General features: G+C 64.7%; 50 protein-coding genes and 1 pseudogene (1 of these 51 only partly in view). 27 read left to right on the top strand and 24 right to left on the bottom strand.

What is annotated here, in order from left to right:
* A protein-coding gene (locus YU3_RS0106930) for an ATP-grasp domain-containing protein (RefSeq protein WP_027165562.1) crosses the window boundary here: on the top strand, positions 1 to 1,077 show its 3' portion. The gene continues 81 nt to the left of window position 1, outside the view; the window shows 1,077 of its 1,158 coding nt (coding positions 82-1,158); the start codon falls outside the window, past its left edge; its stop codon occupies positions 1,075 to 1,077.
* 3 nt (positions 1,078 to 1,080) lie between these two features.
* On the opposite strand, the gene YU3_RS0106925 is transcribed toward YU3_RS0106930, so the two are convergent.
* The 9 genes and pseudogenes from YU3_RS0106925 to YU3_RS36105 form a co-directional block, all read right to left on the bottom strand.
* The gene (locus YU3_RS0106925; protein ID WP_027165561.1) at positions 1,081 to 1,386 is read right to left on the bottom strand and encodes an addiction module antidote protein; all 306 of its coding nucleotides are present in this window, start codon (positions 1,384 to 1,386) and stop codon (positions 1,081 to 1,083) included.
* Between the two features lie 2 nt (positions 1,387 to 1,388).
* A pseudogene (locus YU3_RS36110) lies at positions 1,389 to 1,674 on the bottom strand (type II toxin-antitoxin system RelE/ParE family toxin).
* Positions 1,675 to 1,726: 52 nt separating this feature from the next.
* Positions 1,727 to 2,722, bottom strand: a complete 996-nt coding sequence (locus YU3_RS0106915) for a Rieske 2Fe-2S domain-containing protein (RefSeq protein ID WP_027165560.1) — start codon at positions 2,720 to 2,722, stop codon at positions 1,727 to 1,729.
* Positions 2,719 to 3,864: a GNAT family N-acetyltransferase gene (locus YU3_RS0106910; RefSeq protein WP_027165559.1), complete on the bottom strand. Its 1,146-nt coding sequence runs from the start codon at positions 3,862 to 3,864 to the stop codon at positions 2,719 to 2,721. Before YU3_RS0106910 ends, YU3_RS0106915 begins: the two co-directional genes overlap by 4 nt.
* A complete protein-coding gene (locus YU3_RS0106905; RefSeq protein ID WP_027165558.1) occupies positions 3,861 to 5,117 on the bottom strand; it encodes a F390 synthetase-related protein in 1,257 nt (418 codons plus the stop codon). The genes YU3_RS0106910 and YU3_RS0106905 overlap by 4 nt, the downstream gene beginning before the upstream one ends.
* Positions 5,114 to 5,938: an MBL fold metallo-hydrolase gene (locus YU3_RS0106900; RefSeq protein ID WP_027165557.1), complete on the bottom strand. Its 825-nt coding sequence runs from the start codon at positions 5,936 to 5,938 to the stop codon at positions 5,114 to 5,116. Before YU3_RS0106900 ends, YU3_RS0106905 begins: the two co-directional genes overlap by 4 nt.
* Positions 5,935 to 6,918, bottom strand: coding sequence for an NAD(P)-dependent oxidoreductase (locus YU3_RS0106895; RefSeq protein WP_027165556.1), 984 nt, complete (start codon positions 6,916 to 6,918; stop codon positions 5,935 to 5,937). The genes YU3_RS0106900 and YU3_RS0106895 overlap by 4 nt, the downstream gene beginning before the upstream one ends.
* A 3-nt stretch (positions 6,919 to 6,921) precedes the next feature.
* Entirely contained in the window at positions 6,922 to 7,911 is a 990-nt protein-coding gene (locus YU3_RS0106890) for a 3-oxoacyl-[acyl-carrier-protein] synthase III C-terminal domain-containing protein (RefSeq protein WP_027165555.1), read from the bottom strand.
* Positions 7,912 to 7,941: 30 nt separating this feature from the next.
* Positions 7,942 to 8,793, bottom strand: a complete 852-nt coding sequence (locus YU3_RS36105) for an alpha/beta fold hydrolase (RefSeq protein WP_051333866.1) — start codon at positions 8,791 to 8,793, stop codon at positions 7,942 to 7,944.
* Between the two features lie 116 nt (positions 8,794 to 8,909).
* Here YU3_RS36105 and YU3_RS0106880 point away from each other — a divergent pair, with 116 nt between their 5' ends.
* The gene (locus YU3_RS0106880) at positions 8,910 to 9,806 is read left to right on the top strand and encodes a LysR family transcriptional regulator (protein ID WP_027165554.1); all 897 of its coding nucleotides are present in this window, start codon (positions 8,910 to 8,912) and stop codon (positions 9,804 to 9,806) included.
* Here YU3_RS0106880 and YU3_RS0106875 read toward each other — a convergent pair.
* The 4 genes from YU3_RS0106875 to YU3_RS36100 form a co-directional block, all read right to left on the bottom strand.
* Positions 9,803 to 10,252, bottom strand: a complete 450-nt coding sequence (locus YU3_RS0106875; protein WP_027165553.1) for a DNA polymerase III subunit chi — start codon at positions 10,250 to 10,252, stop codon at positions 9,803 to 9,805. The genes YU3_RS0106880 and YU3_RS0106875 overlap by 4 nt on opposite strands.
* A 10-nt stretch (positions 10,253 to 10,262) precedes the next feature.
* Positions 10,263 to 11,783, bottom strand: a complete 1,521-nt coding sequence (locus YU3_RS0106870; RefSeq protein ID WP_027165552.1) for a leucyl aminopeptidase — start codon at positions 11,781 to 11,783, stop codon at positions 10,263 to 10,265.
* 181 nt (positions 11,784 to 11,964) lie between these two features.
* Positions 11,965 to 12,342: a VOC family protein gene (locus YU3_RS0106865; protein ID WP_027165551.1), complete on the bottom strand. Its 378-nt coding sequence runs from the start codon at positions 12,340 to 12,342 to the stop codon at positions 11,965 to 11,967.
* A 71-nt stretch (positions 12,343 to 12,413) separates the two neighbouring features.
* Positions 12,414 to 13,949: an MFS transporter gene (locus YU3_RS36100; protein ID WP_245273444.1), complete on the bottom strand. Its 1,536-nt coding sequence runs from the start codon at positions 13,947 to 13,949 to the stop codon at positions 12,414 to 12,416.
* Positions 13,950 to 14,094: 145 nt separating this feature from the next.
* Between YU3_RS36100 and lptF the strand changes: the two genes are divergently transcribed.
* The 6 genes from lptF (at position 14,095) to rsmA (ending at position 22,025) form a co-directional block, all read left to right on the top strand.
* Positions 14,095 to 15,291, top strand: a complete 1,197-nt coding sequence (gene lptF / locus YU3_RS0106855) for an LPS export ABC transporter permease LptF (protein ID WP_027165550.1) — start codon at positions 14,095 to 14,097, stop codon at positions 15,289 to 15,291.
* 2 nt (positions 15,292 to 15,293) lie between these two features.
* Positions 15,294 to 16,376: an LPS export ABC transporter permease LptG gene (lptG, locus tag YU3_RS0106850; protein ID WP_027165549.1), complete on the top strand. Its 1,083-nt coding sequence runs from the start codon at positions 15,294 to 15,296 to the stop codon at positions 16,374 to 16,376.
* Positions 16,376 to 18,805 (top strand): LPS-assembly protein LptD, encoded by a 2,430-nt coding sequence (locus YU3_RS0106845; protein ID WP_027165548.1) that lies wholly within the window; start codon positions 16,376 to 16,378, stop codon positions 18,803 to 18,805. Before lptG ends, YU3_RS0106845 begins: the two co-directional genes overlap by 1 nt.
* 255 nt (positions 18,806 to 19,060) lie before the next feature.
* Positions 19,061 to 19,984: a peptidylprolyl isomerase gene (locus YU3_RS0106840; protein WP_027165547.1), complete on the top strand. Its 924-nt coding sequence runs from the start codon at positions 19,061 to 19,063 to the stop codon at positions 19,982 to 19,984.
* A gap of 153 nt (positions 19,985 to 20,137) precedes the next feature.
* A complete protein-coding gene (gene pdxA, locus YU3_RS0106835; RefSeq protein ID WP_027165546.1) occupies positions 20,138 to 21,172 on the top strand; it encodes a 4-hydroxythreonine-4-phosphate dehydrogenase PdxA in 1,035 nt (344 codons plus the stop codon).
* 7 nt (positions 21,173 to 21,179) lie between these two features.
* Positions 21,180 to 22,025: a 16S rRNA (adenine(1518)-N(6)/adenine(1519)-N(6))-dimethyltransferase RsmA gene (rsmA, locus tag YU3_RS0106830; RefSeq protein WP_027165545.1), complete on the top strand. Its 846-nt coding sequence runs from the start codon at positions 21,180 to 21,182 to the stop codon at positions 22,023 to 22,025.
* 161 nt (positions 22,026 to 22,186) lie between these two features.
* On the opposite strand, the gene gmk is transcribed toward rsmA, so the two are convergent.
* The 8 genes from gmk to fabD form a co-directional block, all read right to left on the bottom strand.
* Complete coding sequence (gmk, locus tag YU3_RS0106825; RefSeq protein ID WP_027165544.1) at positions 22,187 to 22,861, bottom strand: guanylate kinase; 675 nt, start codon at positions 22,859 to 22,861, stop codon at positions 22,187 to 22,189.
* Between the two features lie 4 nt (positions 22,862 to 22,865).
* Positions 22,866 to 23,756 carry a YicC/YloC family endoribonuclease gene (locus tag YU3_RS0106820; protein WP_027165543.1) on the bottom strand — a complete coding sequence of 297 codons (891 nt, stop codon included), beginning with the start codon at positions 23,754 to 23,756 and terminating at the stop codon, positions 22,866 to 22,868.
* Between the two features lie 215 nt (positions 23,757 to 23,971).
* A complete protein-coding gene (gene mltG, locus YU3_RS0106815) occupies positions 23,972 to 25,225 on the bottom strand; it encodes an endolytic transglycosylase MltG (protein WP_027165542.1) in 1,254 nt (417 codons plus the stop codon).
* Between the two features lie 162 nt (positions 25,226 to 25,387).
* Positions 25,388 to 26,650, bottom strand: coding sequence for a beta-ketoacyl-ACP synthase II (gene fabF / locus YU3_RS0106810; protein WP_027165541.1), 1,263 nt, complete (start codon positions 26,648 to 26,650; stop codon positions 25,388 to 25,390).
* A gap of 34 nt (positions 26,651 to 26,684) precedes the next feature.
* Positions 26,685 to 26,921: an acyl carrier protein gene (locus YU3_RS0106805; protein ID WP_006203723.1), complete on the bottom strand. Its 237-nt coding sequence runs from the start codon at positions 26,919 to 26,921 to the stop codon at positions 26,685 to 26,687.
* A 249-nt stretch (positions 26,922 to 27,170) separates the two neighbouring features.
* Positions 27,171 to 27,908, bottom strand: a complete 738-nt coding sequence (gene fabG, locus YU3_RS0106800) for a 3-oxoacyl-[acyl-carrier-protein] reductase (RefSeq protein ID WP_027165540.1) — start codon at positions 27,906 to 27,908, stop codon at positions 27,171 to 27,173.
* Between the two features lie 10 nt (positions 27,909 to 27,918).
* Positions 27,919 to 28,107, bottom strand: coding sequence for a hypothetical protein (locus YU3_RS36095; protein ID WP_036258033.1), 189 nt, complete (start codon positions 28,105 to 28,107; stop codon positions 27,919 to 27,921).
* A gap of 31 nt (positions 28,108 to 28,138) precedes the next feature.
* A complete protein-coding gene (gene fabD / locus YU3_RS0106790) occupies positions 28,139 to 29,092 on the bottom strand; it encodes an ACP S-malonyltransferase (protein ID WP_027165539.1) in 954 nt (317 codons plus the stop codon).
* Positions 29,093 to 29,366: 274 nt separating this feature from the next.
* Between fabD and YU3_RS0106785 the strand changes: the two genes are divergently transcribed.
* A complete protein-coding gene (locus YU3_RS0106785; protein ID WP_027165538.1) occupies positions 29,367 to 31,295 on the top strand; it encodes an LTA synthase family protein in 1,929 nt (642 codons plus the stop codon).
* Positions 31,296 to 31,869: 574 nt separating this feature from the next.
* Entirely contained in the window at positions 31,870 to 36,129 is a 4,260-nt protein-coding gene (locus tag YU3_RS36090; protein WP_084507937.1) for an autotransporter outer membrane beta-barrel domain-containing protein, read from the top strand.
* A gap of 85 nt (positions 36,130 to 36,214) precedes the next feature.
* Here YU3_RS36090 and YU3_RS0106770 read toward each other — a convergent pair whose 3' ends face one another.
* The gene (locus YU3_RS0106770; protein ID WP_027165536.1) at positions 36,215 to 37,843 is read right to left on the bottom strand and encodes a pilus assembly protein; all 1,629 of its coding nucleotides are present in this window, start codon (positions 37,841 to 37,843) and stop codon (positions 36,215 to 36,217) included.
* Positions 37,844 to 38,303: 460 nt separating this feature from the next.
* On the opposite strand from YU3_RS0106770, the gene rpsF reads away from it, so the two are divergent.
* From rpsF to YU3_RS0106705, 13 genes are all read left to right on the top strand, one after another.
* Positions 38,304 to 38,798: a 30S ribosomal protein S6 gene (gene rpsF, locus YU3_RS0106765; RefSeq protein ID WP_027165535.1), complete on the top strand. Its 495-nt coding sequence runs from the start codon at positions 38,304 to 38,306 to the stop codon at positions 38,796 to 38,798.
* On the top strand, positions 38,798 to 39,046 hold the full coding sequence (rpsR, locus tag YU3_RS0106760; protein WP_006203718.1) for a 30S ribosomal protein S18: 249 nt from the start codon (positions 38,798 to 38,800) through the stop codon (positions 39,044 to 39,046). The genes rpsF and rpsR overlap by 1 nt, the downstream gene beginning before the upstream one ends.
* Before the next feature lie 225 nt (positions 39,047 to 39,271).
* Positions 39,272 to 39,859, top strand: coding sequence for a 50S ribosomal protein L9 (gene rplI, locus YU3_RS0106755; RefSeq protein WP_027165534.1), 588 nt, complete (start codon positions 39,272 to 39,274; stop codon positions 39,857 to 39,859).
* 230 nt (positions 39,860 to 40,089) lie between these two features.
* Positions 40,090 to 41,385 carry a cyclopropane-fatty-acyl-phospholipid synthase family protein gene (locus YU3_RS0106750; RefSeq protein ID WP_027165533.1) on the top strand — a complete coding sequence of 432 codons (1,296 nt, stop codon included), beginning with the start codon at positions 40,090 to 40,092 and terminating at the stop codon, positions 41,383 to 41,385.
* A 68-nt stretch (positions 41,386 to 41,453) separates the two neighbouring features.
* Positions 41,454 to 41,774: a YnfA family protein gene (locus YU3_RS0106745; protein ID WP_027165532.1), complete on the top strand. Its 321-nt coding sequence runs from the start codon at positions 41,454 to 41,456 to the stop codon at positions 41,772 to 41,774.
* 71 nt (positions 41,775 to 41,845) lie between these two features.
* On the top strand, positions 41,846 to 42,811 hold the full coding sequence (locus YU3_RS0106740) for a small ribosomal subunit Rsm22 family protein (protein ID WP_027165531.1): 966 nt from the start codon (positions 41,846 to 41,848) through the stop codon (positions 42,809 to 42,811).
* A 325-nt stretch (positions 42,812 to 43,136) separates the two neighbouring features.
* Positions 43,137 to 44,627, top strand: a complete 1,491-nt coding sequence (locus YU3_RS0106735) for a replicative DNA helicase (protein ID WP_027165530.1) — start codon at positions 43,137 to 43,139, stop codon at positions 44,625 to 44,627.
* A gap of 231 nt (positions 44,628 to 44,858) precedes the next feature.
* The gene (radA, locus tag YU3_RS0106730) at positions 44,859 to 46,262 is read left to right on the top strand and encodes a DNA repair protein RadA (RefSeq protein WP_027165529.1); all 1,404 of its coding nucleotides are present in this window, start codon (positions 44,859 to 44,861) and stop codon (positions 46,260 to 46,262) included.
* Positions 46,263 to 46,308: 46 nt separating this feature from the next.
* Positions 46,309 to 46,995 carry a CvpA family protein gene (locus YU3_RS0106725; protein ID WP_027165528.1) on the top strand — a complete coding sequence of 229 codons (687 nt, stop codon included), beginning with the start codon at positions 46,309 to 46,311 and terminating at the stop codon, positions 46,993 to 46,995.
* Positions 46,996 to 47,107: 112 nt separating this feature from the next.
* Positions 47,108 to 48,589: an amidophosphoribosyltransferase gene (gene purF, locus YU3_RS0106720; RefSeq protein ID WP_027165527.1), complete on the top strand. Its 1,482-nt coding sequence runs from the start codon at positions 47,108 to 47,110 to the stop codon at positions 48,587 to 48,589.
* Positions 48,590 to 48,643: 54 nt separating this feature from the next.
* A complete protein-coding gene (locus tag YU3_RS0106715) occupies positions 48,644 to 49,387 on the top strand; it encodes an SDR family NAD(P)-dependent oxidoreductase (protein ID WP_027165526.1) in 744 nt (247 codons plus the stop codon).
* An 88-nt stretch (positions 49,388 to 49,475) separates the two neighbouring features.
* Positions 49,476 to 50,117, top strand: a complete 642-nt coding sequence (locus tag YU3_RS0106710) for a hypothetical protein (protein ID WP_027165525.1) — start codon at positions 49,476 to 49,478, stop codon at positions 50,115 to 50,117.
* Positions 50,118 to 50,255: 138 nt separating this feature from the next.
* Entirely contained in the window at positions 50,256 to 50,480 is a 225-nt protein-coding gene (locus YU3_RS0106705; protein ID WP_027165524.1) for a hypothetical protein, read from the top strand.
* A 112-nt stretch (positions 50,481 to 50,592) separates the two neighbouring features.
* On the opposite strand, the gene YU3_RS0106700 is transcribed toward YU3_RS0106705, so the two are convergent.
* Entirely contained in the window at positions 50,593 to 51,099 is a 507-nt protein-coding gene (locus tag YU3_RS0106700) for an OsmC family protein (RefSeq protein WP_027165523.1), read from the bottom strand.
* A gap of 355 nt (positions 51,100 to 51,454) precedes the next feature.
* Here YU3_RS0106700 and YU3_RS0106695 point away from each other — a divergent pair, with 355 nt between their 5' ends.
* From YU3_RS0106695 to YU3_RS0106685, 3 genes are all read left to right on the top strand, one after another.
* Entirely contained in the window at positions 51,455 to 52,951 is a 1,497-nt protein-coding gene (locus YU3_RS0106695) for a peptidase S10 (protein ID WP_027165522.1), read from the top strand.
* A gap of 139 nt (positions 52,952 to 53,090) precedes the next feature.
* Entirely contained in the window at positions 53,091 to 53,984 is an 894-nt protein-coding gene (locus YU3_RS0106690; protein ID WP_027165521.1) for a DMT family transporter, read from the top strand.
* Positions 53,985 to 54,033: 49 nt separating this feature from the next.
* On the top strand, positions 54,034 to 54,942 hold the full coding sequence (locus tag YU3_RS0106685; protein ID WP_245273460.1) for a DMT family transporter: 909 nt from the start codon (positions 54,034 to 54,036) through the stop codon (positions 54,940 to 54,942).
* Between the two features lie 144 nt (positions 54,943 to 55,086).
* Here the strand turns inward: YU3_RS0106685 and YU3_RS0106680 are convergent, their stop codons facing one another.
* Positions 55,087 to 55,941: a LysR substrate-binding domain-containing protein gene (locus tag YU3_RS0106680; protein ID WP_027165519.1), complete on the bottom strand. Its 855-nt coding sequence runs from the start codon at positions 55,939 to 55,941 to the stop codon at positions 55,087 to 55,089.
* A gap of 112 nt (positions 55,942 to 56,053) precedes the next feature.
* On the opposite strand from YU3_RS0106680, the gene YU3_RS0106675 reads away from it, so the two are divergent.
* Complete coding sequence (locus tag YU3_RS0106675; protein WP_027165518.1) at positions 56,054 to 56,461, top strand: 4-oxalocrotonate tautomerase family protein; 408 nt, start codon at positions 56,054 to 56,056, stop codon at positions 56,459 to 56,461.
* The last annotated feature ends 410 nt before the right edge of the window (positions 56,462 to 56,871 follow it).

Raw genomic sequence — 56,871 nt, 5'->3', positions numbered from 1 at the left:
GCCGGGCATAGGGTGATCCTGGCCGACACGCCGGCACGGCCGATCGCGGCGGCGAGCAAGGCCTGCGCGCGCTATCACCGCCTGCCGCCGCCGCGCTTCGAGCCACAGGCCTATGCCGATGCGGTGGAGGCGCTGATACGGGCTGAAGGCATCGGCCTCGTCATCCCGACCTGCGAGGAGGTCTTTCGCCTTGCGCTGGCCTGGCTCGGCAGGACCATGCCGGCAAAAGTGTTCGCGCCCGGCATCGATCTTCTGGCCGAGGTCCACAACAAGCACAGCTTCATCGGGCTTGCCGAACGACTCGGATTGGAGGTGCCGGAAACGACGCTGGTCAGCTCGCGCAGCGATATCGAAGCAATACGCAACCGCTCGCACGAGCTCGTGTTCAAGCCGGTCTGGTCGCGCTTTGCCAGCCATGTGCTGTTGCGGCCACCGCCGCAAGCGCTCGATGCCATCATGCCCTCACCCGCCATGCCCTGGGTGGCGCAGCGTTTTGTCGATGGCGAGGAGATCAGCGCCTATGCGGTGGCGCGCCAAGGCAGGCTCAAGGCGCTGGCGCTCTACCGCTCGCTGCACCGCGCCGGCAGGGGTGCCGGCATCTTCTTCGAGCGGGTCGAGGACGATGCGGCGCGCCATCTGGTCGAGCGTATCGTCGCCGGCACCGCATGGACCGGGCAGATCTCCTTCGATCTGATGCGCGAGGCGGACGGCCGCGTGCTGCCGCTGGAATGCAATCCGCGCGCCGTCTCCGGCCTGCATTTCTTCCGCGATCCGGGCCGGTTTGTGGATGCCGTGCTTGGAGATGGCGCGGAAGTGACGCCGGACGTCAGCGCGCCGCAAACGGTGCGGCTTGCAATGTGGATATACGGGCTGCCGGCCGCCTTGCGCTCGGGCGGACTCGGCGAGTTCCGAAACGCGATGCGCGAGAGCCAGGAACTGCTCGACTGGCCGGGCGATCCCGCGCCGGTGATGGCGCAGTGGCGGGCACTGGCGGAGATCGCACAAGTGGCATTGCGCGAACGCATCAGCCTGCAAGCCGCGTCGACGCGCGATATCGAATGGAACGGACCGGGTTGAGCTTCATGCCCCGAGCGAGCCCGGGCGAATAGGCTTCACATCGAGCTGCAGACCAAGTGCCTTGGTAACACCGAGCAGCGTGCTGAGACGGGGATCGCCTCTCTCGCTCAATGCCTTGTAAAGCGCCTCGCGTGTAACGCCAGCCTCCTTCGCCACAGCTGTCATGCCTATGGAACGCGCCACATCGCCGAGCGCGTGCGTGATGAGCGCGGGATCGCCATCCTCGAAGGCAGCCTCGATGTAGGCCAAGCGATCCTCTGGGGTTTTCAGGTGGTCGAGAATGTCGAAGCGTGTGGTTTCAAGGGGCATCGTCATATCTCCTTTGCGATCTGTTTCGCCTTGGCGATGTCGCGCTTCTGGCTGGACTTGCGCCACCGCAGAGCAGGATGATCACAGCGTTTCCGATCTTCACAAAATAGAGCCGGTAGCCTGGGCCGTGGTCGATACGAAGTTCGCCGATACCATCGAAGTATTTGACATCACCGATGTGCCGATCTCAACCCGACGGATGCGGGCGAGGATACGCATGCGCGCCGTGGTGTCGCGAAGTCCGTCCAGCCAATGCGTAAAATCGGCCGCCTGCCGAACTTCGATCATGTGTGAACTATAATTCACGGAAGTGCCAAAATCAAGGCATATAAACTTCAGATCACAATTCGATCTGATGCACCCTCGGCTTGCTTGCCGCCGCCGGCATCTTCCCTTCCATGATCGCGGCAATGTCGCGGCGCAGGAAGTCGAGCGGGCCGATGACCGGCAGGGCTTGTGGCGCGAAACGAGCGTTGTCGCTTGCCGATTTCAGCACCCGGCGATCCTGATGCAGCGCGATGGTGAAGAGCGGCTTGAAGGCCAGCGCCTTCAGCTCGCCGAGCAGGCCCTGGCGCCGGCCGATCAGCCAGCCGAGGCCTTCGACGGTGCGCTCGTCTGCCTGGCGCAGATGGAAGGTGGTGGCTAAAACCAGCCCGTCCTTGCCCCAATATTCAAGCTCGGCGATGCCGGGGTGGCGGAAGCGGCCGATGGTCTTCGCGCGCTCGCCTTCCAGCAGTCGGCTGATCAGGCCCTGCTGGCGGTCCTCGCCGGTGTAGCTGGCCTCGACCCAGCCCTCGCCGCCGGTAACCTCGACCTGCACCAAATGGCGCTTCGAGGTCAGGCCGCGCAGCAGGCCCTTATGCGTGAAATGGGTATGGGTGGCGTCGAGGATGTTCTCGGCGGCATCTATGACCGTCGACTGCGTCGATGAGCGTACCCGCCGCACGATGACCTCCTTGCCCTGCATGCAGTGCAGGTAAGGTTCGCCCGGCGGAGTGCCGGAAGAGATGAACACGACTCCGTCGCGCTCGATCGCGGCGTAGCGGCGGACCCGGTAATGCGGCATGGCGCCGACATGGCCGGGGATGGCGGTGCAGCGGCCCTCGCCGTCGTAACGCCAGCCATGATAGGGGCATTCGATCTCGCCGCCGACGATCCTGCCGGTCGAAAGCTCCACCAGACGATGCGGGCAGCGGTCGAAAAGTGCTGCAATGCCTTGCGCGGAGCGGAACAGCACCACGGGCGCACGATCAAACAGGATGCGCCTCGGCCCCTTGCCGATGTCGGCGGACAGGGCAACTGCCTGCCAGTGATCTTCTCCGTGGCGCTCGCTCACAGTTCGAACCTCCTGAGCAGCGGAATGCCGACCAGCGCCAGCACGGTTTCCATGACGCGGATCGCCACGCGCCGGCGAAGCGCAAGATGCCCGGCATAGACGGCGTTGTATTCGATCGCGGCGACCGCGCCGCGCCGGCGTTTGAACTCGGCAGCACCCGCGCTCATGTTGAAGAACAGGCCGCGCGCCGTGGCGTGGTCCTGCGCCAGTGCCATCGCCATGCGATAAAGCCCCTCGCCGACCGGCAGGCCGGTGTCGTAGCCGACGATCGGCTGGGTCAGCGTGCCGCCGTTTTCGAACAGGCCGGTGACGGCGACCAGCTCGCCGCCCGGCCTGCGCAATCCGGCCAGGCTGATGATGCCGCGCAGGTGCATTTCGGCGATGTAGCGGGCGGTGTAGTGCGGATTGAGCGGCGTGTACTTGTCGAGATAGAGCATGTTGTAGAGCAGCTCGGCGCGCGCATAATCGGCCTCGGTGAAATCGCCATTGCCGACCCGTTCGAAAGGCGTTTTGCGCAAGCGGGCGCGATCGCGCTTCATGTCGCTCGTCATTGCGGGTGCGGCGCTGCGGTCGGCGAAGATGTAGACCTGGCGTGCCGCCAGCATGCGGAATCCCTCGGCCTTCAAGGCGGCAATGGTCGCCGGATCGGCGACATCGTTCAACGAGCGGATGACGATGGCGCGATCGCGGAAGCGCGCGGTCAAGACCGAGCGCAGCGACGCGACCGTCGGCCGATCGAGCAGCGGCACCGGATTGGTCGAATAGAGCCAGTTGTTGAGCTGCGCCTGACGGTCGAGGGCGCTTGCCCTGACCAGCGGCGCGCAGGCGCCGATCAGCGCCTTCAACACGCGCCGCAGCAGCGGATGGGCGGCGAAGTTGCGCGTCTCGTCCACAGCATAGTCGATATAGGCGCTGGTCGGGCAGCAGATGTAGCAGTTGGGCGCCTCATCGGCGTCGTTCAGCGTCAGCGGAAAAATGCGTCCGGCGACTTCGAACGTCTCTACTTCCGTCTTCAGGTTGGCAACGAGATCGCACACCGGTATTTCATTGAAAAGGTTTACAAAAGCCGCGACGTTTGCCGGCTTGTTCTCGACCCGGTCGGCCTGCCGCACAAGCCTTTCCATCATCGCCGCACTGCTCATCGCGCCTGCTCCAGCCGGCACTCGACCCGGCGCAGCTTGCGGCCTGTCTCCAGCGGCAATGGCGCGCGGATGAGCGTCACGGCAGCGACCGCCTTTCGCGCCTCTAGCAACGCTTGCACCGCTTGATGACCAGCAGCCGCCGCGTCGTCCGCGAGACTTGGCGGAAGGCTGAGCTCGATCCTGTCCGGCCCGGTCTGGACGAGGCGAAAATCGTCGATGCGGCGGTCGGCCTTGAGCACAGCGTTGCGCAGCACATCCGGCGTGACGAGGATCGGTCCGGTCTGCGAGCCCAGCCGGAAGACATCATCCATGCGGCCGACGATTTCGTCGACGCAGCGTAGCGGCGAACCGCAACCGCAAGGCTGTCCGGACAAGCGCAACAGGTCGTTCATCCGGTATCGCGCCATGATCTGTGTCCAACGGCGAAAAGCCGTCACCAGCGGCGTCACCAACCCCTCGCCCGCCGGCTCGAATTCGAAAAAGACGGAGTCTTCCGCAAGATGCAGCCCGCCGTGCCGGCAGGTCACCGCGAGCAGGCCTTCCGTCGCCATGTAGATCTGACCGAGCGGCAGCCGGAAGAAATTCTCGATAACCGGACGGTCAACCGGATCGAGCGTCTCGGCGGCGGAGAAGACACGCATCGGCTGGAGCCGAAAGTCCTCAGCCGCGAAATGCCGGAGGATCTTCGGCGGCGCAATGACGACCGTCGGGTCGAAGGCTTCGAGCTCGCCGCGCCAGCTTTCCGGCCCGGCCGTCAGATCGAAGAAGGCGAGCTTGATCAGGCGCGATTTGCGGGCGCTGTCGTAGAGCCTGGTGTTCTGCGGCAGGATGACGGCGACGCGCATGCCGCGCCATAGAAGGTCGGGCGCGGCCTTGGCAAGGATCGTGCCCAGCCAGCGGTACTTTTCGGCTTCGGAAATCACGAACAGGCCGCGATTGCCGGAGGTGCCGGTGCTGGCGCCGACGGTGAGCGCGCCGGCGCGGCCGTCACGCGCCAGGGCCGCCCAGGCTTCCGTGGCGGTGAGGCCGTGGATGTTGAAATCCTCGAAGCGCGCCATCATCAGCGCCTTGTCGGTGACCGGCAGGTCGGCAAGCCGGGCCGGCGCTTTGCGGTAGAACGGCGCGCGCGGCAGGTCGCGGTCGAGGAAGCGCCGCAACGCCGCCGCCTGCCAGCGCTCGAAGTCCGTGCGGCTCTTGCGCGACACGCAGCGCGTCAGGACGAAGGAGCCTGCCGCTTCCGCCAGCCCGTTCATGCGGCCTCCGGCGCGAGGTCGTGGGATGTCGGCGCGGGATCATGGCAAAGCATCACCTCGCCGCCGGAAGCGAGGAAGCGGCGCAGCATGGCGCTGGCCGACTCGATCGCCGTGGCATCCTCGGCGATCAGCGTCGCCGGGAAACCCGGCGTACGGCTTTCGGTCAAGGCCGCGAGCAGCCATTGCACGTCGACGGCATAGAGCAGCGGCCGGCCGGGGCCGGTGAACAGCAGGCCGAACTGGCCATCGGCGTGGCCGGGAAGATCGATAGCGATCACGCTGCCGTCGCCGAAGAGATCGGCGCCGCCGGGAATGTCGCCCTGAGCGGCGACGCGCGGCTTCGCAGAAATGCCGTCCAGCCGCGCTTCGAAATCCGGCGGGAAGAGTTCGGTGAAGACGCCGTGGCGCAGATTCTGGCTCGGGCTGCGCGCCTTGACCCGCGCCCAGGCGGCATCGCTGGCGATGAAGCGCGCGTTGCGGAACAGCGACAGGCCCGAAATGTGGTCGGCGTGGAAATGGGTGACGATGATTGCGCGGATGTCATCGGGCGACAGGCTGAAGCGGCGCAGCATCGGCAGGACCTGCCCGGCGGCATTGAGCTCGGGCTTCAGCAGCGCGCCGTAGAGCTGCAGCATCCGGCCGCGCCGCTCGCCGCTCAGCGCTTCCGGTGTGTAGCCGGTGTCGATGAGCACCGGCCCGGCAGCCGGGTGAAAGATCAGCCCGTAGCGTACGCGCAGCCTGACACTTTGCCAGCCGCCGCCGCGCAGGATCAGTCGCTCGGCGGCGCTTACCCAGGCGCTGTTGGCGAAGACGATTCTCATGGCCAGGCCCCGCCTGCAAAAGCGCGGTCAAGCCCTTGTTCGAACGTGATCTTCGGCGCCCAGCCGAGCATTCGCTTGGCCTTGGAAAGATCGAGGCTTTGCGAGTAGGCGAAGAGGCCGAGCCCATAGCGCGTGACCGGCGGCTCCGGACGTCCGGGCAACCAGAGCGCCACCGCTTCCATCAAGCCCGCCGCCAGCATCGCCGGCATGAGCGGCGTCGGCCGCCAGCGCGCATGCAAGCCGGCGCGGATGCAAGCCTCGTCGGCGATGCGGCGGACCGGCAGCACCTCGCCGCCGGAAACGTTGAATATCCCGCATTCGGCTTCCCTGGGTGCCGCAAGCGCCGCCATCACCGCATCGACGACATCGTCGACATGGGTGAGGTCGATGGCCGCCCGGCCATCGCGAAACAGCGGCAGCGGCCGGGTTTTTGCCGCCTTGATGAGGCGCGGCAGCAGCGCGCGATCGCCTTTGCCGTAGATGCCGCGCGGCCGCAGCACCACCGGATGGATAGCGGGCTGGCCCAGCACGATCTTCTCCGCCTCGCGCTTGGTGCGGGCATAGTGGTTGACCGGCTCAGGCAATGCCATGTCTTCAGTAAGGCCAAGCTGGTCGCGGAAGGCAAAGCAGACCGACGGGCTGGAGATGTGGACGAAACGGCTGACGCCTTGCCGCCCCGCGAAATCGACGAGGTTCCGCGTCGCCGCGACATTGGCCGCTTCGAAATCCGCGAGCCGGCCGAAAGGTGCCGAGAGCGCGGCGCAATGGATGATCCGTTCGACCCTGCCCAGCCTCGGATCGAGCACGGCATCGAGCGGCTGTACGAGATCGTGATGGATGATGCGATGGCCGGCGGCCTCCAGCGCATCGCAGCGTGCTTCATCACGACCGAGCCCGAGCGCCAGCGTGCCGGACGCGGCCAGCCGCCCGAGCACATGGGAGCCGAGGAAACCGCTTGCGCCGGTGACGAGGACGGCCATTCCTCAGGTCTCCAGCGCCATGCCGCCGAAGGAGACGCCGGCCGAGGTGCCGAGGAAGAGCAGCTTCATGCCGGGCGCCACTCGGCCCTCGCGGCGCGCGACATCCAGCGCGAAGGGGATGGAGGCGGCGATCTGGTTGCCGAAGCGGGCAGAGATGTCGATGAGCCTTTGCGGCGGAAAGCCGGTCTGGCGCGCCATATGGGCCAGCGCGAAAGGGCTTGCCTGATGCGGTATGACGAGGTCGACATCCTCGCGCCGCCAGCCGGCGCGCTTCAGCAGATCATCGACGAAGCCGTTGAAGTGGCGCGAGGTGAGCCGGAACAATTCCTTGCCGTCCATGTGGAACAGGCTGTGCGCGGCGAATGCTTCCCGTTCCTTGCTGAAGTCGAAGCGCGTGCCACCCGAACCGATGCCGCAGGCTTCCCAGCCGGAAGGATAGGTGCGCATTAAGCTCGCCGCCACCTTGCCCTCGCCGGGTTCGGCCCTGCGCAGGACCGCCGCCGCCGCGCCGTCGCCGAAGAGAGCGGCGATCTCGGGCGCGTCCCGCCACGGCAAAGCGCGCGAGGCGACTTCGGATGAAAAGACCAACGCTGTCTCGCATTGCCCCGCCTCAATCGTGCGGCCGGCAGTCTCGAAGGCGGTGAGGAAGCCAAGACAGGTGCTGTTGACGTCGAAAGCGGCAGCGGAGCCGTCAACCAGCCCGAGGCGCTGCATGACCAGAGGCGCGGTCGCCGGCAGCGGCTGGTACGGCACCCCGCAGCCGCCGACGATCAGATCCACGGCCCCGGGCTCGAGGCCGGCATCGCGAAGCGCAAATGTGGCGGCGGCGACAGCGAGATCGATTTGCGATTCGCCATTGCAGACATAGCGCTCCGCAATGCCTGTGACGGCTTCAAGCGCGCCTTCGCCAAGGCCCAACCTCTCCTCCAGCGCGCGCGTGCTGACGCATTGTGCCGGCACCGCCCTGCCGGTTCCGACGATCCTGATCCGCATCCTTCCCCCGGCGCGTGAGCTTGCCCCTATCTAACCCAAAAAGCGGTCGATAGCGATGTTCGCGCAACTCACAGGGCTCTGCGGATCACTTGCGCCGAGGAAGCCCACCACCGCCTCCACGAACTCCGCCGGATGCTCGACGTTGAGCAGATGGACGCCGGGCAACAGCAGAAGTTCGGCGCCGGGAATCGCCGCGGCGATCGCCTCGCTGTGGCTTGCCAGCGTCACCTTGTCGTCCTCGCCGCCAATGACCAGCGTCGGAGCCTTGATCAGAGCAATCGACCGGCGCAGATCGGCATCGCGGACCGCAGCAACGCAGCCTGCAAGCCCTTGCGGCGACATGGCCAGGATGGCGGCGTGGAATTGTTCGACCGTCTTGTTTTGACCGGCAAGCATCGAACCCGGGAACCAGTTGCGCATGAACATGTCGGCCGTGGCCGACAGGTCGCTTGCCGAAAGCACATTGCTTATCTGCTCGTCGAAATAGGATGCCGGCCCGAGATGCGGCGAGGTGTTGGAGAGGATCAGGCGCTCGATGCGTTCCGGAGCACGGATGCCCAGCCACTGGCCGACGAAGCCGCCCAACGACAGGCCGAGGAAATGCACGCGGGCAAGGCCGAGGAAATCGAGCAGCTCCAGCACGTCGCGGCCGAGACGGTCGAGCGAATAGGCGCCGGCCGGCGCATCGGAGCCGCCATGACCGCGAAAATCATAGCGCAGCACGCGGAAGGATTTGGCGAGTTCCGGAACCTGGCCATCCCACATGTGGAACGTCGTGGCGATGGAGTTGGAGAGCATCAGCACCGGACGATCCTGGGGGCCGTCCAGCCTGTAGGCGATGCGGACGCCGTCGCCCGCCGTGAAGTGAAGTGTGTCGGTCATTTTGGGTTCCTCATCTGTTCGGCGGTTTTGCGCCACGTTCGATGAGAGAAAGCTAGGCTTGGCAACTATCGAAGAAAATTACTATGATTGGACAATCTTTGTAGGACTTTCCGACTATGGATGGCTTGAAGCTTCACGATCTCAGATGTTTCGATGCTGTCGTTTCCGGGGGCAGCTTCCAGGCTGCGGCCCTCGCCTTGCACCGCACGCACCCATCCGTCTTCGCCGCCGTCGCGCGGCTGGAGGAGCAACTTGGCCTCACGCTGCTCGACCGGAGCGGATACCGTGTGAACCTGACCGAAGACGGCCGCCTGTTCCACCGCCGAGCGCAACTGGCGTTGCGCGAAGTTGAGCATCTGCAAGATTATGCGGGCCAGTTGGCGGACGGTGAGGAAACCGTGCTGCGCGTCGTCATGGGCGACGTCTGCCCGAGACCCGGAATACTTGGCCTGCTCAGCCGCTTCTTCGCCGAGCGGCCGCGCACGCGCCTGCATCTCGACTATGAAGCGATCAGCGGGCCGGTCGAGCGTCTGATGGACGGCGAGGCCGACCTCGTCTTCCACCGCGCCAACCCGTCCGATCCACATCTCGAACGGATCGACCTTTGCGAGGTCGCCTTCATGCCGGTGGTGGCGCCGGGCTTCCTGCCGTTCGACAATGGGCATGACGTTACGCCGGAAGCGATGCGGCCCTTCACACAATGCGTGATCCGCGACACGGCGCGGCGTCCTTCCTCCGAAAACTTCTTCGTCATCGATGGCGCGCATTCCTGCTCTGTGCCGGACCATATGATGAAGAAGGAATTGATCCTGCATGGGCTCGCCTGGGGGCATCTGCCGGAATGGCTTATCAAAGATGAGTTGCACGAGGGACGGCTGATCTCGATCGCCGGCAGGCACATCCCCGGCCGCCCGGAGACCGTGGCAGCGGTGCGGCGACGCGACAAGCCGCACGGACCGGTGGCCGAAGCCTTGTGGCGGCATCTTCAGGATAGCGAAGCGGTTCGGAGCTAGGCCTTGCGCTCCCAGCGGCGGTCCGGCGTCTGCTGCCAGTAGGTGACGGCGTGGCCGGCTTCCTTCATCGTCTTCCAATGGCCGCGGGCGGCTTCAAGCTGGGCGGTGTCATGGCCGTCGAACAGGAACACGGCGCGCTCGTAACCGGAAAGCTCGGGCGGGCTTGCGCCGTCGACCAGGAAACGGATCTGCGCGGCGTTCTGGTTGCCGCCCCCCGTGGTGAGCAGGATCGGCTGCTCCGCCGGATGGGCCTCGCGGTCGGTGGCATGCGCCAGGAAGGAATCGTCGCGGAACGTCCACAGATGCTGGTCGAGCGCGTCGCGGCGCTCCTCGGTGCCCGTCTGCACCACCGCACGCCAGCCGCGCTCGATGCTGCGCTCAAGCAGGCCGGGCAGCGCCTCCTCGAGCGTCGATTCGGTCAGGTGGTAGAACAGGATGTCGGCCATCCCGGAAGCCTTACCCTTCGTAGTGGTCGCGCACCAGCCTATCGAGCAGCCTGACGCCAAAACCCGACCCCCAGGACTGGTTGATCTCGCTCGACGGCGCGCCCATCGCCGTGCCGGCGATGTCGAGATGCGCCCAGGGGGTGTCCTTGACGAAGCGCTGCAGGAACTGCGCGGCGATGATGGCGCCGCCATAGCGGCCGCCGATGTTCTTCATGTCGGCGTTCTTGGAATCGATCAGCTTGTCGTATTCGGGCCCGAGCGGCATGCGCCACAGCCGCTCCTGCGATGCCTGGCCGGCACCGAAAAGCCGGCCGGCAAGTTCGTCATTGTTGGAGAAAAGGCCGGCATAGTGTTGGCCGAGCGCCACCATGACGGCGCCGGTCAAGGTCGCCAGGTTGACCATGAATTTCGGCTTGAACCGGTCGTTGGCGTACCACAGCACGTCGGCCAGGACGAGGCGGCCTTCGGCGTCGGTGTTGAGCACCTCGATCGTCTGGCCCGACATCGAGGTGACGATGTCACCGGGGCGCTGGGCATGACCGTCGACGGCATTCTCGACCAGGCCGATGACGCCGACCACATTGGCCTTCGCCTTGCGCGCGGCGAGCGCGTGCATCAGCCCGGTGACGGCGGCGGCACCGCCCATGTCGCCCTTCATGTCCTCCATGCCGGAGGCCGGCTTCATCGAATTGCCGCCGGTGTCGAAGGTGACACCCTTGCCGATGAATGCGACGGGCGCATCTTTCGCCTTGCCGCCGTTCCAGCGCATCACCGCCAGGCGCGCGCCGCGCGGCGAGCCTTGCGCGACGCCGAGCAGCGAGCCCATGCCGAGCTTCTTCATCTCCTTTTCGGCGAGGATCTCGACCTCGACGCCGAGCTGTTCCAGCGCCTTGACGCGCTCGGCGAATTCGACCGGCCCCAGCGCATTGGCCGGCTCGTTGACCAGGTCGCGCGCAAGCAGCACGCCGTCGACCACCGCTTCCTCGCCGGCAAACGCCTTCTTCGCGGCCGCGGGGTCGGCGCAGTGGATTATAACCTTGGCCGGCTTGGCCGCCCCGGCTTTCCTTGCGTCCTTCGCGTCAGGCTGGCTCTCCTCCTTGTCTTTCCTGGTCTTGTACTTGTCGAAGGAATAGCTGCGTAGCAGGATGCCGGCAGCAAGGCTGGCTGCCTGGCGGCCGTCAGGCTGCAGTTCCGGCAGATCGAGGATTACGGCCACCTCGGTCGCCTTGCGCAGCGAAGCGGCAACGGCGCCGCCGAGCTTCAGCCAGGCATTGTCGTCGAGGTTCGAAACCTTGCCGGCGCCAATTGCCACCAGCCGGTCGACCGGCGTTCCTTCCGGCGCCAGCACCTCGGCCGAGCTTGCGAACTTGCCGGAGAAATCGGCGACTGGAAACGCGCGAGCCAATGCATCAACCGGATCGCAAGCCTTCGCCGCCTCGCCGAGCCCACCGCCGTCGGCTGCGAATACGAAGACGCTGCCCTTTTTCGGCGCGGCGAATTTAGCGAAGGAAATGGAAGGGCTCGACGTCATCAGGTCCTGCTTTCGGGAACGGCATAGGTTGCTTGGGAGGCTTTAAGACTCGGAAAGTGATATTTGGTCGTTTTCCGAGCGGAAATACCACCCCCTTTTTCGGCACCCTGATTTCGTTGATCTTTCGCCATTCCTGCGCCTTGCGCGCTTGCCCGGCACAAGGCCCGGCCCGGCATTGCCGTCAAGGACCGGCGGGTTGGAAAAGCTCGATCAAATTGCCGGACGGATCTTCAAGCAGGGTTTGCGAGCCGCCGACGCCGGTGATGATGTCGTTGCGAAAAACCAGCCCGGCGCCCTTGAGGCGCGCAACCTCCTGTTCCAGATCCGGCACCACCAGCAGGATGCGGTTCCAGCCACCCGGCACAGGACGGCGGCCATCCGGCATCGCCCGGGCGCCGGAGCTGCCCTGCCCGCTGAGCAGAAGCCGCAGGTCGCCGCGCGTTACCGAGGCGAAAGCCGGCCGCGCATCCCGTTCGATGGCGAAGCCGAGATGCGTTTCATAGAAAGCGATGGAGGCGGCGACATCATCGACAATGTAGCGAATGCTGACCTGTGCCATGACCGGGAACCCTTTCAGCTCGAGCAACGTAGTAGCAAAGCCCCGTCCGCTATCGGCAATGTCTCGCAGCCCTACGACGCCGTCGTCGCGCGATGACGATCGGTTTGCCAGGGGATCAATGCGAGCAGACCGACACAACCGACAACGGCAAAGATCGCCCCGTAGATGAAGACCGCCTCGTGGCCTACATGATCCCATAGCTGTCCGGCGACAAGGCTCGCCATGAGCTCCAGCAGACCAACGGTGGAGCTGTACCAGCCGATACTGCTGGCGCGCAGCGGCTGCGGCACGAAGTCCGAGGCGAATGCCTTGCCGACTGAACGGAAGATGCCTTGATAGAGTCCGTAGAAGGCAAAGAGCAGCCCAATCAGATAGATGTTTCGGATCGCCGCAAAACCGATATAGGCGATCAGGAAGATGATGAAAGACGCCAGCAACACGCCCTTGCGGCCGAAGCGGTCCGCCAGGAAGCCGGCTGGGTAGGAAATCAACGCCGCAACCAGATTGAAGCCTGCGTAGATAAGAATGGTCGTCTCCAGGGAGGCGCCGATATCCTGCGTCCGCAGGATCAAAAACGCATTGCTCGAATTGCCGACGCCGAACAATGCGATCACCAGCAGGTAGGTCCAATAGGCCTTGGGGAATCGCCGCAGATTGACGTCGATCGTCGCCTTCGCGGCCACGGCCGATGGCTGCTCGCGCACCAGCGCAACCATGAGAAAGGCAAGGAGGCCTGGAACGAGAGCCAGATAGAATATCCAGCGGATATCGACCCGGAGGGCGGTGAGAAGCAGCACCGCCAGCAGCGGTCCCAGAAATGCCCCCAAATTGTCGCCGATGCCTTCCAGGCCGAACGCCTTGCCTCGGTGCGGTTCCGCAACCGAGGAAGCAATCAACGCGTCACGCGGCGCGGAGCGGAAGCCTGTGCCGAGCCGGTCGACGAACCGCGCGCCCAGAACCATGGGCCATAGAGTGGCGGCGCCAGTCAGCGGCTTGGCGGCAGCGGCCAGAAAATAGCCGGCAAGAGCGATCGGTTTGCGCCTCTGAAACCGATCCGAAAGCCAGCCGGAAAGACCTTGAACGATATTCTGTGTCGCCTGGGCGACGCCATCGACTAGGCCGACGATGCCCCCGCTGGCATGCAGGGTCTGCGTCAGGAAGATCGGCAGGACGGGATAAAGCATCTCCGTGGAGATGTCGGCAAACAGGCTGGCCAGCGCCAGAAGCACCGTGTTTCGGGAAGTCCAGGTGAAGATTTTCCTGGGCGTGGCTGCAGTCATCACTCGGCCTGGGTCGGCCACCCGCCAGACTGAAACGCAACAGCTGCCACGGCGGTTGCAACGATTGACTGCCATGGGGATAGGAACGCCGGCCAATGCAACAAGCCGGCGATGCCCTGCCATGCCAATTTTTATCCACACGTGGACGGCGGCCCGATCCGGCGGCGATTGGCGCGACATTTGGTCGTTTTCAGCCATTTGGCAAGACTTTGGCCGAAATCGCGGTCTATATCGGCGCCACCATAGACAAAGGATTCGTCGCGGCACGACCTTAGCTTGCTGCCGCAACCTGCTGTTAACCATCGATGTTTCGCATTTCTTATTCATTGGCGCGGAGACTCCGCCTCGCCTGGCATGTGGCGTGGGGCGACAAACCGGAGCGAGCCGCCTATGACCCAGTTGTACGGGCGCTGCCGGATGACTACCTTGTCGGCGGGCATGATGCCGTTCGGCAAAATCGAGAAAAGCCTTCATGAAGGTCGTTGAACGCTACATCATGCGCCGTGCGCTGACGATGTTCCTCGCGGCGCTGGTCTGGACGCTGGCGATCGTGTGGACGACGCAGGTGCTGGCCAAGATCGACCTCGTCACCGACAACGGCCAGTCGGCGCTGACCTTCTTCGAAGTCGCGGCGCTCATCATCCCCTCGATCATCCCGATCGTGGTGCCGTTCGCGCTGGTGGTGGCGGTGGCGCAGACGCTGAGCGCCATGAACACCGATTCGGAGCTGGCCGTGCTCAGCGCCGCGGGCGCCTCGCGCTGGACGATCGCGCGGCCGATCCTGCTACTCGCGATAGCGGCTTGCGCCTTTTCCTTCGTCGTCGACAACGCCATCGACCCCTATGCCAGGCAGAAGAACCGCCAGCTGGTGGCGGCTTCGCGCGCCGATCTCGTGTCGCTGATCATCCAGGAAGGCACGTTCCGCAAGATCGACGAAGGCTTGTTCCTGCAGGTCGGCGAACGGCTACCCGGCAACCGGCTGGGCGGCATCTTCGTCGCCGATTCGCGCGAGGAAGGCGCCAGCCTCACCTATTACGCCAAGACCGGCAGCATCGTCGAAAAAGGCGACGAGAAGGTGCTGATGATGAATGATGGCGTCATCAACCGCAAATCGGTGACAGGCGACCTCTCCGTCATCCGCTTCACCTCCTATGCCTTCGACATGTCGGCCTTCATGTCGGCGGCTAACGACATCACGCTTTTGCCCAAGGACCGCACGACGCAATATCTGCTCAACCCGGATCCCAACGACAAGATGTTTCAGCGCGAACCGGGCAGCTACCGGGCGGAGCTCAACCAGCGCTTCGCCGAATGGTCCTATTCGCTGGTGTTCGCGCTGATCGCACTTGCCGTTGCGGGCGATGCGCGCTCGCACCGGGAGGCGCGCATCAATCCGCTGATCACCGCAATCGCGATCGCGCTGTTCGTGCGATGGTTTGGCTTCTTCGCCGCCGGTAAAGCCGACAGGATCTGGTACTATGTCTATCTGCTTTACGGCATACCGCTCATCGCCTCCGCGATTTCGATCTGGTTCATCGTTTCGTCGCGCACCATGGAATTGCCGGTCAGCTGGGCCGACTGGCTGACGAACCTTGCCAAGCGCACCGGCGACAACTGGACGACATTCAAGCTCTGGCTCGCCCGGCGCGCTTCCGGCCAGGGAGCCTGACCATGGGCTGGACGCTGGGCCGCTATTTCTTCTTCCGTTACGTCTCGATCACCTTCTGGTTCTTCCTCGGCCTGCTGGCGCTGGTGTTCCTGATCGATTTCACGGAGTTGTCGGGCCGCACGACCGGTCTGCCTGGTTTCACCTACGGCACGGCCTTCGCCATATCGGCGCTCAGGATGCCGATGATCATGCTGCAGACCGTGCCGTTCGTCGGGCTGTTCTCGGCGATGGCCACGCTGGTGTCGCTCAACCGCCGCTATGAGCTGGTCATCGCGCGTTCCGCCGGCGTTTCGGCCTGGCAGTTCCTGTTTCCGTGCTGCGTCGGCGCGCTGATGTTCGGCACGCTGTCGGTCGCCGTGATCAACCCGATCGCCGCACACGGCTTCTCCTGGTCCGAGCAGATGGAGAACAACCTGCGGGCCGGCAAGTCGAACGCCGTCACCACCAATGTCACGCCGTGGCTCAGGCAAAAGACCGAATCGGGCGACACCATCATCGGCGCCCGCGCCATCCTCAATCAGGGGCTGGAGATGGCGGACGCGGTGTTCTTCATCCTCGACCCGCAGGGCAACATCGTCGAGCGCAAGGATGCCGCCAAGGCCTTCCTGCGCGACGGCTACTGGGAATTGCAGGACGTCAAGGTCTTCAAGGGCGGCAATATCCAGGCGCTGGCGTCCGACAAGGTGCCGACCAATCTCAAGCCGGAATTCGTGCAGGAGCGCCTGGCGCGCCCGGAGACCATCCCTTTCTACGAGCTGCCGCGCAAGATCGAGGTTGCCCGCTCCTTCGGGCTCAAGGCAAATGCCTTCGCCATGCAGTTTGATTCGCTGGTGGCGTTGCCGTTCCTTCTCGTCGCCATGACGCTGATTGCTGCAACGGTTTCAATGCGATTTGCGCGAATGGGGCAGTCGGCAACGATGATTCTGGGTGGCGTCGTGGCCGGCTTTCTGCTTTATGTCGTTTCGGTACTGGTCAAGGCATTCGGTGTCGCCGGATTCGTGCCTACTGTGGTGGCTGCATGGGTTCCGGTTGTCGTGGCTATGTTCTTTGGGGTGACCTTTCTGCTATACAAGGAAGACGGCTAGTGAGGGAGGCGGTTTTGCGCAGCCATAGGCAGGCCGGTTTGGCACGCCTCTATGGGGCGACCGCCTTGGCATGTCTGTTCGCCTGTGCGGTGCCGACGGTACCCGCGCTGGCGCAGACTATCGCTGCCAAGTCCGTCCCCTCCGGCACGCAGATGCTGCTGGCCGCCGATACGCTTGTCTATGACAACGACAAGCACACGGTGACGGCCGTCGGTGGCGTGCAGATCGACTATGGCGGCAACAAGCTGGTTGCCCAGCGCGTGGTCTATAACCGCGACACCAAGCGCCTCGTCGCCAGCGGCGCTGTCGAGCTGATCAACAGCGACGGCACCAAGGTCAATTCCGACCATATCGACATCACCGACGACTTCGCCGACGGCTTCCTCAACGCGCTGCGCGTCGAGACGATCGACAAGGCCTATTTCGCCGCCGAGAGCGCCGAGCGCATGGGCGGCGTGCTGACCACCTTCCACAACGGCGTCTACACCGCCTGCGAACCTTGCGAGGACAAGCCGGACAAGGCGCCGACCTGGCGCGTCAAGGCGCGAAAGATCATCTGGAACGGCGAAAAGAAGACGGTCCGCTTCGAGAACGCGAATTTCGAGTTCTTCGGCTTCCCGCTTGCCTATCTGCCGGCTTTCGAGATCGCCGACCCGACGGTGAGGCATAAGAGCGGCTTCCTGATCCCCGGCATCGTCTACAACAACCATCTCGGCGTCGGCGTCAAAGTCCCCTATTATTTCGCGCTGTCCCCGACCTATGACCTGACCGTCACCGGCAGCGGCTACACCAAGCAGGGTTTCCTCGGCGAGGCCGAGTGGCGCCAGCGCTTCAACAACGGCCAGTACACGCTGAAGATCGCCGGCATCAACCAGCAGGATCCGAACGCGTTCATCGACACGGACACAATCGACATCAATCACGGCCACAACGTCAATTCGGGCCCGGAAGGCGATCCGAACAAGTTCCGCGGCATGATGGGCACCAAGGGCCAGTTCGCCATCAACGAGCGCTGGAATTTCGGCTGGGACGTGCTGCTGCAGACCGACAAGGAGTTCTCGCGCACCTACAACATCGAAGGCTACAGCGACCTTGTCCACCAGTCGTCGATCTATCTGACGGGCTTGAGCGACCGCAATTATTTCGACGTTCGCGCCATGCGCTTCGAGGTACAGGAAGACACGCTCTCCAGCGATCCGACATCGCGCTCCGCAAAGCAGCCCTGGGTGCTGCCTTCCCTGGACTACGCCTATATCCCGGACACGCCTGTGGCCGGCGGCCAGCTGTCGCTCAACGTCAACGCACGTGTCATCAGCCGCAACCGGCTCGACGCCGTGCTTGCAGATCCCGCTGTCGCCACGTCCGTCAACAACGTGCGCGGCATCGAAGGCGAATCGAGCCGGATCACCGCCGAAGCCGAATGGAAGCGCACCTTCACCACCGATGACGGCCTGCAACTGACGCCGTTGCTCGCCTTCCGCGGCGATGCCGGCTACGTCAACGCCAATTCGGCCTCGCTCGATGCCGTCAACCAGATGGCGACGAATCTCGGCCAGGACGTCGACATGCGTTCGTCGCTTGCCCGCTACATGGCCACCCTCGGCCTCGAGGCCCGTTGGCCGCTGTTGTTCTCGATGGCCAGCTCCAGCCACATCCTGGAGCCGACCGCACAGGTCTTCGTGCGCCCGAACGAGCAATATGTCGGCGGATTGGCCATCCCCAACGAAGACGCGCAGAGCTTTGTCTTCGACGCCACGACGCTGTTCGAGCGCGATAAATTCTCGGGCTATGACCGCATCGAAGGCGGCACGCGCGCCAATGTCGGCTTCCGGTATTCGGGCGCCTATGACAATGGCTGGGGCACGAATGCTATCTTCGGCCAATCCTATCAGCTCGCGGGCGAGAACTCCTTCACCGCACCCGATCTCGTAAATGTCGGCGCCGAATCCGGGCTGGACAAGCGGACCTCGGATTATGTCGGCCTTGTCGGCTTCAACAGTCCGAGCGGTTTCTCCGGATCGCTGAGCGGGCGCTTCGACGAGCAGACTTTCGAGGTGAGGCGCGCCGAAGTGAAGGCCGCCTATTCCAGCCTGCCGATATCGCTCAGCGCCAAATACGCCTTCATCGAGGCGCAGCCGCTCTATGGCTTCACTACGGACCGCCACGAGGTCACGCTCGGCGCTTCGACGCATCTGGCGCAGAACTGGCGGCTGTTCGGCACCGGCACTTACGACATCGAAAACAACGTGCTGGTCAAGGACGGCGTCGGCTTCGCCTACAACGATTCCTGCTTCACCTACATCATGACGTATTCGCAGACGCGCGATACCGTCACCAAGGAAGTGTCGCAGAATATCGGCTTCAACCTGTCGTTCCGCACGCTCGGCGATTTCGGCTCGTCAACAAGCGCCGTCGACACCATCCAGTGACCAAGGGGGCCGGACGCGGCTTCCGAGCCGTGCGTCGGTTCGGGCGCTGACGGTGGTTTAGTCTTGATTTGACGCATAATCCCTTGAGTATAGGCGTCCCTTGGGCATAGGCGCGATTCTCAGGGTCATGCGCTGGCGACATCGTTTCGCCGCATAGCACGGGCATGGGATCGGCTGCATCTCGCAGGCGTTCGGAGGACGCGCCGAGCCGCAATGACGGGCAAAATCGAGGCGGGGAAAAATTGGGAAGGTAAGATGAGGAAATACCTGTTTTCAGCAGGATTGGCGCTTCTGGTGGCGGCGGCCTCGATTTCGGTCACGGCTGGCGTGCAGCCGGCTTTCGCCGCGCAGATCAAGTATATCGTCAACAACGTGCCGATCACCACCGGCGACATCGCGCACCGCGCCGCCTTCTTCAAGCTGCAGCACAAGAAGGGCGACGCCGCGCAGGAGATGATCGACCAGACGCTGCGGCTGGCCGAGGCCAAGCGGCTCGGCATCCGCATCTCCGACCAGCAGGTCGACGCCGCCTACCAGCGCTTCGCCTCGGGCAACAAGATGCCGCTGGCGAAACTCGACGCGATCATGGCGCAGTCAGGCGTCAGCAAGGAGCACTTCAAGGAATTCATCCGTGCCCAGATGGCCTGGAACCAGGCGCTCAGCGCGCGCTACCGTTCCGGCGAAGGCGGCTCGGTGACCGAGCAGGACGCCGTGCGGCGCATGCTGGACAAGGGCGGCGCCAAGCCGACCGCGACGGAATACATGCTGCAGCAGGTGATCTTCGTGGTGCCGGCATCGGAGCGCTCGGCCACGCTCGCCAAACGCAAGCGCGAGGCCGACGCCATGCGTGCCCGCTTCAGCGGCTGCACCACCACGCGCGAATTCGCCAAGGGCCTGCTGGACGTCACAGTGCGCGATCTCGGCCGCGTGCTGGCGCCGCAATTGCCGTCGGACTGGGCCGAGCAGATCAAGTCGACCAAAGTCGGCGCCGCGACGCCGACCCGCCAGACCGAGCGCGGCGTGGAATTCATCGGCGTCTGCTCCTCGCGCGACGTTTCCGACGACAAGGCCGCGCAGATGGTGTTCCAGGCCGAGGGCGGCAACGACAAGGACGCCGACGAGCTCAGCAAGAAGTATGTCGCCGAGTTGCGCCAGAAGGCCAAGATCGTCGAGCGCTAGAGCCGGAGAGCAATTCCAGGAAAAGTGTGAGCGGCTTTCCGCCCGGAATTGCGTCAAGACAAAGGGATAAAGCGACAGGGTTCGACGCGTGCCTCGATACCGCAGAAAATCCACCTTCCGTCGAGGCATCAACAACCTGGTCCGCGAGCTCGCATGAACACGCAGAAGACCGATGCGCCGCTGGCGCTCAGTGTCGGCGATCCCTCGGGCATCGGCCCCGAGATCGCCATCGCCGCCTGGCAGGCCGGTGACAGCGCCGGCGTGCCGCCCTTCTATCTGCTTGCCGACCCCGCGCTGATCGAAGCCCGCGCCCGTCTCGTCGGCGCGAATGTGACGATTGCCGAGACGTTGCCGGGACAAGCAGCGCATCATTTTGCCCGTATGCTGCCCGTCGCGCCGCTCGATGCGCGCCATGTCGACAGCCCGGGGGAGCCGGACCTTGCCAATGCCGCCGGCACCATCGAAGCCATCGACCGCGCCGTCGCGGACTGTCTCGCCGGGCGCGCGGCCGCGGTAGTCACCTGCCCGATCGCCAAGAAACCGCTCTATGATGCCGGATTTGGCTTTCCCGGCCATACCGAATATCTGGCGCACCTGGCCTCGCGCCACACCGGCAGCGAAGTGACGCCGGTGATGCTGCTGGCCGGACCCGATCTGCGCACGGTTCCGGTAACCATCCACATCCCCCTGGCCGACGTGCCAAAAGCGCTCACGACGGAGCTGATCGTCGCCGTCGCGCGCATCACCGCCACCGATCTCAAGAGCCGTTTCGGCATCGCGCGGCCGAGGCTTGCGGTCGCCGGGCTCAACCCGCATGCCGGCGAAGGCGGCGCGATCGGTCTGGAAGATCTGTCGATCGTTCTCCCGGCCGTGAAGGCACTCCAAGCCGAGGGCATCGACGCCGTCGGACCGCTGCCGGCCGATACCATGTTTCATCCGCGCGCACGCGCCTCGTATGACGTGGCGCTGTGCATGTATCATGACCAGGCGCTGATCCCAGCCAAGGCTTTAGCCTTCGACGAGGCGGTCAACGTGACGCTGGGCCTGCCCTTCATCCGCACCTCGCCCGATCACGGCACCGCTTTCGACATCGCCGGCAAAGGCATTGCGCGCGCCGACAGCCTGATTGCGGCGCTGAGGCTGGCGCGCAGGCTGGCCGACAGCGGCCGGCAGACCTCGGCCGCATGAGGATCAATTGAACGCGCGCACAACGATCGACGGCTTGCCGCCGCTGCGCGACGTGATCGAGCGGCACGGCCTGCAGGCCAAGAAGGCGCTCGGACAGAATTTCCTGCTCGACCTCAATTTGACAAGCAAGATCGCCCGCGCCGCCGGCGATCTCGGCGAGGCGACGGTGATCGAGGTCGGTCCCGGCCCGGGCGGGCTAACGCGGGCGCTGCTGTTCAACGGCGCGCGTCGCGTGATCGCCATCGAGCGCGACCAACGCTGCCTTGAAGCACTGGCCGAGGTTTCCAGCCACTATCCCGGTCGCCTTGAGGTCATTCCCGGCGATGCGCTGAAAACGGATTTTGCCGCGCTGGCAGGAACGGCCAGTGGCGGACCGGTGAAGATCGTCGCCAACCTGCCCTACAATATCGGCACCGAGCTCCTGATCCGTTGGTTGACCGTGGCTGACTGGCCGCCCTTCTACCAGTCGATGACGCTGATGTTCCAGCGCGAGGTGGCGGAGCGCATCACCGCAAGTCCGGGCAGCGATGCCTATGGCCGGCTCGGCGTTCTGGCGGGCTGGCGCACCGAGGCGAGGATAGCGTTCGACGTGCCGCCGCAGGCGTTCACGCCGCCGCCGAAGGTTACCTCCTCGGTGGTGCATCTGGCGCCGCGCCCGTCTCCCCTGCCCGTCGACGGCAGAAAGCTCGGCCGCGTCACCGAGGCCGCCTTCGGTCAGCGCCGCAAGATGCTCAGGCAAAGCGTGAAGAGCCTCGGCGGCGAGGCGCTGCTGACGCGAGCCGGCATCGACCCGACGCGACGGGCGGAAACGCTCAGCGTCGAGGAGTTCGTGAGGTTGACGAACGCGGTGTAGCCGGCGCACTTTCCTTCTCCCCTTGTGGGAGAAGGTGTCGCCGAAGGAGACGGATGAGGGGTGTTCCAGGGAATGCCGGCGTCTCACTTCGCTGGAACACCCCTCATCCGTCTCGGCGCTGCGCGCCGATCCACCTTCTCCCACAAGGGGAGAAGGAAAGATCACCCCGTCTTCTCGTCCAGCAACCCCGAGATGAAATCGAACAGGCCCGGCCGCCTGTCGCGGCGCAGGCGCTCGGCGGCGACGATCGCGCGGACCTCGGCGAAGGCGCGGTCGAGATCGTCGTTGACGATGACGAAGTCGTATTCCTTCCAATGCTCGATCTCGAGGCGAGCATTCTTCAGCCTGGTCTCGATGACGGATTCCTGGTCCTCGGCGCGGCGCTTCAGACGCGCCTTCAATTCCTTCATCGACGGCGGCAGGATGAAGATCGAGACGATGTCGGCGCGCATCTTCTCCTTCAGCTGCTGGGCACCCTGCCAGTCGATATCGAACAGCATGTCGCGGCCTTCGGCCAGCGCGATTTCCGCCGGCTCGCGCGGCGTCGCATAGCAATTGCCGTGCACTTCGGCCCATTCGAGCAACGCGTCGGAATCGCGCAGCCGCTCGAACTCGCGCATGGTGCGGAAATGATAGTGGACGCCCTCTATCTCCGAGCCGCGGCGCGGCCTGGTGGTGACCGAGACCGACAGCTCCAGGCTTGAATCGCTTTCCAGAAGATTGCGCGCGATCGTCGACTTGCCGGCGCCCGATGGCGACGATAGCACCAGCATCAATCCGCGGCGGCGGATGCGGGACCCCAGATCCCTGGCAGCCGTCGGTTCCTTGGCAACCATCCCGTCACTCCAGATTCTGGACCTGCTCGCGAAACTGGTCGACCACCGCCTTGAGCTCCAGCCCGATCGCAGTGACCGCGGCGGCGTTCGACTTCGAGCACAACGTATTCGATTCGCGGTTGAATTCCTGCGCGAGAAAATCGAGCTTGCGGCCGACGGCGCCGCTGCTTTTGAGCAACACCCGCGCAGAAGCGACATGCGTTTTCAGCCGGTCGATCTCCTCGCGGATGTCGGCCTTTGTGGCGAGGAAGGCAGCTTCCTGGTGCAGCCGGACAGCATCGAGATTGGCCGAGGCATCCATCAACAGGCGCACCTGCTCGGCGATGCGCTGGCGGATGGCCGCCGGCTCGCGCGACGGATCGGCCTCGGCCTTCAGCGTTAGCGCCTCGATGATGTCGACATGGCCGGCAAGCAGCGCACCAAGTGCTGCGCCCTCGCTTTGGCGCGCCTGCTCCAGCCCGGCAAGCGCCGCCTCGAGCGCCAACAGGATTGCGGCGTCGAGCGCGGCGCGCTCCTCCTCGGTCTCGACGGCTTCGGGAATGTCGAGCACGCCACGCAGCGAGAGCAGGCCGTCGGCGGTGGCGGGCTCGATGCCGAACTGCTCCTGCAAGCGCTTCGCCAGCCCCGCCAGGTCCTTGAGGAACATCTCGTTGACCACCGGCTGGATTTGCCTGGCGGCGGCGCGGCCGACGGTCAGCGTCGCCTGGAAATTGCCGCGCGAAAAGCGCTTCTGAACGGTTTGCCGGACGGCGGTCTCCAGCCGGTCGAAACCCGGCGGCAATCTCAGCCTAACCTCGGCGCTCTTGCCGTTCACTGATTTCACCTCCCAGGCGATCGAAGTGCCTTCGCTTTCGACGGCGGACCGCGCGAAGCCGGTCATGCTTTGCAAGTTCATTGTGCCTGTCATCCCCTGTCGCAGGCCAGCACACATGGCCCAGCGCTACGCGCCCAAAAATCGCCGGACTATCGGCCGGCGCCCCCTCAAAACATGAATATGGCGTCGCGTCAAAGGACGCGTGCGGCAAGCTTTCGGGCGACATGCGTTGATCTGTATTTTGATGCATGTCGTTTTCCCGAAACCGTTACGCACTTTGGGCGACATGCATTGGCCTACTGCGCGGCGTCGCCGTTCTCGCCGCTGTCGCCGGCGTCATTGGTGTCGGCGTTGCCGTCGGGAGCGGCCGGCGCCGTCGTTTGTCCGGAAGCCTTGGCGGCGGCATCCGCCTGCTTCTTCTGCAGCGTCCGATAGCGCGCGACGTTCTGGTTGTGCTCTTCCAGCGTCGCAGCAAAGACGTGGCCGCCATTGCCGTCGGCGACGAAATAGAGATCGTCGGTCTTCGACGGATTGGCGACCGCCTCGAGCGCCGCTCGCCCCGGATTGGCGATCGGCGTCGGCGGCAGGCCCTTGATCATATAGGTGTTGTAGGGTGTCTGCTTGTCGAGGTCCGACTGGTAGATCGGCCGGTCGGCTGGCTTCCCCTTGCCGCCGAACAGGCCGTAGATGATGGTCGGATCGGACTGCAGCCGCATGCCCTTGGCCAGCCGGTTGAGGAAGACGGCGGCAACGCGCGAGCGCTCGTCGCTCCTGCCCGTTTCCTTCTCCACGATCGAGGCCAGCGTGACGAAATCATCGATGTTGGCGATCGGCAGGTCGGGCGCGCGATGCGACCAGACGTCGTCGACCAGCTTCTTCTGGTCGGCGATCAGCTTGTCGACCATCTGCTGCCTGGTGGCGCCACGGGTGAAGCGCAGCGTGTCCGTGGCAATGCTGCCCTCTGGCGGCAAGGCCGGCGGCATGTCGCCGGTGAGCGTCTCCTGATCGGCCACGCGCTGCAGCGCCTGCTCGACCGTCAGCCCTTCGGGGATGGTGAGCGAGTACATCACCGACTTGCCGCTCTTGAAGAGTTCCATGATGTCACGCATCGAGGAGCGCGGCTTGATGGCGTATTCGCCGGCCTTCAGCGCCGATTCATTGCCGGTGGCGCGCACGCCGAGCCGGAAGATGCGGGCATCGCTGATCAGGCTGCGGCGTTCGAGCTGATCGGCGATCTCCTGCACGCCGGTGTTAGGCTTGATCATGAAGGTGTCGCCATTGGCGGAGGGGCCGGGCTCGACGAAAGCCTGCATGCCGAAATAGAGCGCGGCACCCGAGGCGAGCACGACCAGGATAGCCACGGAGAGGAAGAAATTCAGGAACACGACGACCTGGCTGCGCGAGGCGCGCGACCGCTTCGACGGCGGCGGCGTGCCGGCTTCCGGGCGCAACGCCTCGGCCGCCGTCTTGGGCCTGATCGGACCGGTCGTGCCTTGCCGTCCGAAATCCCCGCCGCCGCCCGGATTTGTGCTCCCCGGATTTGTGCTCATGGCGCGCCCTACCGTCTGATCTTGCAACGAATCCCCCGGCAACAAGCTAGGGAAGAATTTGGCAAAAATGACGGCAGGTGGCGGGACTGCCGACTGGTTGTCTTTTTCCGAGCAATCCTGGCAGGAAAATCGCTGCCCCCCGGGATTGCTCCGGTTGGCCCTTCAGCCATTGTAACGCTGGAACACGAGCGAGGCGTTGGTGCCGCCGAAGCCGAAGGAATTCGACAGCGCGACATCGATCTGGCGCTGGCGCGGCTTGTTCGGCACGAGATCGATCGCCGTCTCGCGTTCCGGATTGTCGAGATTGATGGTGGCGGGGGCAATGTTGTCGCGGATGGCAAGGATCGAGAAGATCGCTTCCGCCGCGCCCGCGGCGCCCAGCAGATGTCCGATCGACGACTTGGTCGACGACATCGAAATCTTCGAGGCGGCATTGCCGACCAGCCGCTCGACCGCGCCAAGCTCGATCGTGTCTGCCATGGTCGAGGTGCCGTGCGCATTGATGTAGTCGATGTCGGCTGGCGAAAGCTTCGCCCGGTTCAGCGCCGCCATCATGCAGCGGAAGGCGCCGTCGCCATCTTCGGCCGGCGCGGTGATGTGATGGGCATCGCCTGTCAGGCCGTAACCAGTGACCTCGGCATAGATCTTGGCGCCGCGCGCCTTGGCATGCTCGAGCTCTTCCAGGACGACGACGCCAGCGCCCTCGCCCATGACGAAACCGTCGCGGTCGCGGTCATAGGGACGCGAAGCGGTCTCCGGCGCGTCGTTGCGCTCAGTGGAAAGCGCGCGGCAGGCGGCAAAGCCCGCGATCGACAGCCGGGTGACCGGCGCTTCGGCGCCGCCCGCCAGCATGATTTCGGCATCGCCCCACATGATCAGCCGGGCGGCGTCGCCGATGGCATGCGCGCCGGTCGAGCAGGCGGTGACCACCGCATGGTTCGGGCCTTTCAGGCCGTGGCGGATGGAGACCTGGCCAGAGACCAGGTTGATGATCTGCCCGGGGATGAAGAAGGGACTGATACGACGCGGGCCGCGCTCCTTGAGGATCATCGCGTTTTCGGCAATGCCGTCGATGCCGCCGATGCCGGAGCCGATCAGCACGCCGGTGGCGCACTGGTCCTCATGCGTCTCGGGCTTCCAGCCGGAATCGGCCAGTGCCTCGTCTGCGGCCGCGATGCCATAGAGGATGAACTCGCCGATCTTGCGCAGTTCCTTGGGCTCGAGCACCGCTTCCGGATTGAAGGTGCCGTTGGAGCCGTCGCCGCGCGGGATGATGTGGGCGATCTTGCAGGCAAGATCGTCCACCTCGAATTCGGTGACGCGGCGGCAGGCGCTACGGCCGGATAGCAGTTCCCGCCAGCTGTGCTCCACGCCCATGCCGAACGGCGAAAGCAGGCCAAGGCCCGTGACGACGACACGCCTCATGGCAGGTCCTCCCCGGTGATGCCTGCGAAAAAACTCAGGCCGAGGCCTTGTCGATATACTTCACGGCGTCGCCGACGGTGAGGATGGTCTCGGCGGCATCGTCAGGAATCTCGACGCCGAACTCTTCTTCGAACGCCATGACGAGTTCGACCGTGTCGAGGCTGTCCGCGCCCAGGTCGTCGATGAAGCTCGCCTGTTCCGTCACCTTGTCGGCGTCGACGCCGAGATGCTCGATGACGATCTTCTTGACGCGCTCTGCGGTGTCACTCATTTGGGGCAATCCTCGTCTTATGTTGTCTATGCTTCGTTAGCGGGCAGAATGCCGCTAATCAAGCTCAAAGATGGTCTTGCGGGCAACGCAACGCACAGGACCGGTTTTTGCCCGAACCGCCGGGTTGCGGGCCGCATTACACGAAAAATCGCAGGCGTCCAAGCCGAAATGGCTGTTTTCACACCCCAGAACCTTGTTCACAATTCGTCCCGCCGATGCCCGGCGGGGTAGAATTATCAACAAGGGTTCTCAGATCATCGCCATGCCGCCATTCACGTGAATGGTCTGGCCGGTGACGTAAGCCGCCTCGTTGGAGGCGAGGTAGGCGACCGCGGATGCGACCTCGGCGCTGGTGCCCATGCGCCGGGTCGGGATGGCGGCCATGATCGCCTCTTTCTGCTTGTCGTTGAGCTTGTCGGTCATGGCCGATTCGATGAAGCCCGGGGCGACGCAGTTGACGGTGATGTTGCGGGTGGCGATCTCCTGCGCCAGCGACTTGGAAAAGCCGATCATGCCGGCCTTGGAGGCACAGTAGTTGGCCTGGCCGGGATTGCCGGTGACGCCGACCACCGAGGTGATGTTGATGATGCGGCCATGGCGGCGGCGCATCATCGGATGGGTCAGCTCGCGGGTGAGCCGGAACACGGCGGTGAGGTTGACCTCGATCACGGAATCCCAGTCGGCGTCCGACATGCGCACGAACAGGCCGTCCTTGGTGATGCCGGCATTGTTGACCAGGATGTCGACGCCTTCGAGGTCGGCCTCCGCCTTCTGGCCGAGCGCCTTGACCGCATCGCGGTTGGTCAGGTCGGCGGGAAACAGTTTTACGCGGTCGCCGAGCTCACTGGCCAGCGTCTCGAGCTTCTCGACGCGTGTGCCGTGCAGGCCGACGATCGCGCCCTGGCTGTGCAGCACCCTGGCGATCGCTTCGCCGATGCCTCCCGATGCGCCGGTGACAAGCGCCTTGCGGCCGGTCAGTTCGAACATTTTTGCAACCTCATTTTTCCGATTGCGCCGCAGGCGATCGCGGCTCCGTATACGTCAAATCATCCAAGCCACGCCAGAAATCTTCGGTATCTAGGACATCTTCGTCGCCGCGCCGAATCCGCTCCATAACGGCAGTTGCAATGCGATACTCCTCGATCAGGCGCTCGGAGTTGCTCAGGCCAATCTTCGACGTGGGCATGTGACACCTGTCGGTAACGTTCGAGCCTCTCTTAGGCAAGCGCCGCCAGCGCCGCCTCGACTTCGGCGGCCGCGCCGATGGCGCTGGTGGCGATGTCGCGGTTGATGCGGCGCGCCAGGCCCGACAGCACCTTGCCGGCGCCGATTTCATAGAGGGTCGATACACCATTGGCGCCAAACCACTCCACCGTCTCGCGCCAGCGCACGCGGGCAACCACCTGCTCGACCAGGCGGCGGGCGATCTCGTCCGGGTCGCTGGTCGGCGTGACGGTGACGTTGGAGACGATCGGAACGACCGGCGCGGATTTCGCCACACCGGCCAGCGCCTCGCGCATGATGTCGGCGGCCGGCGTCATCAGCGCCGAATGGAACGGAGCGGACACCTGCAACATCAGCGCGCGCTTGGCGCCCTTTTCGGTGCAGAGCCTGGCCGCCAGCTCGACCGCCGCCTTGGCGCCCGAAATGACCAGCTGGCCGCCGCCATTGTCGTTGGCGACCTGGCAGACTGAGCCCTTGCCGGCCCCTTGCGCCGCCTCGGCGCAGGCGGCTTCGACATCGGCCTGCTCCAGTCCGATGATGGCGGCCATGGCGCCCTCGCCCGCCGGCACCGCTGCCTGCATGGCGTTGCCGCGGGTCCTGAGCAGCCTTGCGGCGTCGCCGACCGAAACGAAGCCGGCCGCGGCAAGCGCGGAATATTCGCCCAGCGAATGTCCGGCGACATAGGCCACCTTGTCCTTCAGCGAGAAGCCGCGCGCTTCGAGCGCCCGCATCGCCGCCAGTGACACCGCCATCAGCGCCGGCTGGGCGTTGGCGGTCAGCGTCAGCGTCTCTTCCGGGCCCTCCCAGATGAGTTTCGACAGTTCTTCACCGAGCGCGGCGTCCACTTCCTCGAAGACGCGACGTGCTTCGGGGAACGCGTCGGCGAGGTCCCTGCCCATGCCGACGGCCTGGCTGCCCTGGCCCGGAAAGGTGAATGCGACGGCCATTTTTGGTCTCTCCAGAGGCTGGTTTTCCCTGCCTCTGGCGCAAGGCGGACGGCCAAGTCAAGCCCGCGGACGCCTGTTCGACCCGCATTTCAGCTGGAAAAACCGGCTGACTCCCTGTTCCAAAAGGCTTTTTGACGATCACACCTGATGAAAACCGCTCACGAATCGTTTGCTGGCTCTTCTTATTTCCGCCACAGGCGCTAGCTTTGCGTGACACTTCGATGACAGAACCATGACGCGGGCGGAAAGCGTTGCGTGGGCCGGGGGAAGTAGAGTGGCAAGGATCAGAAGAGGCGCGGCCAAGCCCGTGCCGCAATTTTTGGAAGACGATCCGTCCACCGGCTACCTGCCGGGACGACCCTGGCCGACCCTACGCTACGGCCTGACGACGCTTCTTGCGGCGGCCCTGCTTGTGTTCGCGATCGAATGGATCGTGCGCGGCGATTTCTTCGGCACGGTCGATTTCTTCCTGCAGCCTTTCAAGCCGGGCTGGACCACCATCATCCTCTTCGCGCTGGTCATGGTCGGGCTCGACGCCGTACTCGGCCGCAGCCACCAGAGCCTGATGATCGTGGCGCCGCTGACGCTGGCGCTGGCCTTTGTCGGTCACCAGAAATCGCGTTATCTCGGCGACCCGCTCTATCCGACGGATTTCCTGTTTGCGCGCCAGATCATGGCGCTGATGCCGCTCTTGGTGCGCGAGCGCCCATGGACCGCCGTCATGCTGGCTGCCGGCATCATCGGCGGCCTGTCGCTGCTCGTCTATGGCTGGCGGACCTGGCGCCGGCGGGTGCCGATCCTCAGCCGCAAGGGCCGCCTGGCGCGGCTGGCGCTCGCCGTGCCGCTGCTCGCCTTCTTCGTCTCGCTTATGGACTACGCCACCTTCTCGTGGACGCGCGACCGGCTGCAGATCATCCCGATCATGTGGGACCAGAAGGAAAACTACGCCTCCAACGGCTTTGCGCTGGCCTTCGCGATGAACGTGCCGATGGCGCATGTCTCGGCGCCGCCCGGCTATTCGGACAAGACGATGGCCGCCATCGAGCGCCCCAATGTTGCTGCCTCGGTGCCCGACAAGAAGCCGGACATCATCGTGGTGATGAGCGAGTCCTTCTGGGATCCGACCAAGTTGCCCGGCGTCACCATCAAGCCGGACCCGATCCCGACGGTCAGGGCGTTGCGCTCCGGTTCGATGTTCTCGCCCGAGTTCGGCGGCATGACCGCCAATATCGAGTTCGAGGCGCTGACCGGCTTTTCCAACGCCTTCCTGCCGGCCGGATCGATCCCCTACCAGCAATATGTGCGCACGCCGACGCCGTCGCTGGCGACCTTCCTGAAGAGCGTGGGCTACCGGGCGCACGCCATCCATCCCGGCACCAACTGGTTCTGGAACCGCGGCGCCGTCTACGCCGATTTCGGCTTCAACGACTTCCGCTCCGAAGAGACGCTGCCGCCGATGGAAAAGCGCGGGCCCCTGGCGTCAGACGCTGCGATGACCGACGAGATCATCCGTGAGGCCGACACCAGCGACGACCCGGTGTTCCTGTTCGCCGTCAGCCTGCAGAACCACGGCCCTTACGAGCCCTACCGCTACTATAATCCGACGCATTCGGTCGCGGCGCCGATCAGTTCCTGGGCGCGGGAATCGCTGCTTTCCTATGCCGAGGGCTCGGCCGACGCCGACCACGGCCTGCAGCGGCTGATCGACTGGGCGAAGAAGCGCGAGCGCCCGACCATCATCGCTTTCTTCGGCGACCACCTGCCGCCGCTCGGACCCGTCTATGTCGAGACCGGTTTCCTCAAGGACAATGTCGCGCCGCGCAAGGAGCCGACGGCGGAGGCCGCGCTCGAACACCACGACACGCCTTTGGTCATCTGGTCGAACCGTACCGGCCCTGTGGAGAATATCGGCGCGGTGAGCCCGTCCTTCCTGCCCTACCATATCCTGACCAGCGCCGGCATCACCCACCCCTATTACACCGGCTTCCTCGGTGCGATGCGCGAACGCTACCGGGTCATCGATCGCAACCTGCTTTTGTCGCCCTCGGGCGAAGCGACGCCGGACTGGGCGAGGCAGAAGCAGATCGATCCGAAGATCAACGATTTCCGGCTCATCCAATACGACATGATGTTCGGCAAGCGGCACACGGCGCCCGACTTCTTCCCCGAGACGGTGGACAAGCTCGTCGCGCATACGAGTTGAGGCGGCGGTTAGAGCCGCGGCGAGTTTATGCCGAGCGGCGGGTAAGGTTCGAGTAGATTGCTGCGCGTCCGCCGATGCCGAGGCTAGGCGGTGGTGTCCTCCGCGATCCGGCTCAGCAACTACGCGACATCGTCTAGCGCGGTCACCATGGCGTCGTGTCCCGTCCGCAACTCGTGATAGTCCTCGATATCAGCGGCTTGCGCGCTCCTTGGCTGGCCAAGTGCTTTGTCGCCGATGCAATTGACGTAGGTCCGTGGCACCCGTGGAAAACCCGTGCTCGCAATGCAGCCCTGCAGCCCTGGCCGCAAGCGGAATGCAGCAGAGATCAAAACGTCCGCCGGTGAGGCAAAGGCCGGCCTGCCGTTTCGGGAGCAACGCCGTCGAGGGCCGTGCTGCCAAGTACATATAGCGATCCGACTAATTTAGATATTCAATATATAGATGTCGCGCTTGTGTCAAATACTCTGCCGTTACTCAAAATCTTAGCGTTTTGGTAGCCCTCTGGACTATAGGTCTATTGCGAGGCGGCAGCATTCATGCTGCGTTCGGCGCATCCGGAATCAGGGGCGAAGGCATGGCGGGACGGATTCACGCGCGCGGCGGGGTTTTGGCCGTAGCGCGCGGGCGGTTCTGGGCGGGGGCTTCCCTGGCAGCGCTGATGGTTGCGGAATTGGCGCCGCGCTATGCGATGGCGGGCAACTACGTCGCCAACAGCGATGGCTCGCTTCGCGCCGCGATCAGCGCCGCGAATACCGATCCTGACCCCAACGCGACGATCACGTTGACCGCCAGCTTCGCCGTAACAGCCATTAACCTGCCGGTGCCCACCAAGCCGCTGACGATCGACACGCAAGGATTTACCCTCTTTGGCGCACCGGGCAGCGGCGTCCCAATCTCCGGCGCCGGCGCCGTGAGGACGCTGATGGGCACGTTCATGGGCTCAGACGGCGGAACTTCAGCAGCGGGGCTGCAGATCCGGAATGGCGCTGCGGTGACCAATATGGGCTTGGTTCAAGGCGGAACGACGGCTTCAGGGTCTGGAGGCCCGGGCATCGATTTTGGGGGCCCCGGCCCTGCCACGACGTTGACCAATCATGGGACGATCCGCGGCGGTCCAGGGGCAAGCGGCAGCGGAGGCATTGGCGTCTACGTTCGAAATGGCGCCGGTCAGATCATCAACACTGGCACCATCGAGGGGGGCGGCCCGGGTGGGGGCGCAATCGCAACCAACGCCGGTGCCGGCTCCATCGATGTTGTCAACAGCGGCACCATCCGGGCCGGTACCGGCGCCGACGCGATCGGCTGGCTTTCGAGCGTCACGCCGACAACCGGCGTAATCCGCCTCGAGCTGCAGGACGGCTCGCAAATTTTCGGCAACGTGGTGGCGAACGCCACGGCGACAACCGACCGCCTTCGGCTCAACGGAACAGGCTTCTCGATCCTGGATGGTTCGATTGGCAGCACCGGGCAGTATCGCAACTTCGACATTTTCGAGAAGACCGGCAGCGGCACCTGGGCGCTGACGGCCGACAACACGGCCACCACCAACTGGGACATCCAGCAAGGCACGCTGCAGCTGGGCAATGGCGGCGCCGGCGGTTCGATCGTCGGCGACGTCGCCAACGCCGGCACGCTCGCCTTCGACCGCAGCGACGCGCTGACCTTTGGCGGCGTGATCAGCGGCGCCGGAACGGTAAACCAGATCGGCAGCGGAACGACGATCCTCACCGGCGCCAATACCTACACCGGCGCCACAACGGTCAACGACGGCAAGCTCGTCGTCGAAGGCTCGCTCGGCAACACCGTGACGACGGTCAACAGCGGCGGCACGCTGGGGGGGTCCGGCTCGATCGGTGGCGCGGTGATCGTCGCCGATGGTGGTGTGCTGGCGCCAGGGTCCAGCCCGGGCACCCTTACGGTCGGGTCGCTCAGCCTGAGCTCCGGCTCGATCCTCGACTACGAGCTTGGCCAGGCCGGCATCGTCGGCGGCGGCATCAACGACCTGATCGAGGTGACTGGAGCGCTGACGCTGGACGGCAGCCTCAACATCACCGATGTCGGCGGCTTCGGGCCCGGCGTCTACCGGCTGATCAATTATGGCGGCGCGCTCACCGACAACGGCCTCGACCTCGGCAATTTGCCGACCGGCGTCACGGCCGCCGACCTGACGGTGCAGACCTCCGTCGCCAATCAAGTCAATCTCATCAGCAGCGTCGGCACCGACCTGCTGTTCTGGGACGGTGACGCGGCGGGCAACTCCAATAACAGTTTGGTCGACGGCGGCAACGGCACCTGGACGGCGACGAGCCCGAATTGGACCACGAGCGCCGGCCTGGTCGACGGAGCCATGAAACCGCAACCCGGTTTCGCCGTCTTCCAGACGCTTGGCGGCACCGTTGTCGCCGACGGCGGCGCCGGCGCGCTGGGGGTCACCGGAATGCAATTCGCCGCCAACGGCTATCGTATCGAAGGCGACCCCGTCACACTGGCCGGCGCCGGCGGCGACAGCATCATCCGGGTGGGCGACGGTACGGTAGCCGGAGCAGGCTATACCGCTACCATCGCCTCCGTGCTGACCGGCGCCAGCAGCTTGACCAAGACCGATGCGGGCACGCTGGTGCTGTCGGGCGCCAACACCTACGCGGGCGGAACGACCGTTTCGGGCGGCGTGCTTTCGGTTTCAGCCGACAACAATCTCGGCGAGGCCGCGGGCGGCTTGACGCTTTCAGGCGGCGCGCTGCGCAACACCGCGGCCTTCAACTCAGCGCGCGCCGTGACGCTTGCGGCGGCCGGCGGTACCTTCGATACCGTGGCCGACCTCACCTTGTCCGGCGCGATCTCGGGAGCCGGCAGTCTGGCCAAGACCGGCGCCGGCACGCTGACCCTCACCGGATCGAACAGCTATGGCGGCAACACCTTGGTGAGTGCCGGCACTCTGGTCGGCAATACGGCTTCGATCCGAGGCGACATCGGCAATGCCGGCACGGTCGTCTTCGACCAGCCGGCGGACGCCAGCTTTGCCGGCGATATTTCCGGCACCGGCGCGATGGTGAAGGATGGCGCCGGCACGCTGACGCTTTCAGGCACCTCGCTGCTGGACTGGACCGTCGATCAAGGCGGCCTCGTTTCGGCGGCAGAGCGCTTCGGCGGCGATATCTCGATCGGCGCGGGCGCCTCCCTCACCTTCGAAGAGACGGCCAATGCCAGCTATGCCGGCATCCTCTCGGGGGCCGGCACGTTCGTCAAGGACGGCTTGGGGACAGTGGTGCTGACCTCGGACAACTCGGCTTTCGCCGGCGCCGCTTCGGTCAATGGCGGCACACTTGCCGCCGGCTCGGACAAGGCGTTCAGTTCCGCCTCGCAATTCTCGGTCGCGGCGGGCGCGACGCTCGATCTCGTCGGCACCTCGCAGACAATTTCAGGGCTGACCAATGCCGGGACGGTGGGCATCGCCGGCAGTCTTGGGGGCAAGCTGACCGTCAGTGGCGACTATGTCGGCAATGGCGGCAATATTCTCATCGGCACCGCCTTGGGTGCAGACAACTCACAGACCAACATGCTGACTATCGCCGGGGGCACGTCAGGCACCAGCACCCTTCAGGTTGTCAACCTCGGCGGCGGCGGTGCGCAGACGATTGAAGGCATCAAGATCGTCGATGTCGGCGGCGTCTCGAACGGCAGCTTTTCGCTCAAGGGCAACTATACTTTCGAAGGCGATCAAGCGGTCGTCGGCGGCGCCTATGCCTACAGGCTCTACCAAGGCGGCACGAGCACACCCGGCGATGGTGACTGGTATCTGCGTTCCGCCCTGATCGATGGTGGCGGACCCGGCACCCCACTCTATCAGGCCGGCGCGCCGCTTTACGAGGCCTATGCGGGTGCGTTACAGACCTTCAACCAATTGGACACCCTGCAGCAGCGGCTCGGCAACCGGTCCTGGACCATCGAGGCGCAAGGCGCCGACGGAATCTCCGACGATGTGAGGGCCGAAGCCGGCATCGGGCTGTGGGGTAGGATCGAGGGCACCAGCGGCTCCTACGATCCGGAAAGCTCCACGACCGGAGCGACTTACGATACCTCCACCTGGAAACTTCAGACCGGCGCCGACATGCTCGTTTCCGATAGCGCCGCCGGCCAGCTCATCGGCGGCGTCGCCTTCCAGTACGGCACCGTGTCGGCCGATGTCTCGTCGATATTCGGCAGCGGGTCGATCGACACCACCGGCTACGGCGTTTCCGGCTCGCTGACCTGGTATGGCGCGGAAGGGTTCTACCTCGACAGCCAGGCGCAGGTGATCCGGTATGACAGCGATCTCGACTCGGCGACCGCCGGACAGCGGCTGGTCAACGGTAACAAAGGCGTCGGCTATGCGCTCGGCGTTGAAGCGGGTAAGCGCATCATGCTCGACCCGAGCTGGTCGCTGACGCCGCAAGCGCAGCTTGCCTGGTCGTCCGTCGACCTCGACGCGTTCACCGACGCCTTCGGCGCAAGGGTTACTCCCGGCAGCAACGACAGCCTGCTCGGCCGCGTCGGCCTGTCGCTCGACCGCCAGACACAATGGCAGGACCGCAGCGGCCGCGCCGGGCACACGAACCTCTACGGTATCGCCAACCTCTATTACGATCTCGAAGACGGCTCGTCGGTGGACCTGGCAGGCAGCGCGCTCTCGAGCCGCAACGAGCAGCTCTGGGGCGGTCTTGGCATCGGCGGCACGATCAACTGGGCAGACGACAAGTTCTCGGTATTTGGCGAAGCTGTCGCTCGCACAGGCTTGGAAAACTTCGGTGACAGTTATGCACTGACGGGCTCGCTCGGTTTGCGGGTCAAGTGGTAGAAGGCCCACGCTAGGTCCATTGCAGGAACATGCCGCTAGGATCCTGTTCGCGAGCACACGAGGCAGTCTGCCGCGCCAATTCTCGTCAGTTGGTGAGCTGCAGCCTGGAGAACTTGTTGGCGATCGTCTGGAAGACGTTGGGCAGCTTGGCCGGATCCTCGACGGCGTAGTAGTCGCTCGGGTCGGAAGCGCAGGCGCTGTAGAGCGAGCGGTTGGCCGCCGTGTCGGCCTGCAGCACCATGGTGTAGATTTGGACGCCCTGGTTTTTCAGCTGGGTGCAGACATCCCTGGTCCAGCCGTCGACATTGCGCGCGGCCGCCGCCTGGTTGCTCGAGCCGAAACGGCCGCTGCCGAGATAGCCATAGGATGTGTAGTCCGATTTCTGCGGCGTGTTGCTGGCGCCGTAGACGACGTTCTCGCCGTCGGTCAACAGCATCACCACCTTGGTGACGCCGCGCGTCCTATATGGGGTAGCGTCGGTATAGGGCGGCTGCGGCGAAAGCACCCGCATGCCCCAGGCCAGCCCCTCCGACACGTTGGTGCCGGAGCCGTTCCATTCGCTCATCTTGGCGGCGGCGGTGCGCAACTGGTCGAAATCGTTGGACAGCGGCACAATCGGGGTCGGGCAGGACCGGTTCGGCCCTATGGTGATCGGATTGCCGGCCTCGGTGATCAGCTTGGTGGTCGAGGCGACATATTTTCCGATGATTTTCAGATCGGCGCCGAGCAGCGTGTTGACAAGGCCGGTAACAAGGCCGCTGAGGTCGATCCCCAGAATGTTCTGGTTGAGCTTGCTGTTGTCGATCGTGTCGTCGAGATAGGAATTGTTGTAGCCGGTCGACGAATTGCCGTAGGAGGCCGACGGCTTCTTGGCGACGTCAGGGTCATCCGGTGCGAAATAGGGCACGAACAGCGTATCGGGCTTCGACGGGTCCGGCGCCGCGTCGGCGATGTTCAAGGCGCCGGGCCGCGCCTCCACGCAGCCCTTCCAGCCCGTATTGTTCCATCCGCCCTTCTGGCCGAGTTGCCTGAACAGCGCCATGTGGTTCGGCCGCTTGCCGTCGACAATCGGGAAATTGATGCCGTTGTTGGGCGATTTGCCGTCCATGTCGATCCAGGACGGGTCGAATTTAGGGCCGTTGACATTGACGGCGGTGACGAAGGGCACAAGCGCGGCGCGCACCTGACGCGTCGGCGACTTGACCGCTTCGAGGTGGTCGAGCAGCGACTTGGTCGCCGCCCGGAGCGCGGTGATGCGCGCGCCGGCCATCGAACCCGTGTTGTCGAGCACCAGCACCACTTCAAGCTGGTTGTTGGATTCGACCGCCGAAGCGTCGACGCTGATATGCTTTTCGGCGCCAAACAGGAAGGCGAAGTTGAGATTGACGTCCGCCGAGGCGGCGGCCTTCGTCTTGACGAAGTTGACGCCTCTGTCGACGGTGAGCGTGGCCTTGGCGTTTGAGAGTTCGCCATGGCTGGCGACGTTGGCCTGGAAATAGCTGTTGAAGGCGTCGGCGCGCGTCGTCTCGGCATCGCCGAGATGCGAGGAGGCGAGATTCGCGGCGTCCAGCGCGTTCTGCAGATTGCTTTTTGCCCGCATCAGGGTCGAGACGTCGGTGGCAAACGCCACCGCGCCCAGCATGGCGGGCACGCCCATCGCCAGCATCAACGAGAAATTGCCGCTTCGAGAGCGCCAAAACTGCCTGAGAAGCATTTCCTACCCCCGGAATTGCCAATCTTCCGCCGCGATGCGGCCCGCGTGCCTCTCATGCGCCTTTCATGATAAACGGGTGGTTACAACCCGGTACAACCTTATGTGGTGGTTAAAGCCGGATTACCAGAAAATCGATAAATTCAGATATCTGCTGGCGTTGGCGTTTTTCTGATGGCTGCGACACTCTGTGGTCACGCCGGCGCCTTCCCGGCCTTGCCTTCCGGGAGATTTGCTATATAGACGCCCGCAATCTGCCGGTCCTTGCTGGGGGCTGAACGGAGGGCCGTGGCTTTCAAAACCGCGACACGAAGCAGAAGCGCTTCTAGCCTCCCGTGTCTCCGCTCTCGACCGTCTCGCGATGCTCCTTTCTTCCCCGTTCCTCGATGACCGGGTCAGACAAGTTGCAGAGGCTTAGCCGCGAGGGCCGGTACAGAGAAACGAAGAAAGGCACTTAAACATAATGGCTCTTTACGAACATGTGTTTCTTGCCCGGCAGGACCTGTCGCAGCAGCAGGTTGACGCGCTTGTCGAACAGTACAAGGGCGTCATCACAGCGAATGGCGGATCGGTCGGCCGGATCGAGAACTGGGGACTGAAGTCCCTCACCTACCGGGTCAAGAAGAACCGGAAGGCATATTACACGCTGATGGACATCACCTGCCCGCCGGCCGCGCTCAACGAAATGGAGCGCCAGATGGGCCTGTCGGAAGACGTGCTGCGTTTCCTCACCATCAAGGTCGAGGCGCATGAGGAAGGCGCTTCGGCAATGATGCAGAAGCGCGAAGAGCGCTCCGAGCGCGGCGGCTTCGGCGACCGCGACCGTGGCGATCGTGGCCCGCGTTCCTTCGGTGACCGCGACCGCGGCGACCGTGGTCCGCGTTCGTTCGGCGACCGCGAAGGCGGCGACCGTGGCCCGCGCCGTCCGCGCGAAGGCGTTGAAGGGGGTGCAGAATAATGGTCGACATCAACCAGATCCCGACCCGGCGCCCGTTCCACCGCCGCCGCAAGACCTGCCCGTTCTCCGGCGCCAACGCGCCGAAGATCGACTACAAGGACGTACGCCTCTTGCAGCGCTATATTTCCGAGCGCGGCAAGATCGTGCCCTCGCGCATCACCGCCGTCAGCCAGAAGAAGCAGCGCGAGCTCGCCAAGGCGATCAAGCGCGCTCGCTTCCTCGGCCTGCTGCCCTACGTGGTCCGCTAAGGCCTTTAGTTCGACCATGATCAAGCGGGCGGCTCGCCGCCCGCTTCCACCTCACGGCGACGGGCGCCGTGACGGTTTGAAGTCAAATCCCGAGTTGGGGCCAATTGCCTCTAACTGCCCAGACAGGCAGGACAGCGACACCGGCGGCGACGCCCTTTAGCTTCCTGACCTGTTCCAAAGAATCCGACGCCATCCCGGATGGCGTCAAACCAAAGGAACGAAACCATGGAAGTCATTCTCCTCGAGCGCATTTCCCGCCTCGGCCAGATGGGCGAAACCGTCAAGGTCAAGGACGGGTTCGCCCGCAATTTCCTTTTGCCGCAGGGCAAGGCGCTGCGCGCCAACGAAGGCAACAAGAAGAAGTTCGAAGGCCAGCGCGCCCAGCTCGAAGCCCGCAACCTCGAGCGTAAGTCGGAAGCCGCGCAGATCGCCGAGAAGCTCGACGGCAAGAGCTTCATCGTGGTGCGCTCGGCCGGCGAGACCGGCCAGCTTTACGGCTCGGTGTCGACCCGCGACATCGCCGACCTGCTGACCGCCGAAGGCTTCACCGTCAACCGCAACCAGGTCGAGCTCAACCAGCCGATCAAGACCATCGGCCTTACCAATGTGGCGATCGCGCTGCATCCGGAAGTCGAGGTCACGGTGACGCTCAACGTCGCCCGTTCGGCCGACGAGGCGGAGCGCCAGGCCAAGGGCGAGATGCTGACCACCGCCGAGGCCATCTATGGCGACGACATCAACGACAACGCCCGGCCGGAGAATTTCTTCGACCCGAACGCCGAGTTCGAGGGTGGCGGCGAAGAGAACGCCTGATCGGCAAAACCGAGGCGGCGCACCAGCCGCTTCGATGTTCAATCAGTACTGGACTAACGCCCGGGTCTCAGACCCGGGCTTTTTTATGCCAAAAGGAACTTTTCGACACCCTATATCTTGTGCACATTACAGCGTGGCGCGTCGATTGGACGCGGGCGATGCGCCACGGCACTTTCGATCTGGCATTCCAGTCCGGTCACCGGGTGGTCCGACTGAGGGGACATTTGGTCATGAATATCCTGTTGAAACACGTTCTCGAACGCCTAGTGCGGACCGGCGACCTCAAAGTCACCGGCCCGAAAGGCGTGACGCACAAGTTCGGCGACGGCAGCGGCGAGCCGGTGCATATCCACATCAAGACCATGCATGCCGAGCGTGCCATCACCTTCGACCCGATGCTGGCGGTGCCCGAAGCCTATATGGACGGCGAGCTGGACGTGCTCGAGGGCGGCGTTCTCGGGCTGATGCGCATTGCGTTCCAGAACATGGGCTCGAGCGGCATCGACGTGGCCTGGTCGAAGGCGATCGAGGGCCTGCGCCACGCCTTCCGCCGGCTGCAGCAGATCAACACCGCCGCGCGCTCGCGCCGCAACGTCGAGCGCCACTACGACCTGTCCGGCGAGCTCTATAAGCTCTTCCTCGACGAGGACATGCAGTATTCCTGCGCCTATTTCGAACAGCCGGACATGACGCTGGACGAAGCGCAGGCCGCCAAGAAACGCCATATCGCCGCCAAGCTCCGGCTCAAGGCAGGGCAGACGGTGCTCGACATCGGCTCCGGCTGGGGTGGCCTCGGCCTCTATCTCGCCAAGGCCTTCGACGTCGATGTGCAGGGCGTCACGCTCTCCACCGAACAGCATGGCGTCGCAACCGACCGCGCGCATGCGCAAGGCTTGCAGGATCGCGTGCATTTCGAGCTCAAGGACTATCGCGCGCTGAACGAACGCTTCGACCGCATCGTCTCGGTCGGCATGTTCGAGCATGTCGGCGTCAACCACTACCGCACTTTCTTCGACAAGGCCGCAACGCTGCTGAAGCCGGACGGCGTCATGTTGCTGCACACGATCGGCCGTTCCGGCGTGCCTTGGGCGACCAGCGCCTTCGTCCGCAAATACATTTTCCCGGGCGGCTACATCCCGGCGATGTCGGAGGTGATGCCGGCGATCGAGAAGTCCGGTCTCGTCGTCACCGACGTCGAAATCCTGCGGCTGCACTATGCCGAGACGCTCAAGCATTGGGGCGAGCGCTTCGCCGTCAACCGCGACAAGGCGAAGGCGATCTATGACGAGCGCTTCTGCAGGATGTGGGAGTTCTATCTCGCCGCCTCCGAGGCCGCCTTCCGCTGGCAGGACCTGGTGATCTTCCAGTTCCAGATCGCCAAGCAGAACGACACGCTGCCGATGACGCGCGACTACATAGCCAAATGCGAGAAAGCGCTGGAGCTGCGCGATATCGGCCACCTGGAGCCGGCGGCGCCGGCCCCCGTCAAGCCGGCCAAGCCGGCGCGCCGCAAGAAGGTGGAGTAGTCGCCTATTTGCCGCTTGCCATTACGGCCTGACGCCACGAAAAAGGTCTCGTTCGCGAGACCTTTTTCATGACCTACTTCGTTTACATCGCAGCGGCCCTCGCCGAGATCGCCGGCTGCTTCTCGTTCTGGGCGTGGTGGCGGCTGGAGAAGTCGCCGCTCTGGCTTCTTCCCGGTCTCGTCTCGCTGGCGCTGTTCGCCTTCCTGCTGTCGCTGGTCGACACCAATGCGGCGGGCCGCGCCTATGCCGCCTATGGCGGCATCTACATTGCCGCCTCGCTCGGCTGGCTGTGGCTGGTCGAGAGCGTGCGCCCCGACCGCTGGGATCTGGCGGGGGCGGCGCTCTGCGTCGCCGGCGCCTCCGTCATCCTGCTTGCGCCCAGAGCATGATGGCGAAAAGTGTGAAGCGGTTTTCGGACGACATCATGCCCTATCTCTTCGACTCCAAGGGAGCCTGACCGATGGAACTCCCCGCCCAATTGCGGCAAGGCGTCGACAGCCTCTTGGAGAAGGTGCCGGTTGCGGCGCTGAAACAGGCCGCGAAGACGCTCTCGGAGCGCTACCGCGCCGAGCTGCGCGACGGCCGCCTGCATATGGGCGAGGAGATGGCGGTCAAGGCCTATCTGGCGACGAGGCTGCCCGCCACCTATGCCGCCGTGCGCGCCAGCCTCGAAGCCCTGGCCGGGGCCCGGCCCGATTTCCGGCCGGCGAGCCTGCTCGACATCGGCGCCGGGCCTGGCACCATGCTTTGGGCAACGACGGACGCCTGGCCCGAACTCGAACGGGCGGTTCTGGTCGAGGCAAGCGCTGCCGTGCGCAAGGCCGGGCAGTCGCTTGCCGAAGGCGCTATCGCGGCCCGCGCCGACTGGATCGCCGGCGACGCGACGATCGATCTCGACGGCATTGAGACCGCCGAGCTGGTCAGCGCCGCCTATGTGCTGGACGAGATCGTGCCTGCCTCGCTGCCGAAGCTCATCGACCACCTCTGGCGGCTCACGGCCGACACGCTGCTCATCGTCGAGCCCGGCACGCCCGCCGGCTGGCAGCGCATCCTTGCCGCGCGGCGACAACTGATCGGAGCGGGAGCGCATGTGCTGGCGCCCTGCCCGCACGAGGTGCCCTGCCCGCTCACGCCGCCCGACTGGTGCCATTTCGCGCGCCGCGTCGCCCGCTCGCGCCTGCATCGCCTGGTCAAGGAGGCCGAGGTGCCGTGGGAGGACGAGAAGTTCATCTACCTCGCCGCCTCGCGGCAGCCGGCACCGGCGCGCCCGGCACGGGTGATCGCGCCGCCGAAAGGCGGCTCCGGCAAAGTGGTGCTGAAGCTCTGCCAGCCGGGCGGCGGCGCCGGCGAGCGCCTGTTCAGCAAGCGCGACGGCGATGTCTTCAAGGCGGCGCGGCGGGCGGACTGGGGCGATACGCTGGGATAGGCCATGAACCCTACCGTGTCGTCGGTGCAGCGGCAGCTCGCTTGCTTTGGAGACTAGCCGAAGCGTCCGAACGTCGTCATCCACGGGCGAAGCGGACGCGCAGCAATCAAGTGTGGAACCGCCATTGCATTTTCCTGTTTTGTTCTCGTTCGAGAAACGCTAACTTCCCGTCTTCGATTCGAGTCAACTGCGATTCTTTCCACGAAAAAATTTTGCCTGTGAATCGCGAGCATCAAGGCCGGTTCGAGACCCACTGTTGCAGAAAGGTCAGCACCCAATCGTCTCGTTCTGATATCGAGGAAGCGGGTTCGGAATCGGGGATATCATGGCAGAGGCGGCACTAAAATTCGGGGCGGCGGAAACGCCGCTTTATCGCGAGGCACCGAACAACATCGAGGCGGAGCAGGCGCTGCTCGGCGCCATCCTCGTCAACAACGACGCCTTCTACCGCGTCTCGGATTTTTTGAAGCCGGGGCATTTCTACGAGCCGCTGCACCGCCGGATCTTCGAGGTTGCGGCCGAGCTCATCCGCATGGGCAAGATCGCGACGCCGATCACGCTGAAGACCTTCCTACCGGCCGACGAGAAGGTCGGCGACATGACGGTGGCGCAGTATGTCGTGCGGCTGGCGGTCGAGGCGGTGACCGTCGTCAACGCCACCGACTATGGACGCGCGATCTATGACCTCGCCACGCGCCGCGCGCTGATCACCGTCGGCGAGGACATGGTCAACATCGCCTATGACGCGCCGGTCGACATGTCGCCGTCCGACCAGATCGAGGATGCCGAACGGCGCCTGTTCGAACTCGCCGAAACCGGCCGCTACGACGGCGGCTTCGAAAGCTTCAACGACGCGGTCAAGACCGCCGTCGACATGGCCAATGCCGCCTTTATGCGCGACGGCGGTCTGTCGGGCATCGCCACCGGCCTGCGCGACCTCGACCGCCGCATGGGCGGCCTGCAGCCTTCCGACCTGATCGTGCTTGCCGGACGCCCTGGCATGGGCAAGACCTCCCTGGCCACCAACATCGCCTTCAACATCGCCGAAGCTTACGTGCCGGCCCAGCAGGCCGACGGTTCGTTCAAAGCCGCCAATGGCGGCGTCGTCGGCTTCTTTTCGCTGGAAATGTCGTCTGAGCAGCTTGCCACCCGCATCATCTCCGAGCAGACCGAAATCTCGTCCTCGAAGATCCGCCGCGGCGAGATCACCGAGATCGATTTCGAGAAGCTGGTGGCCTGCTCGCAAACAATGCAGAAAATCCCGCTGTTCATCGACCAGACCGGCGGCATCTCGATCGCGCAGCTCTCCGCCCGGGCGCGGCGGCTGAAGCGCCAGCGCGGCCTCGACCTCATCGTCATCGACTATATCCAGCTGATGCAGGGGTCGAGCGCCAAGGCCTCGCAGAACCGCGTCCAGGAAATCACCGAGATCACCACGGGGCTCAAGGCTTTGGCCAAGGAGCTCGGCGTGCCGATCATCGCGCTGTCGCAGCTGTCGCGTCAGGTCGAAAGCCGCGACGACAAGCGCCCGCAGCTCTCGGACTTGCGTGAATCGGGCTCCATCGAGCAGGACGCCGACGTGGTGCTGTTCGTCTATCGCGAGGAATATTACCTCAAGAACCGCGAGCCGAAGCTCGGCACCGACGAATACATCAAATGGGAAAACGAAATGAACGAGGCGCGCGGCAAGGCCGAGTGCATCGTGGCCAAGCAGCGCCACGGACCGACCGGCTCGGTCAGCCTCGCCTTCCACGGCGAGTTCACACGGTTCTCGGATCTGGCGGAAGAGCATCATCTGCCGGAAAGATTTGAGTGAGCTCTTGAGAAAGGCCTCATTCCTTCGCCCCCCTCTCTGTCCTGCCGGACATCTCCCCCTCAAGGGGGGAGATTGGATATCGCGTCGGCTTTCGCCAATCGCAGACGTTGCAAGATGGGCGCCGTCGCCAAAGCTGCTGATCTCCCCCCCTGAGGGGGAGATGTCCGGCAGGACAGAGGGGGGGGCTGGCCCGCCGACCTATCCAGCAATGTTTGTCGCAGGCCGCCCCTAATGGCCAAATCGCGCGTTCAGTTCATCTGCCAGAATTGCGGCTCGGTGCATCAGCGCTGGGCCGGCAAATGCGATGCCTGCGGCGAGTGGAACACGCTCGTCGAGGAAGGCACGTCCGGCGGCATCGGCTCGGGGCCGGCCAATACCCGCAACGCCCGCAAGGGCCGCGCCGTGGTGCTCACAAGCCTGTCGGGTGACATCGAGGACGCGCCGCGCATCGTGTCTGGCATCGGCGAGCTCGACCGCGCCACAGGCGGCGGCTTCGTGCGCGGCTCGGCGCTGCTGGTCGGCGGCGATCCCGGCATCGGCAAGTCGACGCTGCTGACGCAGGCCGCGGCCGCGCTCGCCTCGAAGGGCCATCGCATCGTCTATGTCTCCGGCGAGGAAGCGGTCGCGCAGATCAGGCTCAGGGCGCAGCGCCTGGGCGTTGCGAACACACCGGTGGAGCTTGCCGCAGAGACCAATGTCGAGGACATCCTGGCGACAATCGCCGACGGCAAACGGCCCGATCTCGTGATCCTCGATTCCATCCAGACGCTGTGGACCGATCTTGCCGATTCGGCGCCGGGCACCGTCACCCAGGTGCGCGCGGCCGCCCAGGCGATGATCCGATACGCGAAATCCACAGGTGCCGCGATCGTGCTGGTCGGCCATGTCACCAAGGAAGGCCAGATCGCCGGACCACGGGTCGTCGAGCATATGGTCGATGCCGTGCTCTATTTCGAGGGCGAAGGCAACCACCACTTCCGCATCCTGCGCACGGTGAAGAACCGTTTTGGCCCGACCGACGAGATCGGCGTGTTCGAAATGTCGGACAAGGGCCTGCGCGAGGTTGCCAATCCGTCGGAATTGTTCCTCGGCGAACGGCACGCGAAATCGCCGGGCGCCGCGGTTTTCGCCGGCATGGAAGGCACAAGGCCGGTGCTGGTCGAGATCCAGGCGCTGGTCGCGCCCTCCTCGCTCGGCACGCCGCGCCGTGCCGTGGTCGGCTGGGACGGCGCGCGGCTGTCGATGGTGCTCGCGGTGCTCGAGGCGCATTGCGGCGTGCGCTTCGGCCAGCAAGACGTCTATCTCAATGTCGCCGGCGGCTACCGGATCTCGGAGCCGGCGGCCGATCTCGCGGTCGCCGCGGCACTTGTTTCCTCGCTCACCGGTCTTGCCCTTCCCGCCGATTGCGTCTATTTCGGCGAAATCAGCCTATCGGGCGCGGTGAGGCCGGTTGCGCATGCGCAGCAGCGTCTCAAGGAAGCCGAAAAGCTGGGTTTTGGAAGCGCGGTGCTGCCGCTTGGCAGCGAGGAAGTTGCCGGGGGGATCGGGGCTGGCGCATTCCAGCCCACCGAGCTTGCCGACCTTGTGGCGCGCATAGCCGGCTCACGGCGCAGCCGCGCCGACGAGGGGGAGTGATACGGCCCGTCGGGCCGTGAACAGAGATCGGAGTGGGGCCAAAGACATGCCGATTACGCTGCTTGACGGAATCCTGGTCGGCTTCACCCTGGTCTCAGCAATGCTTGCCATGGTGCGCGGCTTTTCCCGCGAAGTGCTGTCGGTGGTTTCCTGGGCGGCAGCGGCGGCGGCGGCGTTCTTCTTCTACAAGCCGGTCCTGCCCTATGTTCAGCCCTATGTCGACAACGACAAGATCGCGATGGCGGCTTCCGCCGGCGTCGTCTTCCTGATCGCGCTGATCGTCGTCTCCGTCATCACCATGAAGCTCGCCGACTGGATCATCGATTCGCGCATCGGCGCGCTCGATCGCACCCTCGGCTTCCTCTATGGCGCGGCGCGCGGCATCCTGGTGGTCGCGGTGGCGCTGCTGTTCTTCAACTGGCTGGCCGGCGCCAAGGCGCCTGCCTGGATCGCCAACGCCAAGTCGCGGCCGTTGCTCGAGACGATCGGCGCCAAGCTGGAGAGCGTGCTGCCGGAAAACACCGAGGAACTGGTCAACAAATACACGCATAAGGGCACGCCGCCGGCAGGCGAGCCGGCGACGACCGACCAGCCGACGGCCGAGCCGCCGGCAGGCGACGACACCGCGCCGGCGCCTGACGACAGCGAGGGCGACGCCCCGGCCGACAACGAGCCGGCTCCGGCGCCTGCCCCGGCTCCCGCTCCCGCCCCGGCGCCAGCGCCGGCAAACTGATTGCAGGCCGGCCGGGTTCGCCGACCTGAGGTTGACGTGAATGCCGAACGGCGTGCGTTGCTTTCGACGAGCGATCGCCTTATATGGCGATTTTAGCGGAGCTTGAGCCCCCATGGCAGACTCGAAGGCAGACGCAGACGACGTGCTTTCCGCCGAGGCCGACGACCATTTCCACGACGAATGCGGCGTGTTCGGCATTTTCGGCCGGCAGGACGCAGCGGCCATCGTCACGCTCGGCCTGCACGCCCTGCAGCATCGCGGCCAGGAAGCGGCCGGCATCGTGTCCTATGACGGCATCCAGTTCCATGTCGAGCGCCATATCGGCCTGATCGGCGACACCTTCACCAAGCAGCGTGTCATCGACAGCCTGCAAGGAAACCGCGCCATCGGCCACACCCGTTACGCCACCACGGGGGGCTCCGGCCTGCGCAACGTCCAGCCCTTCTTCGCCGAACTCGGCGAAGGCGGCTTCGCTGTCGCCCACAACGGCAATCTCACCAATGCCATGACGGTGCAGCGCGCGCTGCAGAAGCAGGGGGCGATCTTCTCCTCCACCTCCGACACCGAGACGCTTCTGCATCTGGTCGCCACCAGCAAGGAACGCGATCTCAATTCGCGCTTCATCGATGCCGTGCGCCAGGTCGAGGGCGCCTTCTCGCTGGTGGCGATGACGGCCAAGAAGATGATCGGCTGCCGCGACCCGCTTGGTATCCGGCCGCTGGTGCTGGGCGACCTCGACGGCGCCTGGATCCTCGCCTCCGAGACCTGCGCGCTCGACATCATCGGCGCCCGTTTCGTGCGCGACATCAAGCCCGGCGAGATGGTGGTCGTCACCTCCAAAGGCATCGAGAGCCTGTTCCCGTTCGAGCCGCAGAAGACCCGTTTCTGCATCTTCGAATATGTCTATTTCGCGCGGCCGGATTCCTCCGTCGAGGGCCGCAACGTCTACGAGGTGCGCAAGCGCATCGGCGCCGAACTGGCGCAAGAAAACCCGGTCGAGGCCGACATCGTGGTGCCGGTGCCGGATTCCGGCACGCCGGCCGCGATCGGCTTCAGCCAGGCCGCGGGCATTCCCTTCGAGCTCGGCATCATCCGCAACCACTATGTCGGCCGCACCTTCATCCAGCCGGGCGATTCCATCCGCCACATGGGCGTCAAGCTCAAGCACAACGCCAACCGTCGCATGATCGAAGGCAAGCGCGTGGTGCTGGTCGACGATTCCATCGTGCGCGGCACCACCAGCCAGAAAATCGTGCAGATGGTGCGCGACGCCGGCGCGAAGGAAGTGCATATGCGCATCGCCTCGCCGCCGACCAGCGCGTCGTGCTTCTACGGCGTCGACACGCCGGAGAAGTCGAAGCTGCTTGCCTCGCGCATGTCGGTCGAGGAGATGGCCGAGTTCATCCGCGTCGATTCGCTCGGCTTCCTGTCGATCGACGGGCTCTACCGCGCCGTCGGCGAGGCCGGGCGCGACAATGAGCAGCCGCAATTCTGCGATGCCTGCTTCACCGGACAATACCCCACCCGCCTGCTCGACTTCGAAGGCCACGACAACGTGCGCACGCTGTCGCTGCTGGCGAACAGCGGGGCTTAAGGCGCCGGACTGCCTTCGCCAAGTGTCTCGCGCCCGCCTTATGGAAGCTTTCGCATGACCCTCGACCTTTCCGGCCGCGTGGCGGTCGTTACCGGCGCCTCGCGCGGCATCGGCTATTTCATCGCCAGGGAGCTGGCGGCGGCCGGCGCGCATGTTGTCGCGGTGGCGCGCACCGTCGGCGGACTGGAAGAGCTTGACGACCAGATCAAGGCCGATGGCCGCGGACAGGCGACGCTGGTGCCGCTCGATCTTTCCGACATGGCCGGCATCGACCGGCTGGGCGGCGCCATCCATGAGCGCTGGGGCAAGCTCGATATCCTGGTCGCCAATGCCGCCGTGCTCGGCGTCATCTCGCCGATCGGCCATGTCGAGGCAAAGACCTTCGAAAAGGTGATGACCATCAACGTCACCTCGACCTGGCGGCTGATCCGTTCGGTCGACCCGCTGCTCAGGCTTTCAGACGCTGGCCGCGCCATCATCATGTCCGCCAACTCCGCTCATTCGGCACGCGCCTTCTGGGCGCCTTATGCGGCCTCGAAGGCTGCAGTGGAGACGATGATGCGCTCCTGGGCGCATGAGACCGAGACCCTGTCGCTGAGGGTCAACGCCGCCGATCCTGGCGCCACCCGCACCGCGATGCGCGCGCAGGCCATGCCCGGCGAAGATCCGGAGACGCTGCCGCATCCGTCCGAGATCGCCAGGCGCATCGTGGCTTTGGCCAGCCCGGAGCTGAAGGAAACCGGGCTGATCTTCCAGGCCAAGCACAACCGCTTCGTTGCCTACCGGCAGCCGGAATAAGCTTCGAACAAACTTGAGTTCGAAACGGATGAAATAGGCCTTCGGCTACGTTCTTCGAATGTAGGACATTCGAAACTGGAGGACCGATATGCGCAGACTTCTTCTCGTTGCCGCCATCGCGACAGCCGTCGCTCTTGCCGCCACAGCGGGCGCCGCGTTCTCGCAAGACGCAAAGATGAGCTTCTTCGTCACCAGTGCCGGCTCAGGCAAGGGCGCCGATCTCGGTGGGCTGAAGGGCGCCGACGCGCATTGCGCCTCGCTGGCTGAAGCGGCCGGCGTCAACGGCAAGACCTGGCATGCCTATCTTTCCTCCAGCGCCGAAGATGCGCGCAACCGCATCGGCAAGGGCCCCTGGTTCAACGCCAAGGGCGAGAAGATCGCCGACGATGTCGCCTCGCTGCACAGCGACGCCAACGGCATAACCAAGCAGACGGCGCTGACCGAAAAGGGCGAGACGATAAACGGCCGTGGCGACACGCCGAACCGTCACGACATGCTGACCGGCTCCAAGCCCGACGGCACCAGGATCACCGAGCAGACCTGCGGCGACTGGACGATGAGCGGCACCGAAGGCGCTGCCATGATGGGGCACCACGATCGTACCGGGCTCGATGATTCGGCGGCGGCGAAGTCGTGGAATTCCTCGCATGCCTCGCGCGGCGGCTGCGGCCAGGAGGCGCTCAAGGGGACCGGCGGCGACGGCCTGTTCTACTGCTTCGCGGCCGAGTGAGCGCGGTCCCGATCACTCTATTCACGGGTCTGTGAACAGGGCGGCGAAAGCGTGTGCCGCCGCCCTGCTTTCGCCATCGGCGGGGAGTTGCTAGGATCGCTTCGACTCTGACATTTGAGCAAAGCGAGGAATTCCCCCATGGCTGCTACACCCAGCGTAGCGTTGGTCTGGTATCTGGTGATCGCCGGCCCGCAGGGCGGCATGGTGGTGTTGCCCAGCACCTTCGACACCCGCGAACAGTGCACCAACGCCGTCACCGAATACCAGAAGCAGCCGACACCGCAGGGCTGGGCCGTGCAGTGCGTGCCGAGCGCCTCGCCATTTACCGATGAAGGGGACGCCGAGACGCCGTCGGCGCAGTAGCGCCTCGCCCTAGAGCGGTTTACCGTTTCACGGAAACGGCAAACCGTTCTATCTCCTTGTTCTTACGCAATTCCGGACGGAACAAGCGTTTCACACTTTTCCTGGAATTGCTCTAGCGATGCGCTGACACCGACAACGCCGGCTTGTTGTTGATCGTCTGAAACACCACGCAGTAGCGCTCGGTAAGCTTCAAGAGAGAATCGATGCGTTCTTGCGGCTCGTCGGTGTCGAGGTCGAATTTGAGCCTGATCTCGCGGAAGCCGACCGGCGCGTCCCTGGCGACGCCGAGCGTGCCGCGAAAATCGAGGTCGCCCTCTGCCTCGACGGTGGCGTTGCCCAGCTTGAACTCCAGCGCCGTCGCCACCGCTTTCAGCGTCACGCCGGCGCAAGCGACCAGCGCTTCGAGCAGCATATCACCCGAGCAAAGCTCCAGCCCCGAGCCGCCGGTGGCCGGATGAAGCCCGGCAACGGCAAGTGCCCTGCCCGTCTCCACCTTGCAGGCGATCGACTGATCGTCGAGCGTGCCGCGCGCCTTGAGCGTGATCAGCGCTCGCGCGGCATCGTCGCGATAAGCATCCTTCAGTGGCGCCTGCATGGCCTTGAGTGCGGTCGCGTCCATGGTCTTTCCTTTCGACAATTCTTGGTGGTTGATAGCACTGGATAAGGACGCCTGGGAAATCCCGGATGTTCGTCCAGTTCGGAGATTGGCGAAGGCGGACATACGGCTGATCTCCCCCCTTGCGGGGAAGATGTCCGGCAGGACAGAGGGGGGTGCTGTCCCGCCATCCTCGTGACAGTTTCCTGCGCGAAAGCCGGCAGAAAGAAACATCACCGGAGTCGAGTTCCGTCACACCCCCCTCTGCCCTGCCGGGCATCTCCCCCGCAAGGGGGGAGATTAGCAGCTTTTGCGCCCCGCCCCTTTGACTTCACTCACCCAGGCCATACCTTGCGGGTGTCATTCCCGCGGAGCCCTCATGCGATCCAAGCTCATTCCCCTCGCCATCCTGGCGCTTGCCGCCTTCGCTCAGCCCGCCTTCGCCGCGCCCCCCGAACGCCCGGCGCCCGAAGGCGGTGTGCTGTCGCTGTTGCCGCCGCCGCAGGTGACCGAGCATTCGATCACGCTCGCCGGCCGCAAGCTGGATTACCAGGCCAAGGCCGGCACGCTGTCGCTCTTGTCCGGCAAGGGCGAGGTCACGGCCGAAATTTTTTATGTCGCCTACACACAACAGTCGCCCGCCCCGGCGAAGGATCGGCCGATCACCTTCGTCTTCAACGGCGGGCCGGGCGCGGCGTCGGCTTATCTGCATCTTGGCGCGATCGGGCCGCGCATCGTCGAGACCGCCGCCGACGGTGAGTTCCTGCGGCCGCCGCAAAAGCTCATCGACAATCCCGACAGCTGGCTCGACATGAGCGATCTCGTCTTCGTCGATCCGGTCGGTACCGGCTACAGCCGCGAGGCGCCGGGGCATGAGCCGAAGGAATTCTGGAGCGTCGACGCCGACGCCAGCTCGGTCGGTGCCTTCATCCGGCTCTATCTGGCGCAGAACGGCCGCACAGGATCGCCGCTCTATCTCGCCGGCGAAAGCTATGGCGGCTTTCGCGCCGCGCTGCTTGCCCGCACGCTGCAGGAGGATGTCGGCCTGAGCCCCAGCGGCATCGTGCTGATCTCGCCGGCGCTGGAGTTCATGCTGGTGCGCCCCGATCAGTTCGACCAGTTGCACTGGGCGCTGGAGCTGCCTTCGCTCGCGGCGACGCGGCTGAAGGGCGACGGCGTGACGGGCGACGCGCTGCGCGACAGGCTGGCCGAGGTCGAGCATTATGCGCTCGGTGACTACCTGACGGCACTGAACAGCGGACTTGAGCAAGGCGGCAAGCTCGCCAGCGGGCGTGTTTCGGAGATCACCGGCCTGCCGCTTGAGCTCGTCCAACGCAATTTCGCCCGCATCCCCACCGGCCTTTTCGCCAAGGAATTCCAACGCGCCACCGGCAAGGTGCTCAGCCCCTATGACGCGACGATCGGCACCTCCGACATCGCGCCGCAAAGCGCGCGTGACGCCGGCCCCGATCCGGTGCTCGACCGCAGCGTTCCGGTGCTCACCTCCGCCTTCGTCGCCTATGCCCGCGACGAATTGAACTACCGCACCGATGTCAGCTACCGGCTGCTCAATGGCGAGATCAGCCGCAATTGGGACTACGGCAATTCGGGCCAGGGCTATACCGGTGTGATGAACGACCTGCAGCGGGCGCGCTCGCTCAATCCCGGCCTCGGCGTCGTCATCGTCAACGGCTATACCGACCTCGTCACACCCTATCTCGGCTCGCGTTATCTGGTGAACCAGGTACCCTCGCTGGCCGACGCCAAGCCGATCCGGCTCGACGTCGTCGAGGGCGGCCACATGATGTATTTGCGGCCGGACGGCCGGCGGGCGCTGAAGGACGCGGCATCCGAGCTTTACCAGGCGACACAGTAGGCCCCAACCAGCCGAAGCGGCAGCCCTGCGCCAACGCAAGCGCCGCGCTGGAGCAGCGCGGCGCTTGTTTTCGCCCGTATAGCAGCGGGAGGCGCCTCGATGGGGTGGAGCCGCTTCCAAGCTGGCAAATCGATACCGCATGGCCGATGTCGTCGTCCTCGAAAGCCGCGAAAGGGTGCTGGCCGGCATCCTGTTCACGGCCGCCGCCTATTTCCTGTTTTCAGCGCAGGATGCCTCGATCAAGCTTCTGGTCGCCGGCATGACGGTCTGGCAGATCATGTTCGTCCGCTCGATCACCGTGCTCGTCGCCTGCGGCGCGATCGGCGGCAAGCGGCTGTTTGCCGACACGATAGACTCTGCGATCGTCAAGCCGATGCTGGTGCGCAGCGCCTTCACGCTGGCGGCCTGGCTTTGCTACTACAACGCCGCGCGCTCGCTGCAGCTCGCCGAGCTCACCACCATCTATTACGCCGCGCCCATCATCGTCACCGTGCTGTCGGTGCTGATCCTGGGCGAGACGGTGCCGCTGCTGCGCTGGCTCGCCGTGTTCATCGGCTTCGTCGGCGTCTTCATCGCCTGCGATCCGGCGCGGCTCGGCCTGTCGCTGCCGGTGGTGCTGGTGCTGGCCGCCGCCGTCCTTTGGGGGATCGCCGTGGTGCTCCTGCGCAAGACCGCCATGCAGGAGCGCACCATGATCCAGCTCGTGCTCAACAATTTCTACTTCCTGCTCTTTTCGGCCGTACCGGCGCTGATCTGGTGGCGCATGCCCGACGGGCCGCAACTCCTTTTGCTCCTCAGCGTCGGCGGGCTCGGCGGCGTGGCGCAATACATGCTGTTCGAAGGCATGAAGCGCGCGCCGGTGTCCATCGTCGCGCCGTTCGAATACACCTCGCTGGTGTGGGCCTTCGCGCTGGGCTACGCCATCTGGGGAGACCTGCCGCGCATGGAAGTGTTCATGGGCGCGGCGCTGATCATCGGCGCCGGCCTGCTGATCGTCGGCAATGAGCATTTCCGCAAACGGGAGCAGCCCTGATGACAGAAGGCTGTCAGCAGCAACCGGGTAGGCTGACGCCATGACGGATATGCTCGACATGCCGGAAAAACTCGCGTCGGCTCCGGCCGACGTGGCGGCCGAGCGCACGCTCGGCATCATCCTGGTGTCGGCTTCGGCCATCGCCTTCGCGCTCACCGGCGTGCTGACCAAGTCGATCCACGCCAATCCGCTGACCATCACCTGCTGGCGCGGCTTCTTCGGCTCGATCCTGATCAGCTTCTATGTGCTGCGGCGCCGGCGCCGTTCGGGCGGGCGCGAAGGCCTGCGGCTCGGCTGGCGCGGCTGGCTGCTTGCGGTCGAGGGCGCCGCCGCCAGTATCGCCTTCATCTCGGCCTTCAAATTCACCTATGTCGCCAATGTCGCGGTCATCTACGCGACCTCGCCGTTCATCGCGGCGTTGCTTGCCTTCCTTTTGGTGCGGGAAAAATTCCGGCTGCAGACGATGGTCGCGGCTGCCGTATCGCTTTGCGGCGTCGCCATCATGGTGGGCGCCGGCCTCGGCAACGGCCATCTGTTCGGTGACGGGCTGGCGCTGCTGATGACCGCCGGCAGCGCGCTCTACATGATCATCGTGCGGGCCTTTCGCGATTCACCTGTCGTCTGGGCCAGCGCGGTGTCGGCCTTCCTGCTTTTCGTGCTCGGCTGGTTCGTCACCGATCCGCTGGCCGTCTCGACCCGCGACGTGGTGCTGCTTGCCACCTTCGGCTGCTCCTTCGCGCTGGCCTCGATCCTGTGGACGGAAGGCTCGCGGCTCATCCCGTCGGCGGAAGCCGGCCTGCTCGGCTCGGCCGAGGTGCCGTTCGCCATCCTTTTCGCCCTTATGTTCCTCGGCGAAGTCCCGCCGATGGCCAGCGTCATCGGCGGCGCCATCGTGCTTTGCGCGGTTTTTGCCCATGCCGGTCGCGACTGGCTGAAAGCGAAATCGGCGCGCTTGTAAAATTATTTTGCCGAGTCACGGAACCATCATTCGCGTGAGGCATTGTTGGATCGACGGGTCACCCCCCAAGTCCCCCCAAACCCCTCGACCCGTCCGACTAGAAGCCGACCCGCAAAAAGGTCGGCTTTTTCTTAGCCTCGCCGGTCAGGACGGCAAGGCAAGGCCGCTGCCCAGGAGTTCCGCCAGATCCCGCGCCGGACGAGCCGCCTCGCGGCCGAGCCGGATGACGAAGTCGGCCGCTGGCAGCGGCGGGAGATCGAGATCGGCCGACGCCTCCACAATACCGGAATGGGCGAAACGCCAGGTGCGCGGCGTCAGCGCGATGCCGGCATTGACCGCGGTGCGCAGGCCGGCAAGGCTGGCGCTGCCGGCGGCGATGCGGTAGCGGCGGCCGGCGGCGTCGAGCGCGTTGAGCGCGGCATCCCTGAAGCCGCAATAGGGGTCGAGCAGCGCCAGCGGCACCATCTCCTGCCGCGTCGCCAAGCCTTTGTCAGAGCAGAGCCACAGCATCGGCTCGCTGATAAGCGCCACCTCATCGGGCGATGGCGCATGGCGCATGAGGATTGCGAGATCGAGCTGGCCTGCCTGCAAGGCTGACCCGAGTTCCTGGGAGCGGCCGACGCGCAGCTCGATCCGCACGCGCGGATGGCTGGCAGCGAAGGCGCGCAACAGGTCCGGCAGGCCGCGGTCGGCAAAATCCTGCGTCGTGCCGATGGCGATGCGCCCGCCGGCGCGCGCGCCTTTCAGCGCCAGCCAGGCTTCGGTGTGGACGGCAAGGATGCGCCGAGCATGGCCGACAAGATCCTCGCCGGCGGGCGTCAGCCCGCGTCCCCTGCCCTGCGGCGTGAGCAACGGTTCGCCGACGACCTCCTCCAGCCGCTGCATCTGCGCGGTCACCGCCGATGGCGTGCGGCCGACAGTGGATGCAGCCTTTGCGAGCGAGCCGCCGTCGACGAAGGCGAGGAAAGTTTTCAGGAGATCGGGATCGAGCGCTTCCATACTTCGATAATATCGAATCGTTTGTCAAAAACAATTCGATTTTATTGATGCAAGGACAGTGGCATGTTCCTCCCATCGAAGGCGCGTGGCGCCCAACCCGAAGGAGAGAAAAATGCCTATCATCAATGTCAGCGTTACCGGCAAGCCGGACCCCAAGCGGTCCGCCGCGATTGCCAAAGAGGTCACCGAGATCACCGCCACCCATTTGCGCAAGGATCCGACGATCACCGCGGTCGCGGTCAATTACATCGATCCGCAGCACTGGTTCGCCGGCGGCAAGCCGCTGGCCGAACACGGCACGAGCACGTTCTGGCTCGATATCAAGGTCGTCGACGGCACCAACACCAAGCTCGAGTTGGAGGCCTATCTCAAGGCAATCTTCGAGGCTTTCGGCCGGGTGCTCAACGGCGTGCATGAGGAAAGCTACGCCTTGGTGCACGAGGTGCCGGCCGCGGCCTACGGTTTCGGCGGCAAGAGCCAGGAATTCCGGTTCATCAGCGGCAGATTGAAGGTGGCGTAGGCGCAGTCTTCCCCTTCTCACCTTGTGGGAGAAGGTGGCCGAGCGAAGCTCGGACGGATGAGGGGTGTTGGACGGATCGCCACGCTGGAGATGTAAGTGCTTCAAAGCATTTAACTTTTCAAGCAGCACTCCGTCACGCACCCCTTGTATCTGCACGGACAGAGATTTGTGCAAGGAAAGCGACTGAGCCTCGAACCGGATGGCCATCCGATTCGAGGCTTGGCGAAGTCGCCCGACACCCCTGCGGCCACAACCGTGGATGAGCCTGGGATCTTCGCCTTCGTCACGCACGACCGAATAGTCGCTTGGCTCCAATCGTACGCACAAGGCAGGTTACCGTGAACAAGACCATCTGTGGAGTGGACGTTTCGAAAGAATGGCTCGATGCCCATGTCGAGCCGAGCGGGGCG

Source organism: Mesorhizobium sp. WSM3224 (assembly GCF_000427725.1).
GTDB lineage: Bacteria > Pseudomonadota > Alphaproteobacteria > Rhizobiales > Rhizobiaceae > Mesorhizobium.
Note: the sequence above shows the minus strand (reverse complement) of the source record. Positions and strands in the feature narration are given on the sequence as shown.

What these genes read in the sequence shown, in the direction of transcription:
- YU3_RS36100 (WP_245273444.1), bottom strand. Translation starts at nt 13,949, where the DNA reads ATGAATAAGAAATGCGAAACATCGATGGTTAACAGCAGGTTGCGGCAG.
- YU3_RS0106865 (WP_027165551.1), bottom strand. Translation starts at nt 12,342, where the DNA reads ATGGCACAGGTCAGCATTCGCTACATTGTCGATGATGTCGCCGCCTCC.
- YU3_RS0106900 (WP_027165557.1), bottom strand. Translation starts at nt 5,938, where the DNA reads ATGAGAATCGTCTTCGCCAACAGCGCCTGGGTAAGCGCCGCCGAGCGA.
- YU3_RS0106870 (WP_027165552.1), bottom strand. Translation starts at nt 11,783, where the DNA reads ATGACGTCGAGCCCTTCCATTTCCTTCGCTAAATTCGCCGCGCCGAAA.
- YU3_RS0106745 (WP_027165532.1), top strand. Translation starts at nt 41,454, where the DNA reads ATGACCTACTTCGTTTACATCGCAGCGGCCCTCGCCGAGATCGCCGGC.
- YU3_RS0106705 (WP_027165524.1), top strand. Translation starts at nt 50,256, where the DNA reads ATGGCTGCTACACCCAGCGTAGCGTTGGTCTGGTATCTGGTGATCGCC.
- YU3_RS36105 (WP_051333866.1), bottom strand. Translation starts at nt 8,793, where the DNA reads ATGACCGACACACTTCACTTCACGGCGGGCGACGGCGTCCGCATCGCC.
- YU3_RS0106750 (WP_027165533.1), top strand. Translation starts at nt 40,090, where the DNA reads ATGAATATCCTGTTGAAACACGTTCTCGAACGCCTAGTGCGGACCGGC.
- YU3_RS36090 (WP_084507937.1), top strand. Translation starts at nt 31,870, where the DNA reads ATGGCGGGACGGATTCACGCGCGCGGCGGGGTTTTGGCCGTAGCGCGC.
- YU3_RS0106925 (WP_027165561.1), bottom strand. Translation starts at nt 1,386, where the DNA reads ATGCCCCTTGAAACCACACGCTTCGACATTCTCGACCACCTGAAAACC.
- lptG (WP_027165549.1), top strand. Translation starts at nt 15,294, where the DNA reads ATGGGCTGGACGCTGGGCCGCTATTTCTTCTTCCGTTACGTCTCGATC.
- YU3_RS0106700 (WP_027165523.1), bottom strand. Translation starts at nt 51,099, where the DNA reads ATGGACGCGACCGCACTCAAGGCCATGCAGGCGCCACTGAAGGATGCT.
- YU3_RS0106725 (WP_027165528.1), top strand. Translation starts at nt 46,309, where the DNA reads ATGCCGATTACGCTGCTTGACGGAATCCTGGTCGGCTTCACCCTGGTC.
- YU3_RS0106840 (WP_027165547.1), top strand. Translation starts at nt 19,061, where the DNA reads ATGAGGAAATACCTGTTTTCAGCAGGATTGGCGCTTCTGGTGGCGGCG.
- lptF (WP_027165550.1), top strand. Translation starts at nt 14,095, where the DNA reads ATGAAGGTCGTTGAACGCTACATCATGCGCCGTGCGCTGACGATGTTC.
- fabD (WP_027165539.1), bottom strand. Translation starts at nt 29,092, where the DNA reads ATGGCCGTCGCATTCACCTTTCCGGGCCAGGGCAGCCAGGCCGTCGGC.
- YU3_RS0106910 (WP_027165559.1), bottom strand. Translation starts at nt 3,864, where the DNA reads ATGAGCAGTGCGGCGATGATGGAAAGGCTTGTGCGGCAGGCCGACCGG.
- YU3_RS0106820 (WP_027165543.1), bottom strand. Translation starts at nt 23,756, where the DNA reads ATGAACTTGCAAAGCATGACCGGCTTCGCGCGGTCCGCCGTCGAAAGC.
- YU3_RS0106740 (WP_027165531.1), top strand. Translation starts at nt 41,846, where the DNA reads ATGGAACTCCCCGCCCAATTGCGGCAAGGCGTCGACAGCCTCTTGGAG.
- YU3_RS0106895 (WP_027165556.1), bottom strand. Translation starts at nt 6,918, where the DNA reads ATGGCCGTCCTCGTCACCGGCGCAAGCGGTTTCCTCGGCTCCCATGTG.
- pdxA (WP_027165546.1), top strand. Translation starts at nt 20,138, where the DNA reads ATGAACACGCAGAAGACCGATGCGCCGCTGGCGCTCAGTGTCGGCGAT.
- mltG (WP_027165542.1), bottom strand. Translation starts at nt 25,225, where the DNA reads ATGAGCACAAATCCGGGGAGCACAAATCCGGGCGGCGGCGGGGATTTC.
- YU3_RS0106880 (WP_027165554.1), top strand. Translation starts at nt 8,910, where the DNA reads ATGGATGGCTTGAAGCTTCACGATCTCAGATGTTTCGATGCTGTCGTT.
- YU3_RS36095 (WP_036258033.1), bottom strand. Translation starts at nt 28,107, where the DNA reads ATGCCCACGTCGAAGATTGGCCTGAGCAACTCCGAGCGCCTGATCGAG.
- rpsF (WP_027165535.1), top strand. Translation starts at nt 38,304, where the DNA reads ATGGCTCTTTACGAACATGTGTTTCTTGCCCGGCAGGACCTGTCGCAG.
- YU3_RS0106805 (WP_006203723.1), bottom strand. Translation starts at nt 26,921, where the DNA reads ATGAGTGACACCGCAGAGCGCGTCAAGAAGATCGTCATCGAGCATCTC.
- fabF (WP_027165541.1), bottom strand. Translation starts at nt 26,650, where the DNA reads ATGAGGCGTGTCGTCGTCACGGGCCTTGGCCTGCTTTCGCCGTTCGGC.
- YU3_RS0106890 (WP_027165555.1), bottom strand. Translation starts at nt 7,911, where the DNA reads ATGCGGATCAGGATCGTCGGAACCGGCAGGGCGGTGCCGGCACAATGC.
- rpsR (WP_006203718.1), top strand. Translation starts at nt 38,798, where the DNA reads ATGGTCGACATCAACCAGATCCCGACCCGGCGCCCGTTCCACCGCCGC.
- YU3_RS0106680 (WP_027165519.1), bottom strand. Translation starts at nt 55,941, where the DNA reads ATGGAAGCGCTCGATCCCGATCTCCTGAAAACTTTCCTCGCCTTCGTC.
- rplI (WP_027165534.1), top strand. Translation starts at nt 39,272, where the DNA reads ATGGAAGTCATTCTCCTCGAGCGCATTTCCCGCCTCGGCCAGATGGGC.
- gmk (WP_027165544.1), bottom strand. Translation starts at nt 22,861, where the DNA reads ATGGTTGCCAAGGAACCGACGGCTGCCAGGGATCTGGGGTCCCGCATC.
- purF (WP_027165527.1), top strand. Translation starts at nt 47,108, where the DNA reads ATGGCAGACTCGAAGGCAGACGCAGACGACGTGCTTTCCGCCGAGGCC.
- YU3_RS0106710 (WP_027165525.1), top strand. Translation starts at nt 49,476, where the DNA reads ATGCGCAGACTTCTTCTCGTTGCCGCCATCGCGACAGCCGTCGCTCTT.
- YU3_RS0106715 (WP_027165526.1), top strand. Translation starts at nt 48,644, where the DNA reads ATGACCCTCGACCTTTCCGGCCGCGTGGCGGTCGTTACCGGCGCCTCG.
- radA (WP_027165529.1), top strand. Translation starts at nt 44,859, where the DNA reads ATGGCCAAATCGCGCGTTCAGTTCATCTGCCAGAATTGCGGCTCGGTG.
- YU3_RS0106770 (WP_027165536.1), bottom strand. Translation starts at nt 37,843, where the DNA reads ATGCTTCTCAGGCAGTTTTGGCGCTCTCGAAGCGGCAATTTCTCGTTG.
- YU3_RS0106875 (WP_027165553.1), bottom strand. Translation starts at nt 10,252, where the DNA reads ATGGCCGACATCCTGTTCTACCACCTGACCGAATCGACGCTCGAGGAG.
- YU3_RS0106685 (WP_245273460.1), top strand. Translation starts at nt 54,034, where the DNA reads ATGCTCGACATGCCGGAAAAACTCGCGTCGGCTCCGGCCGACGTGGCG.
- YU3_RS0106735 (WP_027165530.1), top strand. Translation starts at nt 43,137, where the DNA reads ATGGCAGAGGCGGCACTAAAATTCGGGGCGGCGGAAACGCCGCTTTAT.
- YU3_RS0106690 (WP_027165521.1), top strand. Translation starts at nt 53,091, where the DNA reads ATGGCCGATGTCGTCGTCCTCGAAAGCCGCGAAAGGGTGCTGGCCGGC.
- fabG (WP_027165540.1), bottom strand. Translation starts at nt 27,908, where the DNA reads ATGTTCGAACTGACCGGCCGCAAGGCGCTTGTCACCGGCGCATCGGGA.
- YU3_RS0106905 (WP_027165558.1), bottom strand. Translation starts at nt 5,117, where the DNA reads ATGAACGGGCTGGCGGAAGCGGCAGGCTCCTTCGTCCTGACGCGCTGC.
- YU3_RS0106695 (WP_027165522.1), top strand. Translation starts at nt 51,455, where the DNA reads ATGCGATCCAAGCTCATTCCCCTCGCCATCCTGGCGCTTGCCGCCTTC.
- YU3_RS0106675 (WP_027165518.1), top strand. Translation starts at nt 56,054, where the DNA reads ATGCCTATCATCAATGTCAGCGTTACCGGCAAGCCGGACCCCAAGCGG.